This window comes from Oceanobacter sp. ABM4_470 (assembly GCF_056158645.1).
Window position 1 is genome coordinate 328,187 of sequence record NZ_JBSWTR010000001.1, and the last position, 57,671, is coordinate 385,857.

At 54.9% G+C, this 57,671-nt stretch carries 50 protein-coding genes (2 of these 50 running past the window's edge); 25 read left to right on the forward strand and 25 right to left on the reverse strand.

Annotated features, from left to right (window positions below; genetic code table 11):
- From panB to dksA, 8 genes are all read right to left on the reverse strand, one after another.
- Positions 1 to 657, reverse strand: partial view of a 3-methyl-2-oxobutanoate hydroxymethyltransferase gene (panB, locus tag ACXADJ_RS01415; protein WP_475062248.1) — the 5' portion only. It extends 150 nt beyond the left edge of the window; only the first 657 of its 807 coding nucleotides appear in the window; it begins with the start codon at positions 655 to 657; the stop codon falls past the left edge of the window.
- A gap of 197 nt (positions 658 to 854) precedes the next feature.
- Positions 855 to 1,349, reverse strand: coding sequence for a 2-amino-4-hydroxy-6-hydroxymethyldihydropteridine diphosphokinase (gene folK, locus ACXADJ_RS01420; protein ID WP_475062254.1), 495 nt, complete (start codon positions 1,347 to 1,349; stop codon positions 855 to 857).
- Entirely contained in the window at positions 1,346 to 2,785 is a 1,440-nt protein-coding gene (pcnB, locus tag ACXADJ_RS01425; protein ID WP_475062259.1) for a polynucleotide adenylyltransferase PcnB, read from the reverse strand. Before pcnB ends, folK begins: the two co-directional genes overlap by 4 nt.
- A gap of 2,125 nt (positions 2,786 to 4,910) precedes the next feature.
- The gene (locus ACXADJ_RS01430; protein WP_475062264.1) at positions 4,911 to 6,356 is read right to left on the reverse strand and encodes a sigma-54-dependent transcriptional regulator; all 1,446 of its coding nucleotides are present in this window, start codon (positions 6,354 to 6,356) and stop codon (positions 4,911 to 4,913) included.
- The gene (locus tag ACXADJ_RS01435) at positions 6,353 to 7,111 is read right to left on the reverse strand and encodes a sensor histidine kinase (protein WP_475062267.1); all 759 of its coding nucleotides are present in this window, start codon (positions 7,109 to 7,111) and stop codon (positions 6,353 to 6,355) included. Before ACXADJ_RS01435 ends, ACXADJ_RS01430 begins: the two co-directional genes overlap by 4 nt.
- Positions 7,060 to 9,273: a PAS domain-containing protein gene (locus ACXADJ_RS01440; RefSeq protein WP_475062269.1), complete on the reverse strand. Its 2,214-nt coding sequence runs from the start codon at positions 9,271 to 9,273 to the stop codon at positions 7,060 to 7,062. The genes ACXADJ_RS01435 and ACXADJ_RS01440 overlap by 52 nt, the downstream gene beginning before the upstream one ends.
- A 281-nt stretch (positions 9,274 to 9,554) precedes the next feature.
- Positions 9,555 to 10,541 carry a tRNA glutamyl-Q(34) synthetase GluQRS gene (gluQRS, locus tag ACXADJ_RS01445; RefSeq protein WP_475062271.1) on the reverse strand — a complete coding sequence of 329 codons (987 nt, stop codon included), beginning with the start codon at positions 10,539 to 10,541 and terminating at the stop codon, positions 9,555 to 9,557.
- A 72-nt stretch (positions 10,542 to 10,613) separates the two neighbouring features.
- Positions 10,614 to 11,048, reverse strand: a complete 435-nt coding sequence (gene dksA, locus ACXADJ_RS01450; RefSeq protein WP_475062273.1) for an RNA polymerase-binding protein DksA — start codon at positions 11,046 to 11,048, stop codon at positions 10,614 to 10,616.
- 384 nt (positions 11,049 to 11,432) lie between these two features.
- Here dksA and ACXADJ_RS01455 point away from each other — a divergent pair, with 384 nt between their 5' ends.
- The 3 genes from ACXADJ_RS01455 (at position 11,433) to ACXADJ_RS01465 (ending at position 14,060) form a co-directional block, all read left to right on the forward strand.
- Positions 11,433 to 12,620, forward strand: coding sequence for an aminotransferase class I/II-fold pyridoxal phosphate-dependent enzyme (locus ACXADJ_RS01455; RefSeq protein WP_475062276.1), 1,188 nt, complete (start codon positions 11,433 to 11,435; stop codon positions 12,618 to 12,620).
- A 42-nt stretch (positions 12,621 to 12,662) separates the two neighbouring features.
- Positions 12,663 to 13,460, forward strand: a complete 798-nt coding sequence (gene sfsA, locus ACXADJ_RS01460; protein WP_475062278.1) for a DNA/RNA nuclease SfsA — start codon at positions 12,663 to 12,665, stop codon at positions 13,458 to 13,460.
- Positions 13,461 to 13,742: 282 nt separating this feature from the next.
- The gene (locus ACXADJ_RS01465) at positions 13,743 to 14,060 is read left to right on the forward strand and encodes a hypothetical protein (protein ID WP_475062280.1); all 318 of its coding nucleotides are present in this window, start codon (positions 13,743 to 13,745) and stop codon (positions 14,058 to 14,060) included.
- Between the two features lie 146 nt (positions 14,061 to 14,206).
- Here ACXADJ_RS01465 and ACXADJ_RS01470 read toward each other — a convergent pair whose 3' ends face one another.
- Positions 14,207 to 14,542, reverse strand: coding sequence for a Rieske (2Fe-2S) protein (locus ACXADJ_RS01470; protein ID WP_475062282.1), 336 nt, complete (start codon positions 14,540 to 14,542; stop codon positions 14,207 to 14,209).
- Positions 14,543 to 14,795: 253 nt separating this feature from the next.
- On the opposite strand from ACXADJ_RS01470, the gene ACXADJ_RS01475 reads away from it, so the two are divergent.
- From ACXADJ_RS01475 to yddG, 6 genes are all read left to right on the forward strand, one after another.
- The gene (locus ACXADJ_RS01475) at positions 14,796 to 15,896 is read left to right on the forward strand and encodes a tartrate dehydrogenase (protein ID WP_475062285.1); all 1,101 of its coding nucleotides are present in this window, start codon (positions 14,796 to 14,798) and stop codon (positions 15,894 to 15,896) included.
- 16 nt (positions 15,897 to 15,912) lie between these two features.
- Positions 15,913 to 17,397: an NAD-dependent succinate-semialdehyde dehydrogenase gene (locus ACXADJ_RS01480; protein WP_475062288.1), complete on the forward strand. Its 1,485-nt coding sequence runs from the start codon at positions 15,913 to 15,915 to the stop codon at positions 17,395 to 17,397.
- 140 nt (positions 17,398 to 17,537) lie between these two features.
- A complete protein-coding gene (locus ACXADJ_RS01485) occupies positions 17,538 to 18,935 on the forward strand; it encodes an aminotransferase class III-fold pyridoxal phosphate-dependent enzyme (protein ID WP_475062290.1) in 1,398 nt (465 codons plus the stop codon).
- Between the two features lie 209 nt (positions 18,936 to 19,144).
- Complete coding sequence (locus ACXADJ_RS01490) at positions 19,145 to 19,636, forward strand: Lrp/AsnC family transcriptional regulator (protein ID WP_475062292.1); 492 nt, start codon at positions 19,145 to 19,147, stop codon at positions 19,634 to 19,636.
- 2 nt (positions 19,637 to 19,638) lie between these two features.
- Positions 19,639 to 20,376 carry a helix-turn-helix domain-containing protein gene (locus tag ACXADJ_RS01495; protein WP_475062296.1) on the forward strand — a complete coding sequence of 246 codons (738 nt, stop codon included), beginning with the start codon at positions 19,639 to 19,641 and terminating at the stop codon, positions 20,374 to 20,376.
- 450 nt (positions 20,377 to 20,826) lie between these two features.
- Positions 20,827 to 21,768, forward strand: a complete 942-nt coding sequence (gene yddG, locus ACXADJ_RS01500; protein WP_475062298.1) for an aromatic amino acid exporter YddG — start codon at positions 20,827 to 20,829, stop codon at positions 21,766 to 21,768.
- 943 nt (positions 21,769 to 22,711) lie between these two features.
- Here yddG and ACXADJ_RS01505 read toward each other — a convergent pair.
- On the reverse strand, positions 22,712 to 23,059 hold the full coding sequence (locus ACXADJ_RS01505) for a pentapeptide repeat-containing protein (protein ID WP_475062300.1): 348 nt from the start codon (positions 23,057 to 23,059) through the stop codon (positions 22,712 to 22,714).
- Positions 23,060 to 23,115: 56 nt separating this feature from the next.
- On the opposite strand from ACXADJ_RS01505, the gene ACXADJ_RS01510 reads away from it, so the two are divergent.
- The 3 genes from ACXADJ_RS01510 (at position 23,116) to ACXADJ_RS01520 (ending at position 27,910) form a co-directional block, all read left to right on the forward strand.
- Complete coding sequence (locus ACXADJ_RS01510) at positions 23,116 to 25,584, forward strand: DNA polymerase II (protein ID WP_475062303.1); 2,469 nt, start codon at positions 23,116 to 23,118, stop codon at positions 25,582 to 25,584.
- A gap of 170 nt (positions 25,585 to 25,754) precedes the next feature.
- On the forward strand, positions 25,755 to 26,735 hold the full coding sequence (locus ACXADJ_RS01515) for a magnesium transporter CorA family protein (RefSeq protein ID WP_475062305.1): 981 nt from the start codon (positions 25,755 to 25,757) through the stop codon (positions 26,733 to 26,735).
- A gap of 551 nt (positions 26,736 to 27,286) precedes the next feature.
- Positions 27,287 to 27,910 (forward strand): DMP19 family protein, encoded by a 624-nt coding sequence (locus tag ACXADJ_RS01520; RefSeq protein ID WP_475062307.1) that lies wholly within the window; start codon positions 27,287 to 27,289, stop codon positions 27,908 to 27,910.
- 168 nt (positions 27,911 to 28,078) lie between these two features.
- Here ACXADJ_RS01520 and ACXADJ_RS01525 read toward each other — a convergent pair whose 3' ends face one another.
- From ACXADJ_RS01525 to ACXADJ_RS01555, 7 genes are all read right to left on the reverse strand, one after another.
- Positions 28,079 to 28,639, reverse strand: coding sequence for a peroxiredoxin family protein (locus tag ACXADJ_RS01525; RefSeq protein WP_475062309.1), 561 nt, complete (start codon positions 28,637 to 28,639; stop codon positions 28,079 to 28,081).
- Between the two features lie 39 nt (positions 28,640 to 28,678).
- Positions 28,679 to 28,999 carry a helix-turn-helix domain-containing protein gene (locus tag ACXADJ_RS01530; RefSeq protein ID WP_475062311.1) on the reverse strand — a complete coding sequence of 107 codons (321 nt, stop codon included), beginning with the start codon at positions 28,997 to 28,999 and terminating at the stop codon, positions 28,679 to 28,681.
- Between the two features lie 416 nt (positions 29,000 to 29,415).
- Positions 29,416 to 30,294, reverse strand: a complete 879-nt coding sequence (locus tag ACXADJ_RS01535) for an alpha/beta hydrolase fold domain-containing protein (RefSeq protein ID WP_475062313.1) — start codon at positions 30,292 to 30,294, stop codon at positions 29,416 to 29,418.
- Between the two features lie 198 nt (positions 30,295 to 30,492).
- Entirely contained in the window at positions 30,493 to 31,428 is a 936-nt protein-coding gene (locus ACXADJ_RS01540; RefSeq protein ID WP_475062316.1) for a helix-turn-helix domain-containing protein, read from the reverse strand.
- A gap of 126 nt (positions 31,429 to 31,554) precedes the next feature.
- Positions 31,555 to 32,553, reverse strand: a complete 999-nt coding sequence (locus ACXADJ_RS01545) for an aldo/keto reductase (RefSeq protein WP_475062318.1) — start codon at positions 32,551 to 32,553, stop codon at positions 31,555 to 31,557.
- Positions 32,554 to 32,740: 187 nt separating this feature from the next.
- Entirely contained in the window at positions 32,741 to 33,691 is a 951-nt protein-coding gene (locus ACXADJ_RS01550; RefSeq protein WP_028293320.1) for a Gfo/Idh/MocA family oxidoreductase, read from the reverse strand.
- A 653-nt stretch (positions 33,692 to 34,344) separates the two neighbouring features.
- Positions 34,345 to 35,571, reverse strand: a complete 1,227-nt coding sequence (locus tag ACXADJ_RS01555) for a LysR family transcriptional regulator (protein ID WP_475062320.1) — start codon at positions 35,569 to 35,571, stop codon at positions 34,345 to 34,347.
- A 249-nt stretch (positions 35,572 to 35,820) separates the two neighbouring features.
- Here ACXADJ_RS01555 and ACXADJ_RS01560 point away from each other — a divergent pair, with 249 nt between their 5' ends.
- From ACXADJ_RS01560 to ACXADJ_RS01585, 6 genes are all read left to right on the forward strand, one after another.
- Entirely contained in the window at positions 35,821 to 36,831 is a 1,011-nt protein-coding gene (locus ACXADJ_RS01560; protein WP_028293322.1) for an amidohydrolase family protein, read from the forward strand.
- 33 nt (positions 36,832 to 36,864) lie between these two features.
- Positions 36,865 to 37,542: a 4-carboxy-4-hydroxy-2-oxoadipate aldolase/oxaloacetate decarboxylase gene (locus ACXADJ_RS01565; RefSeq protein ID WP_475062323.1), complete on the forward strand. Its 678-nt coding sequence runs from the start codon at positions 36,865 to 36,867 to the stop codon at positions 37,540 to 37,542.
- Complete coding sequence (locus tag ACXADJ_RS01570; protein WP_475062325.1) at positions 37,535 to 38,611, forward strand: 4-oxalomesaconate tautomerase; 1,077 nt, start codon at positions 37,535 to 37,537, stop codon at positions 38,609 to 38,611. The genes ACXADJ_RS01565 and ACXADJ_RS01570 overlap by 8 nt, the downstream gene beginning before the upstream one ends.
- A gap of 123 nt (positions 38,612 to 38,734) precedes the next feature.
- Positions 38,735 to 39,610: an amidohydrolase family protein gene (locus ACXADJ_RS01575; protein WP_475062327.1), complete on the forward strand. Its 876-nt coding sequence runs from the start codon at positions 38,735 to 38,737 to the stop codon at positions 39,608 to 39,610.
- 175 nt (positions 39,611 to 39,785) lie between these two features.
- Positions 39,786 to 40,154, forward strand: coding sequence for a protocatechuate 3,4-dioxygenase (locus ACXADJ_RS01580; RefSeq protein WP_475062330.1), 369 nt, complete (start codon positions 39,786 to 39,788; stop codon positions 40,152 to 40,154).
- Positions 40,147 to 40,998 carry a class III extradiol dioxygenase family protein gene (locus ACXADJ_RS01585; protein WP_475062332.1) on the forward strand — a complete coding sequence of 284 codons (852 nt, stop codon included), beginning with the start codon at positions 40,147 to 40,149 and terminating at the stop codon, positions 40,996 to 40,998. The genes ACXADJ_RS01580 and ACXADJ_RS01585 overlap by 8 nt, the downstream gene beginning before the upstream one ends.
- Before the next feature lie 171 nt (positions 40,999 to 41,169).
- On the opposite strand, the gene ACXADJ_RS01590 is transcribed toward ACXADJ_RS01585, so the two are convergent.
- Positions 41,170 to 41,436, reverse strand: coding sequence for a hypothetical protein (locus ACXADJ_RS01590; protein WP_028293328.1), 267 nt, complete (start codon positions 41,434 to 41,436; stop codon positions 41,170 to 41,172).
- A 63-nt stretch (positions 41,437 to 41,499) separates the two neighbouring features.
- A complete protein-coding gene (locus ACXADJ_RS01595; protein ID WP_475062335.1) occupies positions 41,500 to 43,413 on the reverse strand; it encodes an MFS transporter in 1,914 nt (637 codons plus the stop codon).
- 273 nt (positions 43,414 to 43,686) lie between these two features.
- Here ACXADJ_RS01595 and ACXADJ_RS01600 point away from each other — a divergent pair, with 273 nt between their 5' ends.
- Positions 43,687 to 43,851 (forward strand): hypothetical protein, encoded by a 165-nt coding sequence (locus ACXADJ_RS01600; protein ID WP_475062337.1) that lies wholly within the window; start codon positions 43,687 to 43,689, stop codon positions 43,849 to 43,851.
- Positions 43,852 to 44,148: 297 nt separating this feature from the next.
- Positions 44,149 to 45,249 (forward strand): 3-deoxy-7-phosphoheptulonate synthase, encoded by a 1,101-nt coding sequence (locus ACXADJ_RS01605; protein WP_475062339.1) that lies wholly within the window; start codon positions 44,149 to 44,151, stop codon positions 45,247 to 45,249.
- A gap of 111 nt (positions 45,250 to 45,360) precedes the next feature.
- Here ACXADJ_RS01605 and ACXADJ_RS01610 read toward each other — a convergent pair whose 3' ends face one another.
- Genes ACXADJ_RS01610 through ACXADJ_RS01625 form a run of 4 tightly spaced genes read right to left on the reverse strand, consistent with a single transcriptional unit; the run spans position 45,361 to position 48,752 of the window.
- Positions 45,361 to 46,116: a sulfite exporter TauE/SafE family protein gene (locus tag ACXADJ_RS01610; protein WP_475062341.1), complete on the reverse strand. Its 756-nt coding sequence runs from the start codon at positions 46,114 to 46,116 to the stop codon at positions 45,361 to 45,363.
- Positions 46,117 to 46,161: 45 nt separating this feature from the next.
- Positions 46,162 to 46,914: a PepSY domain-containing protein gene (locus ACXADJ_RS01615; RefSeq protein WP_475062343.1), complete on the reverse strand. Its 753-nt coding sequence runs from the start codon at positions 46,912 to 46,914 to the stop codon at positions 46,162 to 46,164.
- 28 nt (positions 46,915 to 46,942) lie between these two features.
- Positions 46,943 to 47,497: an FMN-binding protein gene (locus ACXADJ_RS01620; RefSeq protein ID WP_475062345.1), complete on the reverse strand. Its 555-nt coding sequence runs from the start codon at positions 47,495 to 47,497 to the stop codon at positions 46,943 to 46,945.
- Positions 47,484 to 48,752 (reverse strand): cytochrome-c peroxidase, encoded by a 1,269-nt coding sequence (locus tag ACXADJ_RS01625; protein WP_475062347.1) that lies wholly within the window; start codon positions 48,750 to 48,752, stop codon positions 47,484 to 47,486. The genes ACXADJ_RS01620 and ACXADJ_RS01625 overlap by 14 nt, the downstream gene beginning before the upstream one ends.
- A gap of 264 nt (positions 48,753 to 49,016) precedes the next feature.
- Here ACXADJ_RS01625 and ACXADJ_RS01630 point away from each other — a divergent pair, with 264 nt between their 5' ends.
- The 5 genes from ACXADJ_RS01630 to ACXADJ_RS01650 all read left to right on the forward strand — a co-directional run bounded on the left by ACXADJ_RS01630 (position 49,017) and on the right by ACXADJ_RS01650 (position 55,782).
- Complete coding sequence (locus ACXADJ_RS01630) at positions 49,017 to 50,525, forward strand: imelysin family protein (protein ID WP_475062349.1); 1,509 nt, start codon at positions 49,017 to 49,019, stop codon at positions 50,523 to 50,525.
- A gap of 72 nt (positions 50,526 to 50,597) precedes the next feature.
- On the forward strand, positions 50,598 to 52,151 hold the full coding sequence (locus ACXADJ_RS01635; RefSeq protein WP_475062352.1) for a di-heme oxidoreductase family protein: 1,554 nt from the start codon (positions 50,598 to 50,600) through the stop codon (positions 52,149 to 52,151).
- Between the two features lie 35 nt (positions 52,152 to 52,186).
- Positions 52,187 to 53,389, forward strand: coding sequence for a DUF1513 domain-containing protein (locus tag ACXADJ_RS01640; RefSeq protein WP_475062354.1), 1,203 nt, complete (start codon positions 52,187 to 52,189; stop codon positions 53,387 to 53,389).
- 5 nt (positions 53,390 to 53,394) lie between these two features.
- Entirely contained in the window at positions 53,395 to 54,504 is a 1,110-nt protein-coding gene (locus ACXADJ_RS01645; protein ID WP_475062356.1) for an imelysin family protein, read from the forward strand.
- Positions 54,505 to 54,603: 99 nt separating this feature from the next.
- Complete coding sequence (locus tag ACXADJ_RS01650) at positions 54,604 to 55,782, forward strand: porin (protein WP_475062358.1); 1,179 nt, start codon at positions 54,604 to 54,606, stop codon at positions 55,780 to 55,782.
- Between the two features lie 115 nt (positions 55,783 to 55,897).
- Here ACXADJ_RS01650 and ACXADJ_RS01655 read toward each other — a convergent pair whose 3' ends face one another.
- On the reverse strand, positions 55,898 to 57,037 hold the full coding sequence (locus ACXADJ_RS01655; RefSeq protein ID WP_475062360.1) for a divergent polysaccharide deacetylase family protein: 1,140 nt from the start codon (positions 57,035 to 57,037) through the stop codon (positions 55,898 to 55,900).
- A gap of 37 nt (positions 57,038 to 57,074) precedes the next feature.
- Positions 57,075 to 57,671: the 3' end of a S41 family peptidase gene (locus tag ACXADJ_RS01660; RefSeq protein ID WP_475062362.1), read on the reverse strand. The gene runs 831 nt beyond the window's last position; 597 of the gene's 1,428 nt are visible here — the last part of the coding sequence; the start codon falls outside the window, past its right edge — the gene reads right to left on this strand; its stop codon occupies positions 57,075 to 57,077.

Below are 57,671 nucleotides of genomic sequence, written 5' to 3' on the forward strand. Positions count from 1 at the left end.
GATTACCAGCACCTGGGCGTCGGTGTCCTTGCCCGCACCAATGCCAATTACAGGCACGCTGACGGCTTCGGTGACACGCTTGGCCAATCCGGATGGCACGCATTCCAGCAAGATGATGTCGGCACCGGCGTCGGCCAGGGTAATGGCAGCGTTTACCAGTGCATCAGCACGCTCCTGGTCGCGGCCCTGAACGCGGTAGCCGCCCAGCTTGTTAACCGCCTGAGGCGTCAGACCCAGGTGAGCACACACGGGTACACCTTGCTGCGCCAGCACGCTGATCAGTGGTGCCAGCCATTCGTCACCTTCAATCTTGACCATGTGGGCACCGGCTTGCATCACGGCGCGGGCGGCTGCCAGACCGGCTTCGATGGTGCCATAGCTCATGAACGGCAGGTCGGTCATGATGAACGCCGGGGTTTCAGAACGCTGGTTACCACGAGCCACACAACGGGTGTGGTAAGCCATTTCTTCGAGCGATACCGGCAGTGTGCTGTCATTGCCCTGCAATACCATGCCGAGGGAATCGCCAACCAGCAGGCACTCGATGCCTGCGTCAGCGGCCAGCTGCGCGAATGTCGAGTCATAGGCAGTGAGGACTGCAAACTTCTCCTGTTTGGCTTTGCGGCCTTGCAGGGATTTCAGATTGACTGGGGACATTGTTCTCTCCCGGTGCTCCAGCTCAGATTTGTGGTCGCTTATGGTGCGGATTGGTGCCAGCAAGTCAATATTACCTTGGTAATTTTCCTTGGAAGGCAATGATATCGGTGGTTATTTGATCGACAGTTAACATCCAGGCTGAGCCTGAGGTGCAATTGACGAGTAAAAGGAAGGAATCCGCGGTTATCGGTCGGTATTCAGATATCCGGCCGGCCCATGATCACCAGCTCGTCCTGGTCTGCCAGTTGCTCGGCGTGTTGCAGCACGCTGTTGCCGTCGGCCAGTACCAGCGCCGGGGCCAGTTCGGCCAGTGGCAGCATAACAAACAGGCGGTTGGTCATTTCTACATGCGGTACGGTCAGGCGTTCGCTGTCGATGCGCTGGTCATCGACCAGCAGGATATCAATGTCCAGTGTGCGTTCGCCCCAGCGGCGCAGTCTCACCCGGCCCTGACCGTTTTCAATGGCTTGCAGGGCATCCAGCAAGTCCAGCGGCTGAAGGTCGGTGTCGATACAGGCAACGGCATTCACGTAGTCCGGCTGATCCTGCGGACCAACCGGCTTGCTGCGATAAAACGACGAGTAGCCCGTCAGGGTAATATCCGGATGCTGGTTGAGGGTTTCCAGGCACGTTTGCAGCTGCTGGTATGGCTCATTGAGGTTAGCACCCAGCCCGAGGTAACAACGGATCATCCGTTGTTGCGCCGGGAACTGCTGGAACGACGGCTGCTGCGGCGTTTGCGCGATGGACGGCGCTCGTCGCGGCCACTGCCTTCGTGGTTGCTGCTGTTATTGCCACCGTTGCTACGGCCTGAACCACTGGAGTTGCTGTCGGAACGGCGTGAGCGACGCGGCTGCTCCGGTACGCCTTCCTGTTCCTGATAGTCGGTCCACCACTGGCCGATGTTATCCAGCTGTTCGCCAGACTGCTCACGCAGTAGCAGGAAATCGTAGGAGGCACGGAAGCGCGGGTGCGACAGCAGATCCTTGCACTTGCGGCTGTTGATTCGTGGCAGGCGCAGCTGCATTTCCCAGATTTCCCGCATCGGGATCGAGAAACGCTTTGGAATGGCAGTATGGCGAATTTGCTGGGCCAGCACGCGGTCGGCAGCTTTCTGCATGGCCGGGTGTGGCGGCAGACCAGAGGCTTCGAATTCTTTGCGCACACGTTCAACCTGAGGCCACAAGAGTGCGGCAAGGAAGAAGTACGGTGTTACCGACTTACCCTGGCCAATGCGGGCATCGGTGTTACGCATGGTGTTTTCGGCCAGTGAGCGGGCAAATTCGTCTTCCTGCAAGCACTGCTCAGTGCCCGGGAAAATATGCCCGAACAACTGGTAGTCACGTAGCAGTTGCAGGGTGTCGAGCGCCTTGCCAGCCAAAAACAGTTTCAGGCATTCATCGAACATACGTGCGGCAGGCACTTGCAGCAGCAATGGCGCCAGCGCAGGAATTGGGGCTGCGGTTGCCGGGGACAGCTGGAAGCCTTCCAGTTTGCCCATAAAACGAATGGCACGCAGCATCCGTACCGGGTCTTCCCGATAGCGGGTTTCCGGGTCGCCAATCAAGCGGATTTGACGGTTTTGCAGGTCGTGCCAGCCACCGGCGTAGGCGTACACGCCAAAGTCGGCAATGTTGTAGTACAGCGCATTGATGGTGAAGTCACGGCGCATGGCATCTTCTTCACGGGTGCCATACACGTTGTCGCGCAGGATCATGCCCTGGTCACCGGTGGCAGCAACCTTGTCGGAGTGCTGTTCGGTAGGCGGCGCGCGGAAGGTGGCGACCTCGATGACTTCACGGCCAAATACCACATGAACCAGCTTGAAGCGGCGGCCAATCAAACGCGAGTTGCGGAACAGCTTGTTGACTTGCTCCGGGGTCGCGTTGGTTGCCACATCAAAATCTTTCGGTGACATACCCAACAGGGTGTCACGCACGCCACCACCAACGAGCAGGGCTTCGTAACCGGCGTTGTGCAGTCGATACAGAACCTTCAGCGCGGCATCGCTGATCTGGCTGCGGCTGATGGAATGTTCATCCCGGCTAATGACTTGCAAGGTGTGATCGACCTGCGGCTCGTCGCCCGGCTGAAAGATGTTTTTGATGAAAGAAGATATTCGCTTCACTGAGGCTCAGTTGTTTTGTCGCGTAAGAAAGCAGGGAGTTTACCAGTGCAACGGTGAATATTGCCAATTGGGAACAGACTAATTGCGACGATTAGAGGAAGCAGAAAACAAAAAAGCCGCTCGTAGCGGCTTTTGTCGGGAGGCCCTTTGTTCTTTTTGTTGTTTTGTCCCTAACGCTCGGACTGGAGATCCACTCTTTTGAATGTTCAGTACCGCCTGTTTTTATTTTTATCAGCGGTACCAGTCATTCGAAACAGTTGGACTGGCAAGCCCCTAGTTATTTTTGTTGTATGGGGCAATGCCGTGACGAGTGCTTGTTATTTTTGTTGTTACTCGTGTTACCGAACCGGTTGTTATTGTTGTTTTAGGTTCGTGCCAGAGTTATTGCCATTAGCGTGCCAAAAAATAAAAAATCATATAAAACAATGACTTATGGTTTTTCCTTGGCTCGTGTTACGTCGTTGTGGCCTGATTTGTTACCTTTTTTTGGGGTGTGGGGTAACAGCGGCGGTAGCAGGTAACACTTTGGGCCAAAGGCAACCAACCGTGCCAGCCGTGTGAATTTTTGGAACTTTGGGTGGAGAACTTTGGTGTTGTCTCCTAAGACCTTCTGAAAAATTCGGTGCCCACTCTTGATAACAGGGCGATGCGAAGTCACGAAGCGCTAACAGAAGACGTAGAGTTAACAGAAGACGTAGAGCTAGCAGAAGACGTAGAGCTAGCAGAAGACGTAGAGCTAGCAGAAGACGTAGAAGCAGGAGCAGTTACAGAAAGAGTAACAACAGGGGTAACAAAAGTAGCAGTGCTTTGGTGACAACAAATGCAGGGGAGGTCGTTCTTGGATCTTTCAATTTATCCGCGTGAAAGTATGGGGGAAGTACGGTGAAGTCTGCATCTGGCGAATAGAAGGCTGGTCGTGCAGCTGGCTGAGAAAAGGGTGAAACCTGGGAAAGTGGTGCTCCAGAAATAACAAACCCCGTGTGGTGTGCACGGGGTTCTGGAGAGAGCAAAGAGTCTTCGTTTTCCAGGCCAATTGTTATTTTTATTGGTGGCCCGTGGCTGCTTGGCTCCTTGTTATTTTTATTTGGTGCTGTGCAGCTCTTGTTCTTGAATTGGTTATTGCTATCCCCGTGCCAAAAATAAAAAAACCTTTAAAAACAGTAGCTTAGGTTTTTCGCGTTTACGCTTTGAAGGGTTTTGTTACCAAGCCCGAAACTTTGCGTAACACTTTGGGTGTGTGCCAGGTAACAGAGCGGGCTGAAAAGTAGCACTTTGGTACAAGTCATTTCGCGTCGGTGGGACAAGAGATCAGTAAATGGTCGTTCGAGGGCCATGGGGAGCTGATAGATGACTCGGAGCGTTTATGCCTGGTTGTGCAGTGCCCAGCTTGGTGTGGGCTGAATGACGTGGGTTAAGTGGTTTTGGCCTGGGTTTGTCTGAAGCGGAAGGATGAGAGGTTGGGGGGCGTGCGGTTTAGGCTGCTGGCTGAGGCTGAAAGTACTCTGATTTTTCAATCCCCCAGAAAGAACAAACCCCGGGTCCTTTCGGAGCCGGGGTTTGCGAGAGAGTTCTGACTTTTTCTTGTTCTGACACTCGGCACTGCGATCTTGTTTTTGTTTGGCAGCGCTAGTCGGTTGGCTGGGTATTATTTTTATTTCCAGGAACCGCTCTTGTTGTACGTGAATGATTAGCTATTTGTGTGCCAATTCTGTTTCTAAACTTACAAAACAACAAAAATTCCAATTAAAACAATAACTTATGGTTTTAAATTCAATTGGTTAGAAAAATTCATCATTTGTATCTGGCCCGATATGTTACCGAAAGTGTTACCTGGGGTAGCGCATGGGTTGCTACTTTGGGTGTATGTGGGTAACACCTTCTGGCGTAACACTTTTTGAAGTCCTCGGATCTAACGTGGGTTAGTCCCTTGGTAAGAAGCTTCTGACGAGGAGCTTCTGACGAGGAGCTTCTGACGAGGTGCTTCTGACGAGGGCTTGCGGTGAAGAGCTTCTGGCCAGACGCTTCAGGAACGAGGATTTGGAAGAACCAGCGAGTGAGGAGCAGTGCGGAAGGTGCTGAATAACCGATACAGTTATTCAGCGTCGGAAGAGCAGTTCCCGAGGTGTTACTTCTTCTTGCGAGGAATACCCAGCCGTTGGCGGCGCTCCCACAGGCTCTTGCGTGAAATGCCCAGTTTGCGAGCCAGGTCGGTTTCGGTCATGCGGCTTTCGTTATCCAACACAAAGTGCACGAAGTAATCGTCCAGCGACAGGTCGCCCTGGGCTTGCTGCGGGTTGCTTTCGGGTTCCGGAGCGTTGTTGTTGTCGACCAGGTTTTCACGCATGGCTTCGCTGATGTAGCGGTCTGGTGACAGGTCGATGCCCAACAGGTCGGCGCTGATCTCGTCGTCGTCGGCCAGAATCACCGCACGTTCAACGGCATTTTCCAGCTCACGCACGTTACCCGGCCACTGGTACTGACGAATGGCATTAACTGCAAAGGCGTCGAACTGCATAGGCGGCTGGTTCATGCGCTGGCAAGCACGGGTCAGCATGTAGTTGGCCAGTTCGACCACGTCTTCGCCACGGTCGCGCAGCGGTGGCAGGGTCAGCTCAACAACGTTCAGGCGGTAGTATAAATCCTCACGGAACTCGCCATTGGCGGCCATTTCCTTGAGGTTACGGTGGGTGGCCGCAATCAGGCGCACATCCACTTTAATGCTTTGCACGGCACCGACGCGGCGAATCTCGCTTTCCTGTAACACCCGTAAGAGGCGCGCCTGTGCTTCCAGTGGCAGTTCACCAATTTCATCCAGAAACAGGGTGCCACCATTAGCGGCTTCTACCAGACCCTGACGCTGGGCTGCAGCACCGGTAAAGGCGCCTTTTTCATGGCCGAACAGTTCGGATTCCAGCAGGGTTTCGGGAATAGCGGCACAGTTTACTGAAATCAACTGGGCCCCCTGGCGGCGGCTTTGTTCGTGCAGGGCGCGGGCAACCAGTTCTTTACCGGTACCGGATTCGCCATGAATCAGCACAGTAGCGTCGGTTGGCGCGACCTTGTTGATCTTGCGAAATAACGCCTGCATGGCATCGCAACTGCCGATGATGCCATTGCCATTTTGGTCCGCAGGTTTGCTGGCACTGCTATTGGTTGCAGCAGCGGCAGCCGGACTGGATTGGCTGTCGGCCAGGGCATCGTTCATGCGCGCGGCCGGGTCGATACGCGGCTGGGCAAGAATCTTCTTCACGGCCTCAACCAGTTCGGTGTGATCGAACGGCTTGGCGATGTATTCCACGGCGCCCATTTTCATGGCGTCTACGGCAGAGCGCAGGCTGGCATAACTGGTCATGATCAGCACCGGGGTGCTGCCTGCCAGTTCAATCAGGTCGGTGCCTTGACCGCCAGGCAAGCGCAGGTCGGTGATGACCAGATCGTATTCTGGCAATTTGTGCTCACGAGCAGCATCGATGCTATCGACATCCGTCACTTCAAAATTGTGGCGTTGCAGCAGGCGGCGAACAGACTGACGAATGATGGCTTCATCTTCGACAACCAGAATACGACTCATAGATTCTCTTCCATCCTGTTATCCGGCATGTAGCGAGGGAGACTGACTTTAACACAAGTGCCGCCCTCGTCATCCAGCGGGCTGATGATCTGCACCTGCCCATAATGTTCTTCAATGATGCTGTACACCAGTGCCAGCCCAAGGCCGGTGCCTTTGCCCACTTCCTTGGTGGTGAAGAAGGGCTCGAACACCCGCTCCTGCACCTCAGCAGGAATGCCATGGCCTTGATCGACAACGCGCAGGGTTACCTGATGCTGGTCGGCATCGGCGCTGGCGCTGATCTGTTGACCGGGTTGGCTGGCATCGCGGGCGTTGCTGAACAGGTTGACGAACACCTGCACCAGTCGTTGCGAGTCACCAATCACCAGCAGGTCCTGGGGGCACTGGTTTACAAAGGCGATGTCCTGACTGCGCTTGCTTAAACGCAGCAGCTGCATGGCGTCTTCAATGCACTGATACAGATTGACTTCTTCGTGCTCGGTGCTGTGGTTGCCAGCGTGGGCGAAGTTCATCATCGACTGCAAAATGCGGCTTACCCGTTGGGTTTGCTCGCGTATTTGCTGGCCGATTTCAATCAGCTCGGGATTGTCAGTTTCGTATTCAATGCCCTGGGCCAGACAGTCGATGCCGGTGATCGGGTTACCAATTTCATGAGCCACACCCGCCGCCAGCCGACCAATGGATGCCAACCGCTCGCTGTGGATCAGCTCGCGCTCCAGCAACTGGCTGTCGGTTTGGTCTTCCAGCAACAGCACCGTGCCCTCTGGCTGGCCGTTGGCACTCTGGATGATCGACTTATGCAGTGTATACCAATGAGGGCGGGCCCCCAGGTCGACACGCTTTTTGTGTTCGTGCAAGGTCGAGCCTCTGATAAAGCGACCAAGCAACTCACCCAGGGGGCAGGCAAGTGGTCGACCAGCGTACCGGACACCCGTTCGGCGGTGAGTCCGGTCATTTCGACCATGGCCCGGTTCCACAACAAAATTTCACCGTCTTCTGCCAAAGAGCATGCGCCCAGCGGTAGCCGCTCCAGCGTTTGACGGTGGAACCGGCGCAAGTGATCCAGCTCGCCAGCCAGCCCTGACAAGCGGTCGTTGAAGCCTTCCAGGCGTTGTTCAATCAGGTAAATGTCGTTGGACAGCGGCGGCCCATCCTGCAACGGCAGGTAGCGGCGAATGATGTCCTGCGACACGGTAGGGCCAAGCAGGTTGGCGAGGTTGGCTTCCAGTCGCACCCGCAGTCGACGCAGTTCGTGTGGGCGGTCTTCATAACCCGGAAGGCCGAGGTCTTTCAGCGCCTGATGCACTTCGCGTTCGGCCATGTAGCGGCCCAATGGACGGGACAGCGCCAGAATCGCATCGTTGGAGTTTTCTGCTTCCAGCAGTTGCATGCTGGGGCGCTGGGCGGCAATCACACAGGCTTCGGCGGTACTGAGTTCAACGTCGGTGGGGCGGCGCAGTTTACTGACGATAAAGAACAGTCCCAGATTGGCTATTACACTGGTAAGGGCAATTTGATACCAGTTGCCTTCATTGGGCACCGCCAGCCAGTTCAGGTAAGGGGTTTTATCGAACAGGAACGGCAAAAACAGTCCCATCAGCCAAATGGCCATACCGGCGCTCAAACCTATCAGGAACCCCGGCTTGGAAGCGCCACGCCAGTACAGCAAACCTGCAATGCCCGGCAAAAATTGCATGGCCGCACCACAGGCCAGAATGCCCAGTCGATTGATGTCCAGATCATTGGAAAACACACTGTAGAACACCATCGCGGCGGTCAGAATGCAGAGGATCAGGATGCGGCGGGTCCACAGCAGCCAACGGTAGAAGTCTTGCTGTGGCGTCGGCTGGTAGTTGGGGAACAGCAGGTGATTCAGCAGCATGGCGGAAATGGCCAGAGTCATCTGAATGCTGACACCGGTAGCGGCAGACACCCCGCCGAGGAACACCATCAGGGCGATGGCACGATTGTCGGTATCCATGCCCAGTGCCAGTGAAAAGTATTCTGCCGGGGCAGATTGTCCGGTGATCACCCCGGACCACAGCAACGGCACCACACTGATCGACATCGCCAGCAAAATCAGCGGGAAGGCCCAACTGGCCAGACGCAAGGCGCGGTTACTGACGTTTTCGGTAAAGGTAATGTGGAAGGTGTGTGGCATCGCCACAGTAATGGCCAAACACATGATCAGCAACGCCAACCATGAGCCATTCGGCGGAGCTGCCGGCCGTTCCAGCAGGTAGTCGTGAGCAGAGCTGAGCCAACTGCCGCCAAAGGTGGCTTCGGGTAACACGTTGAACACCAGAATGGCACACAGAGCCATCACCGCGACCAGCTTGACCAGCGACTCCAGCGCCAGACTGAACACCAGCCCTTCGTGGTTTTCCCGTGGGGTCATCTGGCGCGCACCGAACAGAATCGTCAGCAGCAAAATCACTACCGCATACCCCAATGCCAGCCCTTGCTTGGGAGCTTCCGGTGCCAGCATGCTCATGGTGTCGGCAACCGCCATGATTTGCAGCGTCAGTAGCGGTAACACCACTCCCAGCATGCACAAACTGACCAGAATTCCGGCCGCCTTGGAGCGATAACGGAAGGCCAGTAAGTCGGCTAATGAGTTGAGCTGATAGCGCCGGGTAATCCGCAAAATGGGCCGCAGCAGCACCGGCGTTAACAGGAAGGCCCCGGCCAGCCCACCAAAATAAGCGAGGTAGCCATAACCATACAGCTCGGCCAAAGCGATGCTGCCGTAGTAACTCCAGGCGCTGGCGAAAACCCCCAGCGACAGCATGTACACAACCGGCTGTTGTACCCAACGGCGGGGCACCCAGCCTTTTTCAACGGCATAGGCACTGAAGTACAGCAGTGACAGATAACCAACCAGAATGAAACAGAGCAGGCCTAGGCTGAAGGTCATTCAGAAATTCCGAAACGGGCTTGGGGGTAACATCGGCGTCAAAGTGGCCGAACTCAAACAACCAAGAGTAACACATTGGTGCAGATATAAGCGTTGCCCACCCGGGGGGAGTTGAGCGCGTTTGTTGTGGGAGAGAATGAGCGGGTTGAAGAAACGCTCATGTAGGTCCGATAAAAACGCGAAGCGACTGCCATCTGACGTTGCTGTATTTCCAGAAGCCACAGCAGCCATTGTAGGAGCGAATTTATTCGCGATGGGGCTCATCGAGAGCAAGCTCTCTCCTACAATTCTGTCCAGACCTCAGACCGCTGAAACCCTTCCGGTGCTGGCAGCTGCTGCAAGCCTTTCAGAACCTCGGGCCGCCAGTTCTCTACCGCCCATTGCAATACTGCGGTGTTGCCTGCTCCGCGCAGCGACTCTGGTGGTTGCTGGCGTAGCCAGTCCAATGCAGTCCAAAGGGTGTTGCCGCTATCGTCTGCTTGCAGCGCCCGGGCGAGATTTTGTTTGCTGAGCTTCTGGCCGTTGCGTTCAACGGCGACGGGAATGTGCATATAGCTGGGCGATGACCAGCCCAGTGCCTGGTGCATCAGCAGTTGACGTTGGGTGGAGTCAATCAGGTCGATGCCGCGCACCACATGGGTGATGCCCTGATCGTGGTCGTCGGTAATTACGGCCAGTTGGTAGGACCATAAAAAATCACGTCGGCGAATCACAAAATCGCCAATATCGCTGCTCGGTGTGAGGCAGAACTGACCTTGCAGGCGGTCATCGAAGCACAGCGGTTGTTGTTGCTCGGCGGCCACCTTGAAGCGCCAGGCACAGGCGATGGACAGGTCGATTGAGTGACGATCAAACGCCGGTGGCTGGGCAACGCATTGGCCATCCAGATGCACGTCTCCCGCAAGCTGTTTACGTGAGCAAACACAAGGGAAACTGTGAGCGGACGCAATAAGCTGTTGCAGGACGGCTTCATAGGCGTCGTTGCGGTCGCTTTGATAGCGCACTTCGCCATCCCACTCAAAGCCGTAGGCTTCCAGAATACGCAAAATGCTGTCGGCGGCTTGAGGGTCTTCCCTTGGTGGGTCGAGGTTTTCGATACGAACCAGCCAACGGCCATTATGTGCGCGGGCATCCAGATAACTGGCCAGAGCGGCCAATAGCGAGCCAAAGTGCAGTGGGCCGGTAGGTGAAGGCGCAAAACGGCCAACGTAGCCAGAAGGGCAGGAGTCGGAGTGGTTTGAATGTTCGAGCGAGTTCGTTGCGGTCATGGACAGTCTGCCGCTGAAGGAGGGAGCAGGAACTGCCAGATCCCTTGTGGGGATCTGGCATAAACAGCGGGATTATACGCCCAGCTGTTTTTCCTTGATTTCGGCCAAGGTCTTGCAGTCGATGCACAGATCTGCGGTTGGACGGGCTTCCAGACGACGGATGCCAATCTCAACACCACAGGCATCGCAGAAGCCGTAATCGCCTTTGTCGATCTTGTCGATGGTCTTGTTGATCTTTTTGATCAACTTGCGCTCACGGTCACGAGTACGCAGTTCGAGGTTGAATTCCTCTTCCTGGCTGGCGCGGTCGTTAGGATCGGCGTAGTTCTCGAGCTCAGTTTGCATGTGCTCTTTGGTGCGATCGACCTCTTCCATCAGCTCTTGCTTCCACTTGCGCAGGATGTCTGCGAAGTGCTCAAGCTGAGCGTCACTCATGTACTCTTCATCCGCTGAAGCCACGTATGGCGTGAAGTCTGTGAGAGCGAATTCTTTCTTCTCTTGCGGCATGGTATTGCTGCCTCACGTAATGGGTTCAACCAACCGAACACATCGCCTTGGGAATCGGGTTTTCGTTACCGAAAGACCGTCCTTCTCCCGAGGCCCCAAAATAATAAGGCGGGCAAACTATCAGATAACGGCGCAAGCGCCAACTATTTCATCGCGCCACCATTATCTGAGTCACCCTCCAAAGGGACTGACTGATAAAACCAGCATTTTGGGAAATTACCCTGTTTGACCCTGACTGCACAGAGGAATTGCCTTTCTGGCCGATTTGGTGGTGTCGTAAAAATCACGAATGGTCGGTGTTTGCTGTTTGCAAGCGGCAGAGTCGCCAAAATCGAGTTTGTGTCACAATGGCGTTTTGCATTGATCGACAACAGGCAGTGTGCAGTGACTCAGCAATTCCCTTCATCTTCAGTGATGGCCAATATGGCCGACCGTACCCAACGAGTGGCCCCGTTTCAGGTAATGGCGCTGCTGGCAGAAGCCCAGTCGTTGCAGGCCGCAGGCAAGGACATCATTCATCTGGAAGTTGGCCAGCCGGATTTCACCACGCCGGAGCCGATTGCCCGTGCTGGAATGCAGGCCATCGCCGATGGCAACACCGGCTATACCCCGGCATTGGGTTTGCCGCAACTGCGTGAAAAGGTCGCAGGCTGGTACCAAAGCCGCTTTGGTGTGGATGTTAACCCTCAGCGCATTGTGCTGACGCCCGGAGCGTCGGGGGCGCTGTTGTTGCTGGCTGCGGCCCGTCTGAATCGCGATGATCAACTGATGCTGGCCGATCCTGGATATCCGTGTAACCGTCATTTTGCCGCCTTGTTTGATGCCCATGGGCAGTTGATTCCAGCCGGGCCTGCCGACCGTTACCAGCTGACCCCAGCAATGATCGGGCAACACTGGTCTGCTACGACCAAGGCCGCGCTGGTGGCCAGCCCGGCCAACCCGACCGGCACGGTACTTTCGCTGGATGAGCTGTCTGGTTTGCATCGGGCGGTAGCGGCCAAGGGCGGAGAGTTGTGGGTCGATGAGATTTATCAGGGACTGAACTTCACCGTGGAGCCTCAGACCGTACTGTCGGTGGCTGACGATGCCGTGGTGCTGAACAGCTTCTCGAAATACTTCGGCATGACCGGCTGGCGTTTGGGCTGGACCGTGGTGCCGGAAAGCTGGGGAGAAACCCTCGATACTCTGGCCCAGAACGTCTTTCTGGCGCCGTCCACCATTGCCCAATACGCAGCCATGGCAGCCTTTGATGACGACAGTGTCGCCATTATGGAAGAGCGTCGTCAGATTCTGGCCGAGCGTCGTGAATACCTGCTTGAAGCCTTACCTGAACTGGGCTTCAAGGTGCCGGTTGCACCGGATGGCGCGTTCTATGTGTACGCCGACGCCAGCCAGTTTACCGACAACAGCCTGGATTTCTGCCTGCGTGCTCTGCGCGAAACCGGTGTCGCTTTTACACCCGGCGTGGACTTTGGCGAAGCCGGTGCACTAACGCATGTTCGATTCGCTTTCACCGCCGACATTGAGCGCCTGAAGCTGGCCATGAGCCGTTTGGCCGACTGGCTTAACTGAACAAGTTTGCGGGACAGTCGCAGGAAACAGCAGGAACACAGCATGCAATACGACAGCCCATTGCTTAGCGGGCGTTTGATCAAACGCTACAAGCGTTTTTTGGCAGATATCGAGCTGGATTCGCCGGGCCGCGAAGGGGAAGTCATTACTGCCCATTGCGCCAATACGGGCTCCATGACCCACTGCGCCGATGCCGGTTGCAAGGTGTGGCTGTGGGATAGTCATAACCCCAAACGCAAACTGCCGATCAGCTGGGAATGGACCACGGTGACGACGCCTGCAGGGCAATTTAAAGCCTGCGTGAACACCGCTCGGGCCAACCAGCTGATGTTTGAAGCACTGAGTCGCCAGTTGCAGCAGGCCAGTACAGATGCCGCTCATTGGTTGCATGGCTATTCGGTGATTCAGAAAGAGCCCAAAGTCGAAGATGGTCGGCTGGACTTCTGCCTCAGCGGGGACGACAAACCGGATTTCTTTATCGAGGTAAAAAGCCTGACCCTGCCACGCTACGACCTGAAACCGGGGCTCGGCTGTTTTCCGGACGCGCGTACCGAGCGCGGCCTCAAACACCTCAACCGATTGGCGCAGTTACAACAGCAGGGCCATCGGGCAGCACTGGTGTTTTGCGTTTCTCTGGAAGGCATTGAACAGGTGGCTGCCGCCGCAGACGTCGACCCAGAGTACGCCGAGGCACTTGAACGTATTCAACAGCAGGGCGTTCAGGTGCTAGCCTGGCCGGTGCGTTTTGACGAAGCAGCGGGTAGCATGACTGTGGAACCTGAACAGGCGTTAAAGGTTCTTGGTTATCACGATTTTGCGAATCAAGGCCCCTCTGAATAACTCGGTGCCCGCTCTGGATGACAGGGTGACGCTGAGTCAAGAAGCTGATTTGAAGGCCTGACGAGTCAAGTCAAAAATCAGCGACACAGAGTCAGCAATGCCCTGCCATCCCCGTAGGGCGCGGCCTGCAGGTCGCCAGAACGGCGTTGGCGAATTTGGAAAGGACCAGTCATTCCGCTGCATTCGCCGCCTTGTTCTGACAACCTGCAGAACTCGCGCAGAGCAGTGCAGAGTTATTTAGAGGGGCCTTAACCATTCATAATAAACAACAGGAACACAGCAATGACACGTTTTGTACTAGCGGCGGCTTCTGCCGCGTTGTTGATGGTGGCTCAGCCAACGCTGGCTGAAGAATCCCTGTGGGACAAAACCGTTAGCAAAAGCAAGGAGCTGTTTGAAGACGGTAAGGATGCCGTTGCCAAAGGCGCTGAAAAAGGTGGCGAACTGGCAGAAAAAGGCTTTGAAAAGGGTTCTGAACTGGCCAAAAAAGGCTATGAAAACAGCAAGGAAGCCGCTAAAGACGGTTACGAGTTCAGCAAGGACAAAGCCAAAAAAGGCTACGAATTGGGCAAGGAAAAATTTAACCAAGCCATGGATTAGCTGAACGCGGCGAGGAAGTCCGACAAAGCCGAGGACTCATCGCAAGCGGACGAGCCGGATTACAGCGGCTCGATTTAAACGGTACGCACTGGTTTGGTTGGCGGGCCAGTGCGTTTTGTTTCTGCCCGACACCCGACACCCTGCCCTCATTCAAACGGCCGTACCTTTACCTCTCCATCTGCTATTTCCGTCTCCCAACCGGTCAGCGGCGTGCCACTGCAAGGGCCTGCAATACACATCCCGTCATCCACGTTGAACAAGGCGCCGTGCGTCGCACACTGAATAAATACCCCTTCGGTATCCATAAACTGATCCGGCATCCACTCCAGCCGAATGCCCCGGTGTGGGCAGGAATTGTCGTACACGAACACTTGCTCACCCTTGCGGGCAGCCACCAGTGGACGGCCGTCCAGTTCAAAGCCTTTGGCGTCGTTGTCGGGGATGTCGTCGAGGGTGCATAAACGCGTGAATTCTGTCGTCATGGCAGGCTCCTGCAGGCCGGAATGCGCCGTTCGAGCGCGTGATTAACTACTGAGTTTAACTCAAACCTGCCGTCAAGCCCCATGAATACTGGACTGTGACAGAAAATGCTGCGGCTGCTTCAAAAGCAGCGGATTCTGTTTCCTGCTCATTCATAACAGCCAAATCCTGCTCCGCATCCAACGTAACTTGTTAATCAATAGCTGCATTCGCACTGAATTGACACTGAATCAAGAACAAAGGGATGGGATTCATATGAGCCTGAAGATTGCTGTAATTCCCGGTGACGGTATCGGCACCGAAGTGATGCCGGAAGGTATCAAGGTGCTGGAAGCGGCCTGCAAGCGCTTTGATATTGAAGTGCAGTGGGAATGGTTTGACTGGAGCTGTGAGACCTGGTTGGAAACCGGCAAGATGATGCCGGACGACGGTATCGAACAGCTGTCCAAATTCGACGCCATTTATCTGGGCGCAGTGGGCTTCCCGACCGTGCCTGATCATATCTCGTTGTGGGGCTTGCTGATTCCTATCCGTCGCGAGTTCGAGCAGTACATCAACCTGCGTCCGGTGCGCTTGTTTGAAGGGGTGAAATGCCCGCTGGCCGATAAAAAGCCAGGCGATATCGACTTTTACGTGGTACGCGAAAACTGCGAAGGCGAATACTCCAACATCGGTGGCTCCATCTACGAAGGTTCCGACCACGAAGTGGTGTTGCAGCAGTCGGTATTTACCCGTCGTGGCGTGAACCGGGTACTGAAATACGCCTTTGAACTGGCTAACAGCCGTCCACGCAAGATGCTTGCTTCGGCCACCAAGTCCAATGGCATTATTCACTCCATGCCTTTCTGGGACGACTGCGTTGAAACCATGTCAGCCGATTACCCGGACGTTGATGTGTCGAAATACCACATTGATATTCTGACCGCCAATTTCGTCAACAAGCCGGAACAATACGACGTGGTGGTTGGTTCCAACCTGTTTGGCGACATCCTTTCTGACCTTGGCCCGGGCATTACTGGCACCATCGCCATTGCGCCATCTGCCAACATCAACCCGACCAATGACTTCCCGTCGATGTTCGAGCCCGTGCATGGCTCAGCGCCAGACATCGCAGGCAAAGGCATCGCCAACCCGATTGGCATGATCTGGTCCGGTGCCATGATGCTGGATCACCTCGGCTATTCGCAGGCTCATGACGCCATCATGGCGGCCATCGAAGCCACCCTGAAAAACAGCGACAACCTGACGCCGGATATGGGCGGCAGCGCAACGACTTCGGCGTTGGGTCAGACCATTGCCGATGCGGTTGCCAATGCCCATCTGACCCCGGTTGCTGACACTACCTCTAACGCCTGATCAAGGAGCTTCTTTTATGACTGCATCTATGACTGCATCTGATAACGCATTGACCGTTCAGGACCTGCTGAAGCAACAGGCATTTGTGAACGGCGAATGGGTCGATTCCATTCATGGCGACACCTTTGATGTGACCAACCCGGCGACCGATGAGCTGATCGTCAAGGTCGCTGACCTGAGTGCGGAAGAAACCCGCTCGGCCATCAACAGCGCCCATCAGGCTTACCTGCAGTGGAAAGGCACCACCGCTAAGCATCGTGCTTCGGTACTGAAGCGCTGGTACGAACTGATCATGGCCAACATTGAACCGCTGGCCGAAATCATGACGCTGGAGCAGGGCAAGTCGCTCAATGAATCCCGTGGCGAAGTGGCCTATGGCGCGTCCTACATTGAGTGGTTTGCTGAAGAAGCCCGTCGCAGCTACGGCGATGTAATTCCGACCACCGGCTCCGACCGCCGCATGATCACCATCAAGCAGCCGGTCGGTGTGGTCACAGCGATCACGCCGTGGAATTTCCCTAACGCCATGATCACCCGCAAGGCGTCGCCAGCCATTGCCGCCGGTTGCAGCATCATCATCAAGCCTGCGGCGGAAACTCCGCTGTCTGCATTGGCGCTGGTGGAACTGGCCCATCGTGCCGGTGTACCAGCGGGTGTGATCAATGTGATTACCAGCACCAAGAGCCGCGAAGTTGGCCTTGAAATGACCACCAACAAGTTGGTGCAGAAAGTAACCTTCACCGGCTCTACCCCGGTCGGCAAGATCCTGCTGACCCAGGCGGCGCAGACGGTGAAAAAGGCCTCGATGGAGCTGGGCGGCAACGCGCCGATTCTGGTATTTGCCGATGCCGACCTCGAAAAAGCCGCCCAGGGCGCGCTGGGTTCCAAGTTCCGTAATGGTGGCCAGACCTGCATTTGTGCCAACCGCATTCTGGTGCACGACGATGTTTACGACGAATTTCTGCAGATTTTTGCCAAAAAAGTCGAGCAGGTGGTGCAGGGCAACGGCATGGACGACGGTGTTGATATTGGCCCGTTGGTCAGCCAACGAGCGGTCAATGACGTTGCTACGCTGGTGGACGACGCCTGTACTCAAGGCGGCCGTATTTACAGCATCGACAGCAGCAATCACAAGAACGAAGGCAACTTCTTCCCGCCAACGATTCTGGCCGACGTGCCACAGAAGGCGCGCGTATTCAGCGAAGAAATCTTTGGCCCGGTGGCACCTGTGTTCCGTTTCTCCAGCGATGAAGAAGCCATTGCTATGGCCAACGACACCGAATACGGCCTCGCTGCCTACATGTACACCCGCGACTATTCCCGCGCCTGGACCATGAGTGAAGAACTCGAATACGGCATGGTCGGAGTTAATGAAACCGCCATTACCTCGGAAGTGATTCCGTTCGGTGGAGTGAAGGAATCCGGCCTCGGTCGTGAAGGCTCGAAGTACGGCCTCGATGACTTTATGGAAATCAAATACATCTGCATGGGCGGTATCTGAGCTAGTCAATGATCTGCCCGGTCGGAGCGTCGATCACCCGTGACGTGACGGGAGTGGGAGTGAGTTTGCTCACGATGAATCCGGCTGGCGCAGCCAAATTTAGCTCTGCCAGAGCCCTGTACAAGTTAAAGGAATATCAAATGACCCAATCTGCCAACAGCGTTAAAGACGAACTGCAGCAACTCGACCGCGAACACCTGTTTCACCCGGTAATTTCACCGAACCTGCATCAGGAGCACGGTGCGCTGGTACTGAAAAGTGGCAAAGGCGCCTACGTAACCGACATTGATGGCCACGAGCTGCTCGATGGATTCTCTGGCCTCTGGTGCGTCAACGCCGGTTACGGCCATGAGTCGGTGATCAAGGCCGCCACCGATCAACTGACCGAGTTGCCGTACGCTACCGGTTACTTCCATTTTTCATCCGAGCCGACCATTCGTCTGGCGGCACGACTGGCCGAACTGGCACCGGGCGATCTCAACAAGGTGTATTTCACCTTGGGCGGCTCCGATGCCGTCGACAGCGCCATTCGTCTGATTCGCTATTACTTCAACTCGAAGGGCTTGCATAGCAAGAAGAACATCATTGCGCTGGAGAAGGGCTACCACGGTTCTACCAGCACTGGCGCTGGTATGACGGCCTTGCCGGTTTTTCACGACAAGTTCGACCTGCCGCTGCAGTGGCAGCACCATATTCCGTCGCCGTACCCGTACCGCAATGGCGAAGGCATGAGCGACCAGCAGATCATCGACAAATCGGTCGACGACCTGCGTGCCAAAGTGGCGGAGCTGGGTGGTGCGGATAACGTTGCGGCGTTTTTCTGCGAGCCGGTACAGGGCTCTGGCGGCGTGATTGTGCCGCCAAAGGGCTACCTGAAAGCCATGCGTGACGCCTGTAAAGAGATGGACATGCTGTTCCTGGCGGATGAAGTGATCACCGGTTTTGGCCGCACTGGCCCTATGTTCGCTTGTGAAACGGAAGGCGTTGAACCCGACCTGCTGACCTGCGCCAAGGGCCTGACGTCTGGCTATGCGCCGATGGGGGCCTTGCTGATGACCAATGCCTTCTACGACGTGATTGCTGAAGGTGCTGGCAACAACGCTGTTGGCCACGGATTCACCTATTCCGGTCACCCGTTGAGTGCGTCGATTGCCATGGCGGTACTGGATTTGTACACCGACGGTGGCTTGCTGGAGAACGGCAAGAACGTTGGCGCTTACTTCAACTCCAGGCTGAATGCGCTGGCCGATCACCCGTTAGTTGGCGAAGTGCGCTGTGCCGGTATGCTGGCCGGGGTCGAGCTGGTGACCGATAAGGCCAACAAAACCAAGCCTGCCAAAGAGCTGAAAGTGGCCGACAAAATGTACAAGGAAGGCTACAAAAATGGCCTGATTTTCCGTGCCTTTGCTGACGACGTGATTGGTTTTGCTCCACCGCTGTGTTGCACCGAAGCCGACATCGACCTGTTGATTGAACGCTTCGAGAAAACCCTTAACGCTGTAATGAAACAGTGTGAGCTGACGCACCTGGTTGGCTAATCGGATTGAAATATCCGGTTAGGGCTTGCAACAGGCACGGTGCTGTTTGACTGCTGTTTATCTCAATGCTGGAACAGCACCGTGTCTGTATTTATTCCTGCTGACAAAGGTGACAACCGGAAAAATTCACTGCAATCAAGCATCTGCCGCAGTTGAACCCCATACCGCCCGGCTCTATTCTGCAACTCTTCTGATGGCTGGAGGGACCCATGGCGGCATCCCACAAACTGGATCGGATGGATATTCGTATTCTGTCTGAACTGCAAAAAAACGGACGCATGACCAACGTCAGTCTGGCAGACAAGGTCGGTCTGTCGGCCAGCCCATGCCTCAAGCGCATCAAAAAGCTCGAAGAGTCTCGCTACATTCTTGGTTATGGCGCTCAGGTGGATCTGGTCAAGCTGGGCGATTTCGTCACCGTCTTCACCGAATTTACCCTCAAGCAGCACTTCAGCCATAGCTTTGCCGAATTCGAAAAAGTCCTTAACCGCATGCCGGAAGTGGTGGAATGCCACTTGATCAGTGGCGGTTACGATTATTTGGTCAAGTTTGTGGTGCGTAGCATTAACCATTACCAGCAACTAGTAGATGAGTTGCTGGCCGACGAGGAGCTGGTGAAAGAGTACTTCAGTTATATCGTTATCAAGTCGCCCATTGCCGGGCGTGGCGTCGCCCTGGAGTCGGTGTTTCAAGGGGCGTAACGATGAAAGAAAGCTCTGTTTATCAGCGTAGCTACACAGCGGAATACCACTCTCACAGCCACGACTTCTGTCAGCTGGTGTTACCGGTGGCGGGGGCACTGGATATGCAGATCGATCATGTGTCCGGGCAGGTGGCTGCGGGGGAAACTATGGCCATCGTTAAAGCCGGGCAGCAGCATGCGTTTGCGGCATCCGGGGATAATCGGTTTCTGGTTATGGACCTTGCGTTGCCGCAGCAGCAATTGGCGCTCGACAAGCAGCCAGCGTTTTTGCCAATGCATCAGGGTATTCGGGGCTTTGTTGATTGTCTGGAATACCAGCTACTGCATCGCCCGAATGTGCCCGGCTTGCCGCTGCAAATGAGCGAGCTGTTGTTGGGTCTGCTTCCGGGGCAAGCGCTGTCGGCGCAGTACAGCGGCCATCGTCAACGCGTTCAGCGGGTGAGAATGTGGCTGGATCAACACTATGCCGAGCCATTGGATATGAAGGCGCTGGCGGCGATGGTGCACTGGAGTGTGCGGCAGTTATCCGGGCAGTTTCGGTTGCAGCTGGGCCAGAGTGTGCGTGATTACCATCAGCAGGTACGGATGCAGCAGGCGGCGCATTGGCTGAAAACCACGGATCTGCCGGTGCAGGTGATTGCCGAGCGGGTGGGTTATGCCGATGTGTCGTCATTCAGCTATCGCTTCCGTCAGTGTTATGGCAGGTCGGCGCGCCAGCTCCGGGCTGAGCGGCCGTAACTTGTTAACGGCAGCAACCTGTTAACGACTGTGCCGTCTGGCCATAACCTAGGGACCCTCTGAATAACTCTGCACAGCTCTCGGCTCTGGCTTCCTGCTTCGCCCTACCTCCTGCATCCATGCAGTCGTGCGCGAGTCCTGCAGGTTGTCAGAACAAGGCGGCGAATGCAGCGAAATGACGAACCTGTCCGGTCGAGTCTTTTCAAGTTCGCCAACGCTGTTCTGGCGAGCTGCAGGCCGCGCCCGAAGGGGATGACAGGGCATTGCTGATTCTGTGTCGCTGATTTTTGACTTGACCCGTCAGGCCTGCAAACCAGCTTCGTGACTCAGCTTCGCCCTGTCATCCAGAGCGGGCACCGAGTTATTCAGAGTGTCCCTTTGCCGAATCTCCAAAGTTTTTCTTCTACGGTCTCTCTACACTGCGATTTTTCTTCAGGGTTTCAAGAGAGCATGACTGTTACCACCTCATCTGAACTTCCCGAGCGTCATACCGCGCTGGCCACTCTGGTCGGCTCTACCGCAGTGTTGCTGTGGGGATCGCTGGCCTTGTTTACTCGCCTGAGCGGCGGCGAGATTCCTCCGTTTCAATTGATGGCGGTGAGTTTTGCCACCGCCTTTATGGTGATGCAGATTCGCTGGTGGCTGCGCGGCGAAAGCGGTTTGCAGTATGCCCGACAGCCCGTCGCTGCCTGGGCTTTGGGCGTGGGCGGTTACTTTTGTTATCACGCCTGTTATTTCGCCGCAATGATGCTGGCACCAGCGGTGGAAGTCAGTTTGATCGCTTATTTGTGGCCGCTGTTTATTGTGCTTCTGAGCACTCTGGTTACCGGGCTTCCCGTGCGCATTGGCCATGTGGTCGGCGCTGTGCTGGCGTTGGTGGGCTGCTGGGTATTGCTGTCGGGTGGCGAGCAGGATGCTGCATCAGTCCAGGCGTTCGACAGCCAATACTTGCCGGGTTACGGACTGGCGTTTTTGTGCTCGTTGATCTGGTCGGGGTTTTCGGTCACATCCCGCAAAATGAAAGCCGTTCCTACCGATGCCGCAGGCTGGTTTTGCCTGGCCACTGCCGTCTTGGCGTTACTTGCGCACTGGGCGTTTGAGCAAACCGTATGGCCTGATACCAACCTGCAATGGTTGGCGTTGATGGCACTGGGCATTGGCCCGGTGGGCATTGCGTTTTTTACCTGGGACTACGGCATGAAGCACGGCAACCTGGCGCTGCTTGGGGTGATTTCCTACTTCGCGCCGTTGATCTCAGTGGCACTGTTGCTGCTGGTTGGCGAAGGCGAATGGCGTATTGAAGTGGGCGTTGCGGCGGTAGCGATCAGCCTTGGGGCCTTGGTGGCATCCTTTGCTGATAAGCAGAAAGCTGGCGGAGCGGGGAAAGGGTAGAGCAGATAAAAAATCGCCCCGCCGGTGAGGGCGGGGCAAAGCAACCGTGATTAGCTTGATGAGAGAGATCACCGTGAGCCTGAGCTGTTGGTGAACAGCGGCGCCATCTCTGACGTCGATGAGTAAACAATAATGATTCTTTTTTACCTCGTCAATAATAATTCTCATTTACTTACAGATTTTTTTGGCACTGGCCTGAAAGGACGAATTTGGCCGGCTGGGTAACCTTGAAACTGTCAAAAACTGAATCTGAAATGGCACTCAAACAGGGTACGAAAACCCGACAGTGAAGATGGCTTGGCTTGTTACGGGTAATAGATAGATGAAGCGGCTTGTGATGACTGAAAGCGGTTTGGCTGGTCTGGAAAGATGAACTGGCTTGGGAAAACAGTTTGCTGGATAAAAAAACGGCCGCTCAAATGAGCGGCCAAAGCAACCGTGATTAGCTTGATGAGAGAGATCACCGTGAGCCAAAGCTATTGGTGAACAGCGACGCCATCTCTGACGTCGATGAGTAAACAATAGTTATTCTCATTTGATTAATCAAGAACAATTCTCATTTAATTTGAAATATTTTTCTCAACGCACAAAAGCCCAGTATTGAACCGGCGGACTCAGAAAACGGGCTGGGAAAGTGGTCGAGAGCGGTAGAGAGTGAGTAGAGAGTGCTCAGAAGAGATGAGTAGATCAAACAGGCGAGAATTCGGGAATAAAAGCGGCAGATAAAAAAACGGCCGCTCAAAGAGCGGCCAAAGCAACCGTGATTAGCTTGATGAGAGAGATCACTTCAGCCAAAGCTGTGAGTGAACACCGCCGCCATCTCTGACGTCGATGAATAAACAGTAGTGATTCTCATTTGTGTTATCAAGAATAATTCTCATTATTCTTTAATATTTACACTTCTTGAGGTTTGGCGGGTTGTTCAGGGTGATTCAGAGAGCCTCTATCCCTTTTTCGGATGGCGCAAGCGGGTACCGAACTCAAGCGACAAGCGTAACTCTTCGGCGCTGATTTCTGCCGGGAAGTAGCATCCACTGACACGAGCGTTAGCCAGGCTGACGCCGTCCAGAGCGCAGCCGCGGAAGTCGACGCCGCGCAAATCCGTGCCCCTGAAATAGGCATCGGTCAAATCCATACCGGCCAGGTGCAGCCCCCGTAAGTCCAACCCACGCAGGTCGGTGCCGCGTAAATCGCATTCCGCGCCACCGTCGATGGCCTGATTGAATCCGGCAACGTCGTCGTTGCGCAGCATCTGATAGAGGGGGTCCTGACTGATGCCCGGTGTGGTCATATAAAACCTCGTTGAATTAGACTGCGTGTCGATTACAGAAGTATAGATGACCCTGAATGATTCGAACGTCGGATGCCTTTTTGTTGAACGCCAGTTGGCACGATGAGCCCGGTGACCAGGATTCCAGCTTCACCTTCTGGTGGCATACGCCTGCCGGAACCCTGAAGCAAACCCTGCGACAGCCTGCGGTTTGTTTTATTAAACAGGCGGATCGTGCCAGAGCGCAGCAAATGGCGACCACACTCGGCTGGCCGGTGGAACTGAAAGACATCGCCCTGAAGCGATTCGACCAGGCCGCCATGAGCGCCTGCTATTTACCGGCCAGTTATATCTACCGCTGGCGGGATTTGCTGGCCGAGCAGGGCATTGCGGTGCAGGAAGCGGATATCCGCCCGACCGATCGCTATTTGATGGAGCGGTTTGTCTATGGTGCGGCCCAGCTCAGCTGGCAACAGCCATTGCAGCAAGTGCCCGCTAGCGAACACAGCAGTGCCCATGGCTGGCTTCAGCAAGGGCGTATGCAGCCGGGGGATTACCGGCCCACGCTTCGTTGGCTGTCGCTGGATATTGAAACCTCGATTCCACGGCAGGGCGAAACCATCAAACTGTATTCGGTGGGGCTGGTGGCGGCGGATTACCGGCAGGTGTTGCTGGTGGCGGAACATGGCGCAGAAGGCACTGAAGCCACCGATGCCGACCACCACATTCTGCGGTTTGAGTCTGAAGCCGCTTTGCTGGAGCAGCTGACCCGGCTGGTGGCGAGCATCGACCCGGACTGCCTGCTGGGCTGGAACCTGATTCAATTCGATATCGACGTGCTGGTGCAAAAATACCGGGAGCACGGCGTCAGTATGGATTGGGGCCGTGACGGCTCACGGCTGAAGTGGCGTCGTCGGCGTGACATGCCAGACAGGGTCTCGGTGCAAATGGCGGGCAGGGTAGCGCTGGACGGCATTGAGCTGCTGCGTGCCGCCAGTTACCAGTTTGAAAGCTTCTCTCTGAATCATGTATCCGAACAACTGTTAGGGGATTCCAAGCTGCTGACAGGCAGTCAGCGTGGCCATGATATTCAGCGCCTGTACGATACCGACATCGCATCCTTCGCCGCTTACAACCTGCAAGACTGTGATCTGGTGTGGCGCATTTTCGAGAAAGTCGATCTGCTCAATTTTGCCATCGAACGCAGCTTGATGACGGGCCTGGCGCTGGATCGCATGGGCGGCTCGGTGGCGGCGTTTGAAAATCTCTACCTGCCCCGACTGCACCGCTCCGGCTATGTCGCCCCCAATATGGGCGAAGGCTACAGCGCCGAAAAAAGCCCCGGTGGCTTTGTGATGGATTCCAAACCGGGCCTGTTTGAGCATGTGTTAGTGCTCGACTTCAAAAGCCTGTATCCCTCTATCATTCGTACCTTCAAGATTGACCCCATGGGACTGGTAGAAGGCCTGCTGACCGATGAACAGCTGCCACTGCCCAATCAGGAATGGGTGCCGGGCTTCTTCGGTGGTCGTTTGCATCAACAGCGCCACGTGCTACCGGAGTTGATTCGCACCCTCGGAGAACGCCGCGACAAAGCCAAGCGGGAAGGCAACAAACCGCTGTCGCAAGCCATCAAAATCATCATGGCGTCATGCTACGGGGTGTTGGGCTCAGAGGGCTGTCGCTTTCACGACACCCGGTTGTCGGCCTCCATAACCAAACGTGGCCACGAAATTATTCAAACCAGTTCCGACTGGATTGCCAGTCAGGGTTACGAAGTGATCTATGGCGATACCGACTCGGTTTTTGTGTGGCTGCGCAAGGACGTTACCGACGACGAAGCCGATGCCATTGGCAAGCAACTGGTGGCCAACCTGAACCGCTGGTGGCGCGACGAGCTGCAAACCCGCTTCGGCATCGACAGCTATCTGGAGATGGAATACGAAACCCACTACCGCCGCTTCTTTATGCCATCCATTCGCGGTGCCGAAACCGGCAGCAAAAAGCGCTACGCTGGACTGATTACCAACCCGCAAGGGCAACCGGAAATGGTCTTCAAAGGACTGGAAGCTGTGCGTTCAGACTGGACGCCGCTGGCCCGTCGCTTTCAGCAAGTGCTGTATCGCAAGATTTTTCTGCATGAGCCCTACGCCGACTGGGCCAGAGACCAGGTGCAGCAACTACTGGCTGGCCAGCTCGACCACGAACTGAATTACCGCAAACGCCTGCGCCAGCCGCTGCATTTATACCAACGCAACGTGCCGCCTCATGCCCGCGCCGCCATGCAGCTGGACAACTGGCGCAAACAGAACGGCCTGCTGCCCATGTATCAACACGGTCGTGGGGCCATTACCTACCGCATTACTGCCAGTGGCCCGGAGCCCGTCTACGACGGCGAAGATTCCGAGCTGGAATACCCGCTGGCGGCACCCGACTACCAGCACTATATCGACAAACAGCTGCGGCCGATTGCCGAATCCATTTTCCAGTTTACCGGCGACGATGCCGACGACCTGCTGGGAACCCAGGGTTCGTTATTTGGATGACTAACAGCCCGCTGCAATAACGCTTACCTGTTCATAGTTTCAGACAATCATTGCCCCGGTTTTGCGCAACAAAATTGTGTTTGCGCGGTCGCACTTTTAACCGATATTCCGCAATTCATCAGCCTGACGGGGTATCCGGCGGGTGTTGATGCAATTTTATAGGACACACAATGATTCGTACCCTGTATGTAGATGAGCATGGTCAAAGCCAAACCGGCGCTGAAAACCTGCTGGCCCAATGGCGCGCCAGCAACAGCGGCTACCTGTGGCTGGACCTGACATCCGAAGGCAAGGAACAGCTGCCCACTGAACGCAAGCTGCTGCTGGAACTTGGCTGTCATACATTGGCGGTAGAAGACGCCCAACGCGATCGTCACCCACCGAAACTGGAAGAGTTTGATGACCAAACCTTCGTGCTGTACCGAGGCATTGCCAGTTTCGACAGTGACCTGAACTGGAAATCCCAGTCGATCTCGTTTTTCGTTAGTGAACGGCTGTTGATTACCTACCACCCGTTACCGGCAAGCAGCGTCGATCAACTGATGGCAGGCAACGCCGCCACACACCTGCAGCGTTGCCCGGCACAATTGGCACTGCGCATCATGCACACCTCGGCGGGTATCTACCTGAACGGCCTGTTGGCCTACGAAGAAAAACTCAGTGACCTGGAAGACGCCATTCACGACCATGGCTCCGACGACCTGATGAAACAGCTGATGCAATACCGCTCACGGCTGGTGAAACTGCGCCGGGTGTTCAACTACCACCAGAACATCACCGAAGAACTGCGTGCCGCCGATGAAGTGGTCGCGTTTGATGTCGAAGGTGTCGACCTTGACCACACCATCAACGACCTGCACGACCGCTTTGAACGACTGGCCAGCTTGACCTCGATGTTCTACGACATCTGCGGCGATCTGATCGACGGCTACCTGGCCATTACCTCGCATCAGTTGAACAACACCATGCGAGTGTTAACGGTCATTACCGCGATCTTTGTGCCACTGGGCTTCCTGGCCGGTTTGTACGGTATGAACTTCGAATACATCCCGGAACTGCACTTCAAGGGCGGTTATTTCATCCTGCTGGCGGTGATGATCAGCATCGCACTGGGGCTACTGACCTGGTTCCGCAAACTGAAATGGCTGTAACGACTATAAGCCGACAGGCGCGATAAAAACGCCGCTGCAATCTTGCAGCGGCGTTTTTGTGTGTGGTTTTGGCTAGGCACTGTAGTTGCTGTAATTGTTGTAGTTGTTGTAGTTGTTGTAGCCGACAAGGGAAAACAGTCATGGGCACAAAAGTGCATCAACCCTGGTTGCGTTTCCCGGCACCCCTGCGTCAGATGGCAGCCGCTTCGCGTCTTTATCAGAACGACAGTATCAGACCTACATTTTTCGCCTGCAGTAGGTCGGATAAGCCTGCGCCATCCGACACAACAACGCCCAAAACATGAAACTTCCATGAACCCTTGCGCGCTTTGCCCAAAGCGGTTGCTCGCTTTTTCGGCTGCTGGTAGCGTAAGTGGCTGAAACCAGAGACGTTGTGGTAAAAGGTTTACAAGTTAATGCGCACACCAAAGCCAGGTTTATGCGCATGCGCACTAACTTGATGACTTGGTTGTTAGTAATAAAGGGGAATTCCAAAGGAATCAGAAGGTTAGGGCGGGTAACCTCGAACATACCTTACTGGGAAACCGCGCATGCGCACTAATAAACTGTTATGCACTAAAAGGTTCGAGATGAGCGACAAGATTCCATGTACAGAATGCGGAGCAATGGTTTTGCCAAGTACGGCTGAGCGTACAGGCGGGCTTTGCATGCCTTGTAAAAATGGTACTCGTAAGAACATTGAACAAGCTAAAGAGTATTACAAAAGAGAGCGAGAGCTCGATAAAACATGCCCGTTCCGTGCGTTATGGAGAGAACTGGTCGATAAAGTCTATAAGCAAGAAGGTGGCTTTGGTGCTCTGTCGGACGACGAAAAGTTATATTACTCGGTAAATACACTCGGTGGCGAAGTTTACAACGGAGGCTTTGTTCAGTATTTCGATAATTCTTCCGGCGAGCACTATCGTAATGCAGAGCTTGGGCTTGTTCGTTTGGGGACAACGAACTCTTTAAGGTTATTACGTAAAGCCAAAGAAGAGCTTATAGGCCATAGCCCTGTTCCACAGGATCAAGCTGAGCGTTGGGCGGCAATCAGAAAACACAGCGATGAGCCAGATCTAGATAGTTTGGATACAGAATTTTATAAAGATCTAGACCAACTTGATAAAAAATTAGAGAGCTTTGCAATTGAGGCTGGGTTGGTAAAAAATGCATAACAAACGGCTGCACCGGACAAATTTACGCTATCACCTTTTGTGCAAAAAGACGCACAAAAGCCGCCATCAAAAATTTGCTCGGTGAGCCGGGCGTTATAAAAAACTCTTCCAACTGCTTCTACTCTAAATATCCCTGCAACGAGGGCGTGGTGCACCACGCTCCACCCCTCACCCAACCGCCGCTTTAAACAACGGCTTGCCCGCAAACTGTTTAATGGCCTTCATCGGAATATGGTCGCTGGTATTGCGGCCATACCAGGCCAGACGGATTTCGCCGTTCTCGGCGATCAGGAAGTCGGCCGGTACCAGTTTGACATGAGGGTTGTTCATATCGCCGGTGCCACCCTTGAGCATGCCGCGAATAATGCGCAGCGGGTGCAGCAGCATGGCTTTCAGCATGGCAACGCCGGAGTGCTGGATGCCGTAGCGTTGGTAGAGCTCCAGATTGGGGTCGGCCAGCATGGTGAAGGGGCGAGGGTGTCGTGCGACAAACTGCTTTACTTCTTCCTTGCTGGAGCTGAATACGGCGATCACGTCCAGCCCGGATGCTTGCAGTGCTTCATAGTCGCGGCTGAGTTCGTACAGTCGCAGGTTGCAAAATGGGCAGGCTGCATCGCGGAAGAAGGCCAGCAGTACCTTGCGGCCGCGGAATTTGCGCAAATCAATCGGCTCGTTGTAGATGTCGGTGGTGCGGAAATCAATCGTCTTGCAGGGAGCTGTTAATGGCATGGCGGAGCCTCTGGACCAGAAATGATTTTTGGTTGGTCGTTACAGTGCGGGATTTATTACATAAAAACTTCGGCAATTGGATTGATGGCCTGAAATGCCCTGCCTGATCGCAAGTTCGTTTCTATGGGCACGAGTGTCCACCCGGCGGCGGAAGAAGCGCGAGAAATACTCCGGGTCGTTGAAGCCCAGTTCGTAGCCAATCAGTGATACCGGTACCGATGAGTAAATCAGCAGCCGTTGGGCTTCGAGGATCATGCGGTTGCATAGGAGTTGCGAAAGGCATCTACCATAAAACTCCAAGGGCGTTGCCATAAGGAACGTTGTTGACAGCAAAATGAAGATGAATTGTAATCCTCCCATATATAACCGAGTTATTCAGTAGAGGGTCAAGCGGTCTTAATTAACGACCTTGGTGGAAAACCAGCTACCCGCCAGATGTATCATTAACAACTAAACGCCCCAAAACGGTTGATCGCCAATGTGTCCAACCAACTCCGTTATTAACGAATTGGCGACGATGTAACGCGCTACTTGCCTGATATCTTCATTCTGGCGAATGGCCCTGTTGTGGAATCCTGGTTGCCAAGATGAATCTGCTGATCCTGACCGTTTATGCCACTATCCCATGAAAACGACAACACGGCCTCGCCGATATGCATCTGCAAAAATTTGAATCCAGCCCATGCCAGCCTGAAATAACCAAATAAGTCCAATTGCAATTACAGTTAAATTAGTATGTCCCTCTGAACTTTTGAGCCACGTATTGACCAGGACTGTTAATTCCGAAAATGTTTATTTAAAAAATCCAAAACATGAGTGACGTATCTCTCGGTATCAAATACAGGTGCACTGTGCCCTACACCTTCTTCAATGAACAGTTTGTTCGTGACTCCGTGTTCATCAAGCTTCGCCTTAAGTATCTTACTTTGAGATAGAGGTACTCGTTTATCCAACGTGCCGTGTAACTGAATATATGGCGGAGTGTTTTTATTCACATAACTCGTCGTCGATGCTTGCTGGGCAATTTCTGGAATATGATGTGGAATATCTCCCAGGAAACGAGATACAGACGATTCTTTAGTGATTTTCTTGCCACCTTTATTTCCTAACTCAAGTAAATCGGTTGGCCCAAAAAAACTCACCACGGCAGATACCTTGTACTTTGGTGGTTCATAGAAATCTACTTGGTTGTATGCCGAGTTCGTGGCACCAATAAAGCCCGCTAGATGCCCTCCAGCAGAACGCCCCATCATCACCAGACTGTCAACTTGAATGCCGAGCTGTTTCGCATTGTCGTGCAGGTAGTTCAGTGCGTCATTTATGTCTCGCACCGGCAAGGGGAAGCTCACCTCGCCACTTAAACGGTAGTCGACTGACGCTAATGCATACCCTTCGCTCAATACAGACTTGAGTAATAGGGGGTTTTTCTCTGGAATTGCATCTTTACTTCCTCGTTTCCAAGCGCCCCCATGCACCCAAACCAATAGCGGGTACCGAGTATTTCTTTCAGCCAATGGTTTGTAGAGGTCAAGCTTGATTTCTCTATCCCCCACAGTTTTGAACACAATGTCTTTTTCTACATTAAACTCGCCCGCCAAACCGACAAGCGGTATAAGTAATAAAGAGATCATCACAGACTTTATCTTCGTATTCATGGTGTTGTTCTCGTCTAAAAAGCAATTGTCATCATCCCATTTTTAACCGAGGATACGTGTGATCGTTCTTCGCACGTGCGTTGCGATGGGCATGAGTGTTCATCGTACACGTTATAAAAGTGTGAGCGCCTGGTCTTTGTACCGTCATTTTTCACCGTTTCTTTGTAGCGGGGATTGGCTTCGCTTCGAATACCGGCTCTACTTCCTCTCTCGCTGCTCGCGGAATTCAGACGGTGACAAGCCCACCCTGCGGCGGAAGAAGCGCGAGAAATACGCCGGGTCGTTGAAGCCCAATTCGTAGCCAATCAGTGATACCGGTACCGATGAATAGATCAGCAGCCGTTGGGCTTCGAGGATCATGCGGTCGTAAATCAGGTCGGTGATGTTTTTACCGGCTACCTGTTTGCAGGTGCGGCTGAGGCTGGCGGGGGTGGTCAGCAGCAGGTCGGCGTAGAATTCCACCGGGTGGTGTTGGCGGTAGTGTTCGTCAATCAGCTGGTTAAGGCGTCGGAAGCGTTCGGTGTGCAGGTCTTGGGGTGCGCTTTCGGGAATCTGTTGGATCACGCGCCCCAGTCGGGTCAGCAGGCTGAACAGCAGCCATACAAACATGGATTGTTTGCCGACGGCGTCGCTGTGGTATTCGTGTTCCAGTTGCGCCACGGTCTGGTTGATGAATTCCAGTTGTTGGTCTTGTGGCAGCGAGGTGATGTTGGGTTTTTCCAGTAACGGTTGGCTGAAGGCAAACTGACGGCTGAGCTGGTCGTCCATCATCAACAGTTGCGAGACGGTAATTACCCAGCCAACGGTGGCTTCCCGTTCAAATTCAAAGCCGTGTACCACACCGGGCGGTACGCTGATCATCACTGGGCCGTAGCGGGTTTCTTCGCGGCCATCAATCAGAATGCGCACCTGTCCGCTTTGCACAAACACCACCTGGAACATGTTCGGGTGGGTGTGTACGTTAATTTCCCAATTGAACAGCCGGGCGCGGCTGGGAATATCTTCGATATGAACGAACTCAGGGTCTCGCTCGGACGGTGCTTCGCTGTAGAGGGTGTAACGCGATATGCCCTGGCCTGACGGCTGTTCAGGGGCAATCACCCGCGACAGCAAGCTTTGCTCGGCGGATGGCATTGTCGGTTCAGACCCAGCGCTGTCGGGCGCTGAGTGGGAGGGCTGCTGTGTCTTCATCGTCGATATTCTTGTTGTTCTGGCGACTGATCTCTGGCGGGATCAACCCGCCAGAGTCGATCAAAGCGTTCAGGCGAACTCTTCGGTATCGATTTCCTGCTGTTGGGCAGGGCTGTAGCGTGTGCCGGTAACGGTGTTCTGATTGATCAGGTCGTTCAGTTCCGTGACCACATCGGCGCCCAGCTTGATGTCGGCCGCTTTCAGGTTTTCTTCCATATGAGCGACGGAGCGAGTGCCCGGGATTGGCACAATGTGGTCGCCCTGAGCGCATACCCAGGCCAGTGACAGCTGTGCTGGCGTGCAGCCAATACGATCGGCAATTTGCACAAACTTTTGCAGCAGTGGCAGGTTTTGGCTGAAGTTTTCCGGGTAGAAGCGTGGCATGTTGCGACGGATGTCCTTCGCTTCCAGTGCTTCCAGCTCTTCCATCGACGGCAGGCCGTTGGCAAGGAAACCACGAGCAACTGGCGAGAACGCTACAAAGGCGGTGCCGAGTTCTTTGGTGGCTTCCAGTACGGCGATTTCAGCGTTGCGGCTCCACAGCGAGTACTCGGTTTGCAGCGCGGCAATCGGGTGCACGGCGTGGGCTTTACGCAGAGTGTCGGCGGATACTTCAGACAGACCGATTGCACCAATCTTGCCTTCTTTCACCATGTCGGCCAGTGCGCCAACGGATTCTTCAATCGGCGTGTTCGGGTCCAGGCGGTGCAGGTAATACAGGTCGATGTGCTCAACCTGCAAGCGACGCAGGGAGTTTTCGATTTGGCTGCGCAGGTTTTCCGGCGTGCCGTTGATTTCTTTTTTACCCAGTTCAGGGTTGATCGCCATGCCGCACTTGGAGGCCAGGAACAGCTTGTTACGCAGCTCTTTCAGCGCCTTGCCAACCAGCAGTTCGTTCTTGCCGCCGCCGTACAGGGTGGCAGTATCGAAGTGGCGGTAACCCATCTCGAAGGCCTGATGCAGGGCCTTGATGCCGTCTTCTTCAGACACCGGCACGCCGTAGGCATGAGACAGGTTCATGCAGCCCAGGCCAATGCCCGGGTTATTGAATTCGGTTTTCAGAGACATGTGTTTCTCCTCTTTTTAGAAATCCTGGAAACAACAAAACCGGCAGTGCCGGTTTCGTGTGTGGTCAGACGCTGGACGTCTGAAGTCGGACGCGGTTCATTCCGAAGGTAGGGTGTAATAGCCGAAGACGTATTACACCACGAGCGTCCTGATAAGCGTCAGACGTCAGTCTTCCGACCTCAGTCGATTACTCGGCTTCCAGCAATTTTTCCAGCTGATCCAGAGTCTCCATTGCTGGCAGTACCTGAGCAACGGAAGAGTTTGGCTCACGGCCTTCTTTAACAGCGGCGATGAACTCACGGTCTTGCAGTTCGATACCGTTGTTTGAAACCGCAACGCCGGACAGGTCGATCGGGTTTTCGTGGCCGTCCACCAGGTCGTCGTAACGAGCAATGAAGGTGCCTTCGTCACAGATGTAACGGAAGAAGGTGCCGAATGGGCCGTCGTTGTTGAAAGACAGGCTCAGGGTACAGATAGCACCGCTTGGTACTTTCATGCCGATGGACATGTCCATGGCAATGCCCAGATCCGGGTGAATAGGACCTTGCAGGGCCTGAACCTTGGAGCAGGTTTCGCCAGTCTGGTATTGGAACAGGTCAACGGTGTGACAAGCGTGGTGCCACAGCAGGTGGTCGGTCCAGGAACGGGCCTGACCCTTGGCGTTGGTGTTGGTACGACGGAAGAAGTAGGTTTGAACGTCCATCTGTTGGATGTTCAGTTCGCCAGCCTTGATCTTGTTGTGAATCCACTGGTGAGACGGGTTGAAACGACGGGTCTGACCAGACATGGCCACCAGACCGGTGCGCTTTTGTACTTCAACCAGCTTGCGGGAATCTTCGATGTTGTCGGCCATCGGGATTTCAACCATCACGTGCTTGCCAGCTTCCAGACACTGGATGGCCTGGGAGGCGTGCATGGAGGTTGGGGTAGCCAGTAGAACGCCGTCTACGTCGTCGCGAGCCAGGGCTTCGGCGAGGTCGGTGCAGTAGTGTGGAATGCCACGCTCTTCAGCAACCTGCTTGATCACGTCAGGACGGGTACCAACAACGGATACCACTTCTGCGCCTTCAATGTTGGCTACAGCATCCAGGTGTTTTTGGCCGAAAGCGCCCGCAGCGCCAGCAACACAAAGTCTCATTATTCTTCTCCTGATCGGTCGTTGGGCACTCTACAGGTGCCTTCAGAGTGAGTTTGAACAAAATATGGTTACGACCTGACCATCGCTAACGCCCATAAGAGAGAAGAGCCAGTGTTAGCGCTGAGCAGGTCGTAACAATACTGTGTGATGGCCGAACCAGACGTTGAGTAAGAAAAATTCCCGCGGCGTATTCTTCGATGGGTTCTCCAGGAAGAGTTCCCGAATAGCACCGCGGGCAACAACACAAAACTCAAAACGACCAAGTTCGAGAACTCCAATCTATCCGCCCTTGTCGGGCTTGAACAATTGAATAACCAGTCAGGCTATTCAAAATTGATAATGGCATTTGGTTTTATGAAAAAGCCAGTTTGCAGTATGTCGAATTCAATATGGATAAAAAGTAAAAGCCGACTGAAGAAAAAGTACCTGAAAATAGTGGATTTCAGAGGTTTTAGGGTAGTTTGGCTCGAAATGATGCAGAAAAAGTGACGCTCTGCGGCTGTGGGGTTGCTTCAATTGATGGCATTCAAGCAGCTGGTTGGGTATCAGTATTTGATATGGCGATCTGAATCAAAGGAGATTTCTGGTCCAGCAGGGGGCGAGACACCAAAGCAGCTGTTCGGCTGCTTTGGTGTTTTAAATCGCTCGGAGGCTTACATGTCGCGCAGAACTTCTGCCTGGCTGCGCAGAATATCGAGGAATTTCATCTGGCTGGGCGTGGCCTGCCAGTTATGGCGCAGGGTCAGGCCAATGGCGCGGCGCGTGTGTTCCAGCGATACCGGCAACACCGACAGCATGCCAATGCTGAGTTCCAGTTCGATCTGGTGGGTGGAGATCAGCGTCAGGCGGTCGCTGCCACGCAGCAGTTCGCGAATCAGAATTTGCGAGCTGGTTTCTACCAGTCGTTGCGGGCGCAAGTCGGGCTGGTCTTCAAACAGTGCCTCGAAGGCTTTGCGCGTTGGGGTGCCCTGACGCGGAACTACCCAGGCGTATTTGGCCAGGTCGGCGACGCCGGGGTTTTTAACCGCCATTAACGGGTGGCCGGGGCGGCAGATGACGGCCAGCGGCGGCGACAGCAGCTCTTCCTGAATCACGTCGTCAACCGGAGGCGGGAAGCGCAAGGCGCCAATCAGGAAGTCGAGTTCGCCGTGGCGCAGGTGATGCAGCAGGTCGTTGTAGGGCGCATCGACCACCTGAATATCTATATCCGGGTGGCTTTCGCTGAAGCGAATAATTGCCTCGGGCAGGATGGACGTACGTGCCAGTGGCATGCTGCCAACAATGATTTTACCCACTTCGCGGAATTGCAGGGCGCTGACTTCCGAGTAGCCCTGATACAGCTCCGAAAAGGCCAGCTTGGTGGCGCGGGCCAATGCCTGTGCGGCTTTGGTGGCGCTAATGCCTGTGCTGGTTTTTTCAAACAGCGGTACTTGTAGCAGGTGCTCCAGTTCACGGGCGGCGCGGTGCAGCGACGACTGTGAGACGCCGACGGCACGGCTGGCAATGCTGAAGTTCTGGGCTTCGGTCACGGCTACCAATGCTCGCAGCTGGGTGGTGGTCAGTAACGACACCATTTGCTGTGCGGATTGGTTGCGGCTGTTGGCGGCACCGGAGCGTAAGGCGTCCCGAATGCCTTGCATCAGGTAGTTAACGCAGCGCTCTACCCGGTTGTACCAGACCTCGCCAGACTCGGTGGGGTACATACCTTCGGCGCGGCGTTCAAACAGTTCGGTTTGCAACATTTCTTCAAGCCGGGCCAGCGCCTGAGTGATGGCCGGCTGGGAAAGAAACACGCGGGGGGCTGCCTTGCTTATACTTTTTTGTTCCGTCACTTCAAGGAAAACCCTGAGGTGGCGCAGGTTGGGAACGGTGAACTCCATGGTCAGCGGAACTCCCTTGTGAACAGCTCTATATCAAAATTCAATAATGTATCAGTGAAATTGAAATAGCCAGTCACAAGTACCAATTCCTACCATGCTGATATCGTCTGCTGCGTTTCTGATCGTTTTGATCCGCCGTTGCAGATAACTCAGTACGGCAGTCGCAGTGGCGGCGCGTCGGTTACAGCTTCGAATGAATTCTGGCTTGCTGACCCGTTTGGCAAGCTCTCAAAAAAAGCGAGAAGAATAATGATCATCGATTGTCATGGACACTACACCACGACTCCTCCTGGCGTTGGCGCATGGCGCGATGCCCAGAAAGCAGAAGTTGCCAAAAACCCTGACTTTGTTGGCGAAAAAGGCGATTTCGGTGTTACTGACGACGAAATCCGTGAGTCCATCGTTAACAACCAGCTGAAACTGCAGCAGGAACGTGGCACGGACCTGACCATCTTCTCTCCTCGCGCCAGCTGGATGGCCCACCACGTGGGTAATGAGCACACCTCCAAATTCTGGACCCAGAACCAGAACGACCTGATCCGTCGCGTGTGTGACCTGTTCCCTGAAAACTTTGTACCGGTTGCCCAGCTGCCACAGTCTCCAGGTGTTGACCCGGCCAAGTGCGTTGACGAAATCAAGCGTACGGTTGAAGAAATGGGCTTCATCGGCATCAACCTGAACCCGGATCCATCCGGTGGTTTCTGGAACGGCAGCCGTCTGGGCGCTCGTGATTTCTACCCGATCTACGAAAAAATGGTCGAGTACGATATTCCAGCCATGATCCACGTATCCGCAGCCTGTAACGACTGCTTCGACACCACGGGTTCCCACTACCTGGGTGCTGACACCACCGGTTTCCAGCAGCTGATGATGTCTGACGTGTTCAAGGATTTCCCGGAGCTGAAAGTGATCATCCCTCACGGTGGCGGTGCAGTGCCTTACCACTGGGGTCGTTTCCGCGGTATGGCGTTGGACAAGGGCTTTGAACTGGAAGAGCGCGTACTGAACAACGTTTTCTTCGACACCTGTGTTTACCACCAGAAAGGCATCGACTGTCTGCTGGATGTAATCCCGACCAAGAACATCCTGTTCGCTTCCGAAATGATTGGTGCGGTTCGTGGTATCGACCCTGAAACCGGTCACTACTTCGACGACACCAAGAAGTACATCGATGCGACCACCAAGATCGACGATGCTGCCAAGCAGGACATCTTCGAACACAACATCCGTCGTGTATTCAGCCGTCTGAAGACTGCTTGATTTACTGATCAGAAGCTAACAGGAGTTAGAAACATGAAAGAAACAGTTGTAGTACAAAACATCGAACGCGCTGATCAGGCTGTTATCGACGGTCTGGCCAAGTGCGGTGTTGCCACCGTTCACGAAGCCCAGGGCCGCGTTGGTTTGCTGGCGCACTACATGCGTCCAATCCAGCAGGACGTTTCCGTGGCCGGTTCTGCGGTGACTATTTCCGGCGCTGCCGGTGATAACTGGATGATGCACGTGGCCATCGAACAGTGTCAGAAAGGCGACATCATGGTGTTTGCACCAACATCTCCTTCCAACCACGGTTTCTTCGGCGACCTGCTGGCCACTTCTGCCCAGGCTCGTGGCGTGATTGGCCTGATCATCGACGGCGGTGTGCGTGATACTCGCGACCTGCGTCAGATGGGCTTCCATGTTTGGTCCAAGGCGGTATTCGCGGAAGGCACCATCAAGGAAACCGTTGGCTCCGTGAACGTACCACTGGTATGTGCCGATGAGCTGGTTAACCCGGGTGACGTAATCGTGGCTGACGACGACGGTGTTGTGGTTGTTCGCCGCGAGAAAGCTGCTGAGGTTCTGGCCAAGGCGGAAGCTCGTATGGCGCTGGAAGAAGAAAAGCGTGTTCGCATGGCCAATGGCGAGCTGGGTCTCGACATTTACAACATGCGTGGCCGTCTGGAAGAGAAAGGCCTGAAGTATGTCTGAGGCAGCCTTCAACTCGAGTGAAGGCGTCCGCTGCATGTGGATGCGAGGTGGCACCTCAAAAGGGGGCTACTTCCTGGCGCAGGATCTGCCGGCCGACACGGCCGAACGTGATGCGTTTCTGTTGCGGGTCATGGGTTCTCCTGACCCGCGTCAGATCGACGGTCTTGGCGCTGCCGATCCGTTGACGTCCAAGGTGGCGGTGGTCTCCAAATCTGATCGTGACGATGCCGATGTTGAGTACCTGTTCCTGCAGGTGTTCGTCGATCAGGCCATCGTTACCGATGCCCAGAACTGCGGCAACATCCTTGCGGGTGTCGGCCCATTTGCGATTGAGCGTGGTCTGGTAGATACCACTGGTGACACCACTGACGTGCGTATTTTTATGAAAAATACCGGTCAGGTGGCGATTGCCAATGTGCCAACCCCTGAAGGCAAAGTGACCTACAGCGGTGACGCCAAAATTGATGGCGTACCGGGAACCGCTTCTGCGGTGCCAATCACCTTCCTCGATACCGCAGGTTCAAGCTGCGGCTCACTGCTGCCAACCGGCAATGCAGTGGATGTGATTGACGGCGTTGACGTCACCCTGATCGACAACGGCATGCCGGTGGTCGTGATGTGTGCTGCTGACATGGGCATTACCGGCACCGAAAGCCGCGAAGAACTGGAAGCCAACGAGGCCCTGCGCGCCAAGCTGGAATCCATTCGCTTGCAGGCTGGTCCGTTGATGAACCTGGGTGATGTGAAAGAGAAGTCTGTGCCGAAAATGAGCATGGTCAGCGCTGCCACTAACGGCGGTTCTATTTCTACCCGCACCTTTATTCCGCATCGTTGCCACGCCTCGATTGGCGTATTGGGCGCGGTTAGCGTGGCCACTGCGGCAGCGCTGCAAGGTTCGCCAGCGGCGGAAGTCGCGGTGGTTCCGGAAGGTGCTCAGAAAACGCTGTCGGTGGAACATCCAATCGGTGAAATGACCGTCATCCTCAACATGGATGAGCATGGTCAGGTTGGTTCAGCTGCGCTGCTGCGTACTGCACGCAAACTGTTTGATGGACTGGTGTTCGGCTGATTTTCAGCCAACGCAGTCTGACAAGGCGCAGCCGATGGTTCGAAAGAAACGTCGCCGCGCCTTTGTTCATTGTGGAATCGATAACGATTCTGCCCACACAAATAACAACATTGGTATAAGAGAATGATGGACCCAGATTACCTGCCGTTTCATGCCAACCCAAGCAAGCCAGATTTCAAGGCTCCTGCTGGTGCGGTTGATGCCCACTGCCACGTATTTGGTCCAGCGGATCAATTCCCGTACCACCCGAAGCGTAAATACACCCCTTGTGATGCCTCCAAGCAGCAGCTGTTCGAGCTGCGTGACCATTTGGGTTTCTCCCGCAACGTGATCGTACAGGCGTCCTGCCACGGTACCGACAACGCAGCTCTGATCGACGCACTGGAAACCGCCGGTGAACTGGCTCGCGGTATCGCTGTGGTTGATCCAGCGATCACGGTTGAAGAACTGGAAGCGATGGACAAGGCCGGTGTACGTGGCGTTCGTTTCAACTTCGTTAAGCGACTGGTCGACTCCACGCCAAAAGAAGTGTTCCTGTCGATTGCCGAAAAGATCAAGCCGCTGGGCTGGCACATTGTTGTCTACTTTGAAGCTCCGGATCTGGCCGAGCTGATCCCGTTCCTGAACGAACTGGACACCACCATTGTGGTTGACCACATGGGCCGTCCTGACGTTGCCAACGGTGTTGATCACGAAGACTTCCAGCGTTTCATCAAACTGATGGAAGACAACGAAAAAATCTGGGTGAAAACCACTTGTCCAGAGCGTCTGACCCTGACTCCGCCAGACTACAGCGACGTGGTGCCATTCATGAAGACCCTGGTCGAGAAATTCCCGGACCGTTGTCTGTGGGGCACCGACTGGCCGCACCCGAACATGAAGTCTCACACTCCGGATGACGGTAAACTGGTCGATGTGATTCCACAGATTGCCGTAACCGAAGAGCTGCAGCAGAAGTTGTTGGTGGATAATCCAATGCGTTTGTACTGGGCGCGCTGAGAACGCTCGTCTGACGTCTGAAGCTGGAAGTCTGACGCGATGAAGGCCTAGCCCTGATGCGATAAGAAATTTCGCGGGGCTGGTTGCCGCAGGTGTAATCCATTACCGCCTGGCAAATCACATTAGCGTCCGACATCTGACTTCAGACGTCCGACCTGAACCCGAGGGTAAACGAATGACCGATTACAAAATGAGAGCGGTCGAAGGGACTTATCACTTCGACGGTGAAGCCGCGACCAAGGGCTTCTGGTTCAACAAGATGTGTTACTCCTTCAACAGCGAAGAAAACCGTCAGGCATTTCGTGACGACGCCGAAGCCTATATGGAAAAGTACAAGCTGACTGAAGAGCAGAAGCAAGCGGTGCGTGATCACGACATCAACCGCATGCTGGAGCTGGGTGGCAGCATCTACTACATGGCCAAATTTGCCGGTATTTTCGGTTGGAACATGCAGGTGATTGGCGGCATGCAATCTGGCCGCAGCACTGAAGAATTCATCGCATACCTGGAAAGTCAGGGCAGGGGGAAAACAACCAATGGCTAAGCTTATCGGTGGTATTACCACTTCCCATATTCCAGCCATCGGCGTTGCCATGGACAAGGGCCTTGAAGAGACTGATTACTTCAAGGATCTGTTCGCCATCTACCCGCCTATTCGTGACTGGTTGAACGAAGAAAAGCCGGATATCGCCGTGCTGTTCTACAACGATCACGGCCTGGAAATGTGGCTAGATAAAAAGCCGACGTTTGCGATTGGTGCTGCACCTGAATACCAGAACGCCGACGAAGGCTGGGGCATCAAGCCGATTCCACCAGTCACTGGTGAAACCGAGCTGAGCTGGCACATTGTGAATCACCTGATCGAAAACGACTTCGACCCGACCGTGTGTCAGGACATCAAAGTCGACCATGGTGCTACTGTGCCGCTGACACTGCTGTGGCCGAACTTCACCTACCAGGGCATCAAGGTGATCCCGGTTTCCATCAACTGCGAACGTCACCCAATGCCAAAACCAAGCCGCAGCTATGCGTTTGGTAAAGCCATTGGTGAAGCCATTCGCAGCTGGGACAAGGACCAGAAGGTTGTGGTTCTGGGTACAGGCGGCCTGTCACATCAGCTGGATGGTCAGCGTGCGGGTATTCTGAACGCCGACTTCGACAACTGGTGTATGGACAAAATGGTTACCGACCCGGAAGCCATCACCCAATACAGCAACGTCGACCTGATTGAAAAAGGTGGCGCCCAGATGGTCGAAATCGCCATGTGGCTGGCCATGCGTGGCTGTATCGAAGGTCCGGTGGAAGAGCGCCTGCGTAACTACGTATCGCCAATCTCCAACACCGCCGTTGGCGTGCAGTTGCTGATTCCGGAAAACGAACAGGGCTAATAGCTGTTCGTTGAAAACTCCTGCGGCCGTCAGGCTGAGGAGTTTCTGAAGCAAAATAAAACCCCGTTCGGGCAACCGGGCGGGGTTTTGTTGTTTTGGGCAGGCAACAAGCCAATTGCAGGCTCGTAGTGTGGGCCCTGCCCACCAATAACCTTGCGCGTTACTCAAACCTTACTGCAATTTCTCACCACAAAACGGGCAAAAATTCACCACAATCATGCTGTGGTAGGTCAGCTCGCCGACTTCTTCGGCATCGCCCAGTGCCACTTCTTCGGCGTCTGCAAAATGCAGGTTGTGCAGCTGCCAGCTATCCATTGGCTGTTCGTACTGGGAGGTGCAGTGCACCAGTCGATCACACTGCGGGTAGCTGTTAGCCGCGCAGGTGTGTTCCTTGTTGTATTCGGAGGCGGTGATCTCGCCCAGCTCAGTCAGGTTCATGGTTCTGATTCCAAAAAGAGAATGGGCGAGACAGTACGGCCAGATGGCGTGGATAACAAGCGCTTAGTCTTTTCCGAGCAATGCCAGTACCTTGCCTTTCAATACATCGGCGCTGGCATGCTCCGGAGCCACCGGTTCGCCGACGCTGAGCGATACTTTAGACCAGAACCGTTTCGGACGGGTGGTGAGCGCATGGCCATCCTTGTGGGAGAAAAAGCTGCCCCACAAACCATCCAGCGCCATGGGCACAACCGGTACCGGGGTCTCTTCAATAATGCGCTCTATGCCTTTTTTGAAGGTGTCGACTTCGCCGTTGGTGGTCAGTTTGCCTTCCGGGAAAATACACACCAGATTGCCCGCTTCCAGCTCGGCCTTGATGCGTTTGAAGGCGTTGTCGTACATGGCGCGGTCGGCTCTTGGCGAGCAGATAGGAATGGTTTTGGCCAGTCTGAAGAAGTATTTCAGTAGCGGCATTTCAGCGATGGCTTTGGCCATCACAAACCGAATCGGGCGTTGGCAGGTGCCTGCAATCAGCAGGGCGTCGACGTAGCTGACGTGGTTACACACCAATACTGCCGGGCCTTCTTCCGGGATGTGTTGCAAGCCGTTATCTCGTAGCCGATACAGAGTATGGCTGAGCATCCAGATGCCAAATCGCAACACAAACTCTGGCACCCGGCTGTATACATAAGCCGCGACCACCAGATTCATAATGGCCAGCACCAGAAAGTAGTCGCCAATCGACAGTTTCATCACGGCCAGCAGCACAATGCCCAGCGCCGCGCTGCCGACCATAAACAGCGCGTTCATCACGTTGTTGGCGGCGATGATCTGGGCGCGTTTTTTCTCGTCGCTGCGTTGTTGAATCAAGGCTTGCAGCGGCACCACAAACAAGCCGCCAAAGGCACTTACGAGAGCAATATCAGCCATCAAACGCCAGTGGTCACTGTTGCTGATAAAGGCCCAAGCGCTGATGCCGTCTGGAACATTCAGGCCGGAAATGGCAAACCAGAGGTCGATGCCAAATACGCTCATGCCAATGGAGCCGATGGGCACAATGCCCAGCTCAACCTTGTGGTTCGACAGTTTTTCACACAGCAAGGAACCCGCCGCGACGCCAAGGGAAAACAGTGTCAGCAAAACCGTCACCAACTCGCTGGAGCCACCCAACACATCGCGGGCAAAATTCGGGAATTGGGTCAGGTAACTGGCGCCCATAAACCAGAACCAGCTGATGGCCACAATCGACAGAAATACCCCACGGTCTTCCCGTGCCTTGGCGATGGTGCTGACCACTGCGGTGAAAGGGTTCCAGTTGATGCTCAGTTCCGGGTCATTGGCGGCAGCACTGGGAATAAAGCGGCTGCTGAATACGCCTAACAGGGCAAAACCCACGATGCCGGCGGCAATCCACGTCGGTGCATCTTGCAAACCAAACAGTACGCCTGCGCAAATGGTGCCGCCCAAAATGGCGATGAAGGTGCCCATTTCGACCAGCGCGTTGCCGCCCACCAGTTCGTCCTTACGCAGATGCTGGGGCAGCAGGGCAAACTTTACCGGGCCGAAAAGGGCCGACTGCAACCCCATCAGAAACAGCAGCGCCATCAGAATCCAGCCGCTATTGCTCTCGAACAGTGGTAGCAGCATGGCCAGAGCCGCCAGGCACATAATTGCCAGTTCCAGCAGTTTGGCCCATCGCATCAGCTGCGATTTTTCAAGCTTGTCCGCCAGTTGCCCGGAAATCGGCGAGAACAAAAAGAACGGCAGAATAAAAATGCCAGCGGCCAGATTGGTCAGCAGCGCGCTGTCTTCGGCGCTGGCGATTCCGCCGAATGCAATCATCAACAGCAAGGCGTTTTTGTACAGGTTGTCGTTGAATGCTCCCAAAGCCTGGGTCAGAAAATAGGGTAAAAAACGGCGCTTGGTAAGCAAGGAAAACTGGCTGTGAGGCTTGCTGGGCTGTGGGTTCGTGGGCATTGGGGGTCCTTGCTGGCGCAGTTGCCGCGATACCGAAGCGGCCTGCTGAGTCGACGTTAAAAACGAGGGTTATGACAGCCAATAGTGCCGGAAGTGGCAGCGGATGTCGTTGAACGAGTGGGCAGAAAGTGAGCCCGGATGTGAAACGGAGGGCGGATGATTATTCATACGGTGAATAGGCACTACAGCCTTCAATTTGCAAATAGATGCTTGCAATCCTTTTATTCCTGTTTAGGATGAAAACATCACTTAAACGCATACATGGACAATCACATGACTGCACTGACCACCAACAACCAGACTCTGGCAACTGCGAACTCCGCAGCGGCAGACGTTCGTCTGGCGGGTGTGAAAGCGGTTGTGCAGGTTGAGTCCGCGTCTGTGGCCTATTGGTATTTTGGTTATGGCTATTTTAGCCAGGAGCCAAGCTGCCTGTAGTGTGAATCTAACACCCGGCAGTTTGGCTTCAAGCCAGACTGCCACGGAAAACCCCGGTTGGCAGTCTGCCAACCGGGGTTTTTTTATGGGCGCAATAAAGCCCAACAGCATTGGAAACGGAGAGGTTGTGATGAGCACCTTGCAACAGAAACAGCAGCATTACTGGCGATGGCGATTTAGCTGCGGTGACGTTCGGGCCTGTTATTGGGCCTGACGGCACCGATAACCCAGGCACAGAAAAACAAAACGAACGACACAAACACTTCAGTTGCAGAAAAATTTAAAAGGTACTCAGTCATGAACCCGAACGCCCAAAACAGCCAGATCAACAACAGCCAGAACATTCCGATGCCAACGACCATCACCAGCCGTGTAGCCAACAGCAACGACCCGGCGATTCAGCCGATTGAATCGCCAGCGGCCATCAAGCAGCGCCTGGCGTTGCCTGAAAAGCACCGGGTTCAGGTTGAAAGCCACCGCCAGCAGATTCGCAATATTCTCAACGGTGAAGACAGCCGTTTGTTGGTGATTACCGGTCCATGCTCCATTCACGATGAAGAGGCCGCCCTCGACTACGGCCAGCGGCTGGTGGCCTTGAACGAACAACTGGGTGACCGTTTGCTGATTGTGATGCGAGCCTACGTTGAAAAGCCTCGTACCAATATTGGCTGGAAAGGTCTGGCCTACGACCCGGATCGTAATGGCAAAGGCGACATGGCCCAGGGCATTGAGCGCAGCCGCAAAGTGATGCTGGAGCTGATTCGCATGGGCTTGCCGTTGGCGACCGAAGCACTGAACCCGGCGGTTATGATGTACCTGGACGACCTGATCAGCTGGACGGCTATTGGCGCCCGCACCGCCGAAAGCCAGATTCACCGTGAAATGGTCAGCCATCTGGGCATGCCAACCGGCATCAAAAATGGCACTGACGGCTCCATGACCACCGCCGTAAACGCCATGGTTGCGGCGCGTCACAGCCACCATACCCTGGGTATGGACGGCAATGGCCAGATGGCCATGCTGACCACGCCGGGTAATCCGGATACCCACATTGTGCTGCGCGGCGGTAACAACCTGACTAACTACGATGAACACAGCATTGCCGATGCTCAAAGCCAACTGCACGACGCCGACTGTCATGTCGGTGTGATGGTGGATTGCAGCCACGCCAACGCCTGCAAACAGCATCGCCGTCAGGTGCCGATCGCTCTCAACGTGGTTGAGCAACGCGTTACCGGTAATCGCAACATCATGGGTGTGATGCTGGAAAGCTTCATTAATGAAGGCAACCAGAAAATGGGCGGCAAGCTGGTCTACGGTCAATCCATTACCGACCCATGCATTGGCTGGGATCAGACTGAAAACCTGTTGAAAGCCATGCACGCCAAGTTGGTGTGATGGCAAAGCGGAGAGCTTGCGTCGGATGGCGCAGGTATTTGGTGAATATTCAGCATGAAGGTGGGAGCGAGCTTGCTCGCGATTGAGGTCGCGAGCAGTTTGCTGTCAAAGTTACGCCAGCGTCTGAACCCCTTGCCAGATCAGTCGCAGCGCCAACAGGGTGATGATGATTTTGAATATCTGCTTAAAGCGGTCGGCGGGTATTTTGTTCAGTAGTTTCAGGCCGATCCATGTTCCCAAGGCGCCGCTGGCCACCATCAGGATGACCAGTGGCAGCCATTCAAAAAATGCGAACCCGACGAAGGTAAACACCACGGCTTTCAGTATGTGCTGAAGCGTCATACAGCTGGCGAAGGTGCTGGTCAGTTGCAGTTTGCTGTAGTTGTTGCGGTGCACAAATCCGGCAACGAGCGGGCCGGTAGCGCCGACAAACAGGGTAAGGAAGGTGGTAAAAGCGCCTGCGAATACGCGGCCGGGTTTGCTGAGTTCCTGTTTGCCGGGTTTGTTGCCCCACACCAGAAACAGAATAAATACCGCGACGGCAAATTGAATCAAATATAGCGGTAGCTGAACCACCACCACCGAGCCTATGGCGGCACCAATTAAAGCACCGATGGTGAACAGTTTGATCATGCTCCAGTCGATGTGCTGGCGGGTCATCAGGGCGCGGTTGCCGTTGGAGCCTAGTTGTACCAGCCCGTGTACTGGAATCAGTGCGGCAACGGGAATGGTGGATGCCATCAGTGCCAGTAGCAGGAGTCCGCCACCAATCCCCAGAGCCGCAGTCATAAACGAGGTAAAGCCGGCGGCCAGAATCAGAAATACAGAGGTCAACAGGTCAAGGTTGGCGGGCGTAAGCCATTCCATGTGGAATCCATTTGTCGGTTGAGCGCACCCAACAGACAGCCGCTGTTACTTACGCTTTTGTTTTGAACGGGATTTGAGCGTGCGCTTCAGCCAGGTGTAGAAGCCACTCAGGCACAGGAAGATAAACACCAGACTGGCGGCATCGACCACGTACACGCCTATATCACCAAACAGTCGGCCACTGTGCAAATCCAGTAACAGGCGTTCGGTATTGATTCCTGGTAACGGCAAATCACGATTCAGTTCGGCAGCCAGTTCAACAGGCAGAACCTCCGTGCTGGCCCACTGAACCGGGCTGTCGGTTTCTATTGCTTGCCAACTCCAGCTGAGGTCATCCAGCACCATCAGTGGCGCGGCCAACGCCAGTTGCGGGCCGTTGTCATTTTCCAGTAGGCCGATGCTGGTGGCTTGTATGGGCAGGGAGGGCAGTTGCTCTACCAGCTGGCCATCCTCAAGAAACAGGCTGATGCGGTTATCGCATAGAACGGCGATGGTTTCCTGCCAGTAAACGGCACCCAGAGCAGGGGTTTTGCAGTCTTGCAGTGGCTGCTGGTTCAGCAGCAGTTGTTGGTCGCGTTGGCTAACCCAATGGCCATTGGCGTTGAAGCCTTGGGTGATCAGTTTGGGTTCAACGCCGTAGAGCCAACCAATCCAGCTGGCATAAACGGGTTGCTTGGCAAAGCCGAGGGTTTGGCTGTGATTGATGAGGATGCCGGTGACCGACAGCATAAGAACAATCGGGATTACAATCAGGCCGCCGCGGCGATGCCATTGAATCAGTCGGGCTACCAAACTCACGGGTTAAATCTCTATTGCTCTGGCGTGGTCAGCCATTGTCGGCGACAGGGGAGGCGTCAGCAAGTCCTTCTTTATGGGCAAAAAACAACGCCAGTCGGGCGACTTTGGTTACCGCTCGAACGGACAGGGTTGCGCCGGTGACGCCATCAATATGGTCGGACAGTCGCTGGTCGTCGGTCAGCGTCAGGCCTTTGAACTGATCGGTGAAGAAGGGGTATTTCACTTCCCAGCCACGGGACTCCCGGAAAGCCAGAATGTTCACGCTGCGGATTTGGTCGGCATCCAGAATCACACCAATGGTAATGGGGCGTTCTTTGCCAATTTCTTCCAGAATCCATGCCGATCGGTTGCCCTGGTACCAGTAGCGTACTCGCAGCCCTGCATATGGATGGCCGAGAATATCAGCTACTTGTGGCTTGATGTCTTTCTTCAGCCACAGGGTTTTGACTTTCGGCTGTTGCTCTCCGAACGCCTGTTTCAGAAAGTCCACCTGGCTCAGGTATTCCTCGGCCTTTGCCGAGGTGGCACCCATAACCATTAAAAGCGATAAAGTGGCCGTTAGCAGGTACTTACTCAGCTTCACAGGTTTCCCACTCCTCATCGGAAATCAAATGCTCGTAGCGGGCGTCGGTCAGCGTCATCAGGAAGCAAACCATGGCTTCGATCTCGTCGGATTCGCCACTGCCATCGCTGTCTGTGGTGCGGAACAGTCGTCCATCCAGCATTTCTGCTTCGGCAAAGTTCTCGGCCACTTCCGGTTCTGCCCATTCAACGCCGGTTTCCGGGTTGATGGTAAAGGCGGAGCCGGTTTTGAAATGGTCGTAGAATTTCAGCACCGTTGCCAGTTCATTAAACACACCATTGTGCATGTAGGGTTCTGTGACGGCGACATTGCGCAGTGTCGGGGTTTTGAATTTGCCCGTTTGTGCTGCGTCGTCCCCGACGGTGTCGTTGTTGCCTTGCAAGCCGGTGTCGATAAATTCATCGCCAAGGCCATTGGCAGTGCGAACGGCGGTATTGACCGGTACGCCGATATTGTGGAATTCGTAGCCGGTGAAGGTTTCGGTGCTGCTGCCCTGACGGTTTAGCTGGTGGCAGGTGGCACAGTTGGTGAACTGCTGTGAAAAGAACAGCGCTTTGCCAGAAGCAACTTTGGAGATAACGCCGTAGTTGTAATAGTTTGGGTCGTCGCTATCCAACAGGGAGCGGTCGTATTTGGAGTCGAACGGGGCGAACTCAGCGGTATTTTCAAACGCGGCAATGGCGTTTGTCATGGCGCTGTAGGCGGTGTCGGTGTCGTTAAACACATCGCTGCCATACAGGCTTTCGAAGGATTCTACGTAGTCCTGATTTTCCAACAAACGGTCGACCACGCTGGCTTTATCGGCCATGCCCATTTCAATAGGGTTCAGCGGCGGTCCACCGGCCTGGGCCGCCAGGTCAGTAGCACGGCCATCGTGGAATTGGCCACCCATCCAACCAGAGTAGTCGTCTTGTTGGCTATTGAATCGGGTTCGGCTACCACTTTGAAAGGACGGTGCAAACATGGCGTAGAGTGCAGAAGGTGCGTTGCGGTCGCCCAGTGATACCCCATCATCGCCCGTCGATACGGCGACGGTAGAGCCATCGGTATTGGTAGCGCTGTCGGTGAAGGCTTTGTCGGGATCATGGCAAGTGGCGCAGGATTGTGTGCGGTTCATCGACAGGTTCACGTCGCTGAACAGATTTTCCCCAAGAGCTTCCTTGCTGCCAAAGGCTGGCTCATCGCTGCCTGAAGACCCTGAGCCCCCACAAGCTGCCAGCATCATGGCCAGACTGATTACCGCTAATTTTTTCACGTTGCTTTCCGCTATTTGATTCAGGTCGCTCCACCCATAGCGGGCTGGCTGTCGTGTATAGCATTGTATAAGAGTTTAAAAATTCTACCATGATCATAGTCATTATCTACTGTAATTAAAGATACGAGTATGTTTGTAAACCATTCGCATTAAGCCTATGATCTGGCCAGCTCGTGAACAGTTAATCTCACGGGAATGTATAAAAATTCAGATCAGGTCACCGGATGTTGTGACCATAGACCCCATGAATGGAGAGTTTTGCACATGAAATTGGCCCACTTGGCAGCCGCTGTTGCCACTGCTTCCCTGTTGACTGCCTGTGGCGGTAGTTCTTCTTCCAGTTCTGATGATGTTGCGGTTATTCAGGTGGACAAGGTTTCCCAGGTTCTGGAAACCAACGCCGATATCGCTTTCGCTGCCTACTCTGATGCCGTAACGACTGCCGTTGCACTGCAAACTGCTCTGCAAACTTTCCGTGAAGATCCAACCGAAGCCAACTTCGTTGCTGCCAAAGAAGCCTGGCTGGTGGCTCGTGAACCGTATGGTCAAACCGAGGTTTACCGTTTCCGTAACAGCCCGATTGATTCCACCGACTACAGCTCTGAAGACGGCCCGGAAGGCGACATCAATGCATGGCCTCTGGGTGAAGCCCTGATCGACTACGTGTCTGTAAACGATAGCGATTTTGGTACCGATCAGGTGGGTGTAACCGCCAACGAGGCTGGTGTTGTCGGTGTTGATGGTGGCAGTGCCATTACCGCCGCCTTTGCAGAAGCTAACCCTTCCAACAACATCATTGGCGATACCTCAATCACCATTGATGCAGACCTGCTGTCCAACACCGCCACTGCTGAAGACGAGCACGACGTCATTGCCGGTTACCATGCGATCGAATTTTTGCTGTGGGGTCAGGATCTGAACGATTCTGCTGAAGTAACTGACGGTACCGATCGTGAATACGCCGTTAAGACCGAAGGTGCTATGAACTACGCCGAAGGCGGTGACCGTCCACTGTCTGACTTGGCTGAGGGCTACAGCTCCGAGTCCCCATACGACAGCACCAGCCTGAGCCAGCGTCGTCATAAGTACCTGGAAGTGGCTGTTCAGAAGCTGATCGACGACCTGACCGACGTACGCGATGGCTGGGCTGAAGGCGCTGACTACCGCACTGCATTTACCACCATTACTACTGAAGACGAAGCCAAGCAGAAGCTGGCTGAAATCCTGACCGGTATGGGTACACTGTCTGAAGGTGAGCTGGCCGGTGAGCGTATGCAGATTGCATTCTCTGCCAATTCTCAGGAAGACGAGCACTCCTGTTTCTCTGACAACACCCACCGTGACATCTGGCTGAACGCCGAAGGTGTTTCCAACAGCTACTACGGTGAGTACGCAGGTTATGACGCCAACCTGGACGGTGTGGTAGATAGCACTGATGGGGATGGAGTAGCGAATGCTGTATCCGGCTACGGTATCGATGACTACCTGGCTGAAGTTGAGCTGTCTGCGCTGGCAACCCAGATGGAAACCGCTCTGACTGCGACTGCTACTGCCTACACTGAAATCGATACGCTGGCACGTGCTGGTACTCCATTCGATGTGCAGATTCAGGAAGCGACCAGCAGCGAACCTGCCTACGACACTATTGTGGCTCTGAACGCCCAGTCTGGCGTGATTGCTGACGTTGCCGAAGCACTGGAAATCGATGCTGACACCGTGGTTGACGTTGATGCATCCGAGTGTGATACCACTGATCCTCTGAGCGAGTGTTAATGGTATGAAACACGCATCAGGCCTGATTTCAGGCCTTTTGGCGCTGCAACATAAGAAGCCGGGGGCGACACGATGAGTCAGTCCCTGACTTCGCAAAAGCCGGGCATGTCCCGGCTTTTTGCCGTTCTGACGATGCTGTTGTTGGCGTTACTGGCCGGTGTGTACTGTGCCGGTCTCAAGTTGTCGGCAGGGCCGTTTGTTGTGCCGCTAGTCAGTGATACTGAGCGCTATCCCGGTGGTAGCGCGACGGTGTCGATTTCGCCTTTTGCCAGCATGGAAAAGGTGGTGCCCAATCTGCCAGAGCGCGAAAAACCGCATTTCTATTCCGGTCGTGCATTGGCTCGGCAACCATGGGTAAAAGCGCCCACCATTACCGACGCCCGTGATGGCCTGGGGCCAATTTACAACGCTCGCGGCTGTTTGGCGTGCCATATCAAAGGTGGCAAGAGTTTGTTGCCGACACGCCCGGATGCCCCCCTGTTTGGACCTCTGGTTCGAATGAGTGTGGTACTGGACGATGAGTCCGCCATGCAGACTGCTGCGCAATCGGTGGATGGGGTGATTCCTGATCCGGTGTACGGCGATCAACTGCAAACCCAATCCATTGCATTATTGCACCAACTGCATAAAGCCACGCCGTTGGAAATAGCCAAAACTGGCGATGTGCCGCCTGAAGCCTATGCCTATCTGGATTGGGAAACCTCTTCCTACACCTATCCGGATGGTCATGTTGTTGAGTTGCGTAAACCGCTGTTGAATCTCAAGCACGCAGCCTACGGTGACTTCGATCCGAACACTCGTTTCAGCTTGCGAAACGCACCTGCGATTCATGGCATGGGACTGTTGGAGCGCATTCCCCAACAAACACTGGCGGCGCTGGCTGACCCGGATGATCTGAATGACGATGGCATTTCAGGTCGCCAAAATCAGGTATGGGACTCTCGCACCCAGTCGTTCCAGCCGGGCCGCTTTGGTCACAAGGCCAATCGCCCGAACCTGGATATGATCGTCGGCTCGGCGTTTGCCAATGACATTGGCATCAGTAATCCGATGTTCCCGAACCAGCCGTGCAGCCCGCAGCAGGCGCTGTGCAACGCGCAAAGAAATGGAAATAATCGTCAGGGTTTTGAATTACCTGATAACCTTTTGCGCCTGGTCACGAATTTCAATCGTAATCTGGGCGTTCCGATCCGTCGTGATATGGACAATAGCGATGTAAAGGCAGGCCGTACCCTGTTCTATCAGGCTGGCTGTCATCAGTGCCATCAGCCGTCGTTTGTCACCCAGGATCGGGTGGCTGGTATTGACGAGCAACAATCTCATCTCGGTGGCCAAACTATCTGGCCATACACCGACTTGTTGCTGCACGATATGGGGCCTGCGTTGGCCGATGGCCGTCCGGACTTTGCCGCCAGCGGCTCCGAGTGGCGTACACCGCCGCTGTGGGGTGCAGGCTTGCTGCAACAGGTGAATGGCGCGGCAGCGTACTTGCACGATGGCCGTGCCCGAACGCTGGAAGAAGCCATCCTCTGGCACGGTGGAGAGGCCGCTGCAGCACAGGGCAGGTTCGTGAACCTGTCACAGCAGCAGCGTCAGCAATTACTGAAATTTGTCGGCTCGCTCTGAAACAGCGGGGAGCTGGCAAGCAGAAGGACTTGGGTGTGAACAAGCAGAACAACAGCGCGGCTGTCAGTCGTCGTCAATTGTTGAAAGCAACCGCGATCGCCGGAACGGCGATGGCGGGTGGCAGTGCGCTGCTACCGTCTTCGGTGTGGGCTGCGGGTAAGAATCAGGACGCTGCCATTGCTGGCACCGAAACCTGGATCAGTGCCCAGGGCAACGCCGACACCGGCTACTTTGCCAGTTGGATCACCGATGGCGAATATCAGCCATTGGTGCAATCCGCTGCCAGCGGATTTCGTGGTCATGCGTTGGCCCAGCACACCGGACGGCCGGAGTTGCTGGTGATGTTTGCTCGTCGCCCGGGGACTCACGCCCTGGTGGTGAACATGCTGACTGGCGAAGTTGAGCAGCGCATTGACTGTGCTGAACATCATCATATGCACGGCCATGGCTGCTTTGATCAAACCGGTGAGCTGCTGTTTACCACCGAATCCAATTATCAGACCGGCGTCGGCAAACTGGTGATTCGCAACACGCGCAGCTGGCAAGTCGAAGGCGAGTTCCTGACTCACGGCATTGGCCCCCACGACGTCCACCTGATGCCAGACCAGAAAACCCTGGTGGTGGCCAACGGTGGTTTGCTGACCCACCCCAATAGCGGTCGTAAGGTGCTGAATCTCGACACCATGGACCCGTCGCTGGTGTACCTGTCGCTGTATAACGGTGAGCTGATCAGTCAGCATCGCTTGCCGGAAAGCAAAGCCAGTATTCGCCATTTGGCCGTTGCTAATGACGGTACAGTGGCTGTGGCGACCCAACTGCAACGCCCGGCAATGACGGATAACCGACTGGTGCCATTGGGTGCCATTCATAAGCCCGGTGCTGAAATGCAGTTGCTGCAATGCCCCGAATCCCTGACCGTTGCCTTCAACGATTACATGGGCAGTGTTGCCATCAATGAAAAAGAGCGGGTCGCCGGTTTTACCAGCCCTCGTGGCGACATTGCCGCGTTCTGGCACATGGATCGGGGAGAGCTGGTGGGCTATCACCCGTTTCATGATGTCTGCGGCCTGACCGTCACCCGCGACCAACAGTATTTTGTGATGAGCAATTCAAAAGGGGATATCCGCCTGTTGGATGCCCTCAGCATGAAGGAAGATCGCTCGCACCGTCTCAGCTTTGCAGGCAAGCACTGGGACAATCATATGTTTACCATCACCCTCCCGGATCAGGCAGTTTAAAACGGATGAAATCAATCACATCAGGTGGCGCTCGCGCCGTGCTGGCGGCCACCGCAGCAGGATTGCTGTTGAGTGGCTGCGGCGGTGAACGCGCCAACGACGAAGCCGCACTCAGTGCCGGGTCTGTGGACCTGGCGCTGGAGCAGATCATCGACAACACCGTCATCCCATCGGCCCAGGCTTTTCAGTCGCAGGTTAGCGCCTTCAACAGTGCTGCCAGCAGCTTCTGCGCCAGCCCGGATGCAAGCGGGTTAAGCAATCTGCAAAGCAGCTGGAACGCCATGGCGCTGGCCTGGTACGGACTGGTGCCGTTCAACTTTGGCCCGCTGTTTGACGATACGGTTTTCCCGCAATACCAGTACATCGATTCCTATCGGGTTCGTGGTACGGATTACACCGCCACGGTACGCACCAATCAGGCTGGTCTGATCAATGGTGATACCGAGCTGAGCAGCAGCTACTTCGACGCGCGCACCTTTCAATATGTGGGCTTGCTGGCGCTGGAAGTAGCCAGCTACGAAGCATTAGCAGACGGTGTGACCGACGACAATCGTACTGATGCAGCGACGGTATTGGCAGAATATCGGGCGTCGGATCGCCGTTGCGGCATTCTGACGGGGCTGGCGGGCAGTTTGCAGAACCGCGCTGACTACGTGGTGAATGGCTGGACGGTGGATTCACAGTCGTCCGGCACGCCGTACCGGGATTTGTTTCTGGCCGGTGAAACCATTGATGGCGCGGAGCCACTGACCGAAATGATCAGTGCGGTGCAGAGCTATCTGGACTACCTGCAACAGCGCAACACGGTAGGTAACGTGGCTCAGATTGCGGGCACCAGCTGGGCGCAAATGAGCGCCTCGATAGACAGCATTGAAGCAACGCTGGCGGGCACAGAAAGCTCCACCATCACGCTGTTTGGACTGATGACCGCAGGTGGCAACAGCACCGACGTGGACACGGTGCAGGCCAATATCGATGCCGCACGGGTTGCGATTGCCAGTGAAAACACCACCGACTTCAACAGTCTGGCGGCCGAACTCGATGGCAACTTCAAACGTGAAATCCCCGACGGGCTGGACGTCAGTCTGGGCATTAATTTCAGCGATGGCGACTGATCGCCAGCGCAGTGTTCAGCGAACACAGTGAACCTGTTCGACAGCGCCTGCTCTGGTTTGAGTGGGCTGGAATACGATTTCTTTATTCAGGAACGAACCATGAAATTTACTTTGGCACCTCTGGCGATTGCGGTCGCCACTGTTTTTGCACTGCCTGCCAGTGCAGCCACTCAGGAAGATCAGGCGGAAACCATTCGCCAACTGGAAGCGCGTATTCAGCAACTGGAAGAAACGCTGGATGAACGCGTGGATTTTCTGGCAGACGCGATTGAGCGCCAGCAGCAGGATTCCATCGCCAGTCGCGTGCATTTTGGCGGCTACGGCGAGCTGAACTACAGCAACCTGGATGTCGACGGTGAAGACGTTCGTGAAATGGACTTCCGTCGCTGGGTGCTGTTTGTAGGCTATGAGTTCAACAACTGGGTCAGCTTCCACTCCGAGTTTGAAGTAGAGCACACTGTGGTTCCGGCCTCTGACGGTACGGGCGCAGTCGAGCTGGAGCAGGCGTATCTGGAATTCAAACTGGCTGACGACAAGCAGCTGAAAACCGGTATTCAGTTGATGCCAGTGGGCATCATCAGCGAAACCCATGAGCCGGTAACCTACTATGGTGTTGAGCGCCCGGTACTGGAAACCACGCTGATTCCAACCACCTGGTTTGCCGGTGGTGTGATGTACTCACAGCAGTTCAGCAATGGTTTGAGCTACGACGTATTCCTGTCGGAAGGCTTGCAGACCGATGACCCAACCACGGATTCTGAAGCCGACCCATTCGACATCAAGTCCGGCAAGCAGAAAACCCACTACGCCAACATGTTTGATCTGGCCACCACGGCGCGTATCAAATACACCGGCATCGCCGGTCTGGAACTGGCGGCTTATGCGCAGTACCAGCCAGACCTGGATCAGAGTGCTGAAGAGTCCTACGCCGACTCTGCTACCATGCTGGGTGGCCACGCGGTGTATCAGTTCAACAGCGTAACCGGCAAGTTCATGTACGTGCGCTGGGATCTGGCTGGCGACGCCGCCAAGGAAGCGGGTAAGGACGTGCAGGACGGTATGCAGGCCGAAGTGTCCTGGAAGCCGCTGGAATCTCTGGGTGTGTTCGGTCGTCAGACCTATTGGTCGGTGGAGCAGGGCGTGGATGCCAGCCAGACGGATATGGGTGTGAATTATTACCCGATATCCGATGTGGTGTTCAAAGCCAGCTACCAGTTGCAGAACGAAGACGCGGGTAACACCGATGGCTTCTATCTGGGCATGGGCTACCAGTTCTGATGGGGTGATTGCTTGCGTCAGCCAGTTGCTGGCTGACGCTTTCTTTTCTTCTTTTCTTCTTTTCTTTTTAACGCTGCCCAGACCCAGACCCAGACCCAGACCCAGACCTTCCAGCTCAGGGAATCAGCGTCAGGTTTTTCTGTTCGCCGTTCGGCAATTCCACCGTCAGCATCGACGTATTGGCAGATCGCTTGTTGTCTTCAGATTGATGTTGTGCCAGAAGTAAGCCGCCTCCCTGTGCCTTCAGCTTGGCAATGGCTTGTCGGGTTTTGGCCTGAGCCTTGCGGCGTTGTTTGGCTTGCTCCAGTTCAATGGCTTTGGCTCGGGTTTGCTGAGCCAGCTGGACCCGCTGGGCATCAAACGGCAGCAGGGTATCCAGTTTTTTGAGCGTTAAGTCTGCTGGCAGTGGAGACAAAGTCACCGTCTGCTGACGGGGTTGCGGGTGACTGGTTTTCTGAATAGTTGGCTGAAGATTGTTCCCGGTAGCAGCCTCGGGCTTGGTCAGAGCAGCTGGCGCTGACAGCTCATGGTTGTGCTCTACCGGAGCGGCTTCGGTTTGGGTAATGCTGGTTTCGCCGGACAGCTTGGCGTGCAGGTACGCCATGCTTTCTTTGTAGGGATGACCAATCAGAATCGCGCGGCCGCGTTTTTCAGCAATGGCAACGGCTTTATTGAACTGGGTTTCCAACGCCTGATAGCTGCGGTCGTTGTCCAGAAATACATCCCGCGACAGCACCGCAATGCCCGCCGCTTTGGCTTGTCGGGCGGCGCAGCTGTTGGCAATGGTACGGCTGTCGACAAAGAACAGCTGGCGCTGTTGCGCGACTTCCATGGCCCAGCGCATTTTCTCGCAGTCCTGGGTTAGCAGACTGCCCATGTGGTTATTGAAGCCGCTGACGTGCGGGATGACATCCAGACTGTGATTCAACGTTTGCTTGAACTGCTGTTCGGTCATGTCCGGGTACAGGCCACCGGCACCCAGCGGCACGCCCGCAGTATTGGCCATCGGCGCATGCAACATCACGTTATGACCTTGTTGCCAGGCTTGTTTGGCCAGTCGTTTTGCGTAGGGGGTTTCGGGCAGGAAAGCCAGATTAACAGGGGCGGGCAAACTGATGGCTTGCTCGCCCAGGGCGCGATTGTTGCCGACATCGTCAATCACAATAATCAGTTCACCAGCGCTGGCAGTGTTACCGTTGAATAGCAGTGCCAGGGTGAGTGCTGCCGTGGCAGGCAGCCAGTGTTTTATGGTCATGCACACTTCGTTGTTGGCTGCTTTGGCAGCAAGTTCATCAGGACTCGTTGGTCTGGGCCGTGTTGTGCTTACGGGCCCCCAGAATGCTCATGCCGCGTAGCAGTGTGTGAGCTTCGTACAGCTGGAAGTCCCGTTCCAACAAGTCGTTGGTGGTAAGACCAGTATCGCCATTTTCAGTTGCAGCCGTCGAGGACTCCGTCGGCGTTTTTGTATCCGCTGATGGGTTGGCCTGTTTCGATGGGTTGCTGAGGTGGCCGCGCAAGTCGGCTTCCTTGAAGGTGCGGCGGCTGGCAATAGGGGTGACGTCGCTCTGCTCGACCCGAATGTCCGGGGTGATGCCTTTGGCCTGAATCGAGCGGCCGTTCGGGGTGAAGTAGCGGGCGGTGGTCAGTTTAATGGCCTTGTCGTTGGCCAGTGGCAGAACGGTTTGCACCGAGCCTTTGCCAAACGACTGAGTACCGACCACAACCGCGCGGTGGTGATCCTGCAAGGCTCCGGCAACAATTTCTGACGCTGACGCCGAGCCGCCGTTGATCAGCACGATCAATGGCATATCCGGCATTCGGGTTTGGCTATTGGCGCTGAATTTCAGCTCGGAAGACGGATCACGGCCCTCGGTATACACAATCAGGCC

Excerpts from the sequence above, each read along its gene's own strand:
- folK (WP_475062254.1), bottom strand. The coding sequence starts at position 1,349 with ATGATCCGTTGTTACCTCGGGCTGGGTGCTAACCTCAATGAGCCATAC.
- ACXADJ_RS01430 (WP_475062264.1), bottom strand. The coding sequence starts at position 6,356 with ATGAGTCGTATTCTGGTTGTCGAAGATGAAGCCATCATTCGTCAGTCT.
- ACXADJ_RS01440 (WP_475062269.1), bottom strand. The coding sequence starts at position 9,273 with ATGACCTTCAGCCTAGGCCTGCTCTGTTTCATTCTGGTTGGTTATCTG.
- gluQRS (WP_475062271.1), bottom strand. The coding sequence starts at position 10,541 with ATGACCGCAACGAACTCGCTCGAACATTCAAACCACTCCGACTCCTGC.
- dksA (WP_475062273.1), bottom strand. The coding sequence starts at position 11,048 with ATGCCGCAAGAGAAGAAAGAATTCGCTCTCACAGACTTCACGCCATAC.
- sfsA (WP_475062278.1), top strand. The coding sequence starts at position 12,663 with ATGCAATACGACAGCCCATTGCTTAGCGGGCGTTTGATCAAACGCTAC.
- ACXADJ_RS01465 (WP_475062280.1), top strand. The coding sequence starts at position 13,743 with ATGACACGTTTTGTACTAGCGGCGGCTTCTGCCGCGTTGTTGATGGTG.
- ACXADJ_RS01470 (WP_475062282.1), bottom strand. The coding sequence starts at position 14,542 with ATGACGACAGAATTCACGCGTTTATGCACCCTCGACGACATCCCCGAC.
- ACXADJ_RS01475 (WP_475062285.1), top strand. The coding sequence starts at position 14,796 with ATGAGCCTGAAGATTGCTGTAATTCCCGGTGACGGTATCGGCACCGAA.
- ACXADJ_RS01480 (WP_475062288.1), top strand. The coding sequence starts at position 15,913 with ATGACTGCATCTATGACTGCATCTGATAACGCATTGACCGTTCAGGAC.
- ACXADJ_RS01485 (WP_475062290.1), top strand. The coding sequence starts at position 17,538 with ATGACCCAATCTGCCAACAGCGTTAAAGACGAACTGCAGCAACTCGAC.
- ACXADJ_RS01490 (WP_475062292.1), top strand. The coding sequence starts at position 19,145 with ATGGCGGCATCCCACAAACTGGATCGGATGGATATTCGTATTCTGTCT.
- ACXADJ_RS01495 (WP_475062296.1), top strand. The coding sequence starts at position 19,639 with ATGAAAGAAAGCTCTGTTTATCAGCGTAGCTACACAGCGGAATACCAC.
- yddG (WP_475062298.1), top strand. The coding sequence starts at position 20,827 with ATGACTGTTACCACCTCATCTGAACTTCCCGAGCGTCATACCGCGCTG.
- ACXADJ_RS01505 (WP_475062300.1), bottom strand. The coding sequence starts at position 23,059 with ATGACCACACCGGGCATCAGTCAGGACCCCCTCTATCAGATGCTGCGC.
- ACXADJ_RS01510 (WP_475062303.1), top strand. The coding sequence starts at position 23,116 with ATGATTCGAACGTCGGATGCCTTTTTGTTGAACGCCAGTTGGCACGAT.
- ACXADJ_RS01515 (WP_475062305.1), top strand. The coding sequence starts at position 25,755 with ATGATTCGTACCCTGTATGTAGATGAGCATGGTCAAAGCCAAACCGGC.
- ACXADJ_RS01520 (WP_475062307.1), top strand. The coding sequence starts at position 27,287 with ATGCGCACTAATAAACTGTTATGCACTAAAAGGTTCGAGATGAGCGAC.
- ACXADJ_RS01525 (WP_475062309.1), bottom strand. The coding sequence starts at position 28,639 with ATGCCATTAACAGCTCCCTGCAAGACGATTGATTTCCGCACCACCGAC.
- ACXADJ_RS01530 (WP_475062311.1), bottom strand. The coding sequence starts at position 28,999 with ATGGGAGGATTACAATTCATCTTCATTTTGCTGTCAACAACGTTCCTT.
- ACXADJ_RS01535 (WP_475062313.1), bottom strand. The coding sequence starts at position 30,294 with ATGAATACGAAGATAAAGTCTGTGATGATCTCTTTATTACTTATACCG.
- ACXADJ_RS01540 (WP_475062316.1), bottom strand. The coding sequence starts at position 31,428 with ATGCCATCCGCCGAGCAAAGCTTGCTGTCGCGGGTGATTGCCCCTGAA.
- ACXADJ_RS01545 (WP_475062318.1), bottom strand. The coding sequence starts at position 32,553 with ATGTCTCTGAAAACCGAATTCAATAACCCGGGCATTGGCCTGGGCTGC.
- ACXADJ_RS01550 (WP_028293320.1), bottom strand. The coding sequence starts at position 33,691 with ATGAGACTTTGTGTTGCTGGCGCTGCGGGCGCTTTCGGCCAAAAACAC.
- ACXADJ_RS01555 (WP_475062320.1), bottom strand. The coding sequence starts at position 35,571 with ATGGAGTTCACCGTTCCCAACCTGCGCCACCTCAGGGTTTTCCTTGAA.
- ACXADJ_RS01560 (WP_028293322.1), top strand. The coding sequence starts at position 35,821 with ATGATCATCGATTGTCATGGACACTACACCACGACTCCTCCTGGCGTT.
- ACXADJ_RS01565 (WP_475062323.1), top strand. The coding sequence starts at position 36,865 with ATGAAAGAAACAGTTGTAGTACAAAACATCGAACGCGCTGATCAGGCT.
- ACXADJ_RS01570 (WP_475062325.1), top strand. The coding sequence starts at position 37,535 with ATGTCTGAGGCAGCCTTCAACTCGAGTGAAGGCGTCCGCTGCATGTGG.
- ACXADJ_RS01575 (WP_475062327.1), top strand. The coding sequence starts at position 38,735 with ATGATGGACCCAGATTACCTGCCGTTTCATGCCAACCCAAGCAAGCCA.
- ACXADJ_RS01580 (WP_475062330.1), top strand. The coding sequence starts at position 39,786 with ATGACCGATTACAAAATGAGAGCGGTCGAAGGGACTTATCACTTCGAC.
- ACXADJ_RS01585 (WP_475062332.1), top strand. The coding sequence starts at position 40,147 with ATGGCTAAGCTTATCGGTGGTATTACCACTTCCCATATTCCAGCCATC.
- ACXADJ_RS01590 (WP_028293328.1), bottom strand. The coding sequence starts at position 41,436 with ATGAACCTGACTGAGCTGGGCGAGATCACCGCCTCCGAATACAACAAG.
- ACXADJ_RS01595 (WP_475062335.1), bottom strand. The coding sequence starts at position 43,413 with ATGCCCACGAACCCACAGCCCAGCAAGCCTCACAGCCAGTTTTCCTTG.
- ACXADJ_RS01600 (WP_475062337.1), top strand. The coding sequence starts at position 43,687 with ATGACTGCACTGACCACCAACAACCAGACTCTGGCAACTGCGAACTCC.
- ACXADJ_RS01605 (WP_475062339.1), top strand. The coding sequence starts at position 44,149 with ATGAACCCGAACGCCCAAAACAGCCAGATCAACAACAGCCAGAACATT.
- ACXADJ_RS01610 (WP_475062341.1), bottom strand. The coding sequence starts at position 46,116 with ATGGAATGGCTTACGCCCGCCAACCTTGACCTGTTGACCTCTGTATTT.
- ACXADJ_RS01630 (WP_475062349.1), top strand. The coding sequence starts at position 49,017 with ATGAAATTGGCCCACTTGGCAGCCGCTGTTGCCACTGCTTCCCTGTTG.
- ACXADJ_RS01635 (WP_475062352.1), top strand. The coding sequence starts at position 50,598 with ATGAGTCAGTCCCTGACTTCGCAAAAGCCGGGCATGTCCCGGCTTTTT.
- ACXADJ_RS01645 (WP_475062356.1), top strand. The coding sequence starts at position 53,395 with ATGAAATCAATCACATCAGGTGGCGCTCGCGCCGTGCTGGCGGCCACC.
- ACXADJ_RS01650 (WP_475062358.1), top strand. The coding sequence starts at position 54,604 with ATGAAATTTACTTTGGCACCTCTGGCGATTGCGGTCGCCACTGTTTTT.
- ACXADJ_RS01655 (WP_475062360.1), bottom strand. The coding sequence starts at position 57,037 with ATGACCATAAAACACTGGCTGCCTGCCACGGCAGCACTCACCCTGGCA.